This is a genomic window from Leisingera sp. (genome assembly GCF_034669605.1).
Taxonomy (GTDB): Bacteria; Pseudomonadota; Alphaproteobacteria; order Rhodobacterales; family Rhodobacteraceae; genus Leisingera.
Window position 1 is genome coordinate 1 of sequence record NZ_JAXMOX010000006.1, and the last position, 47,876, is coordinate 47,876.

Sequence of the window (47,876 nt, forward strand, 5' to 3'; positions counted from 1 at the left end):
AGCCAATCGTGCCGGGCGGTGCATCGGACTCGGCGGCACTGGACGGCGTGTTTGAGGTACTGGTGCGCGCGGGCCGTTCTGCGCCGATGGCGAAGACCATGCTGGTGCCGGAAAGCTGGTCCAAGCAGGCAGTGGAGCTGCCGCAGGCCTGGCGTGACATGTATTCCTACTGCAACTCGGTGATGGAACCCTGGGACGGCCCCGCGGCGCTGGCGATGACCGACGGCCGCTGGGTCTGCGCGGGCCTGGACCGAAATGGTCTGCGTCCGATGCGCTATGTGGTGACCGGCGACGGGCTGGTGATTGCGGGTTCCGAGGCCGGCATGGTGCCGATTGACGAGGCTTCCGTGATTGAAAAGGGCGCCTTGGGGCCGGGTCAGATGCTGGCAGTCGACATGCAGAAGGGCAAACTGTTCAACGACCAGCAGATCAAAGACAAACTGTCCCGGGCGTTGCCGTTTGGCGATTGGGTCAAGCGGATCAACGATCTGGACACCACCCTGGCCAGCGCGTCCGAGCAGCCGCTGTTTACCGGTGAAGAGCTGCGCCGCCGTCAGGTTGCTGCAGGGTATACCATTGAGGAACTGGAGCAGATCCTGGCGCCGATGGCCGAGGACGGCAAGGAATCGCTTGCTTCGATGGGCGACGACACGCCTTCTGCGGTGCTCTCCAAGATGTACCGCCCGTTGAGCCATTTCTTCCGCCAGAACTTCAGCCAGGTGACCAACCCGCCGATCGACTCACTGCGTGAATACCGGGTGATGTCGCTGAAGACCCGGTTCGGTAACTTGAAGAACGTTCTGGACGAGGACAGCTCGCAGACCGAGATCATCGTGCTGGAAAGCCCCTTTGTGGGCAATGCCCAATGGGACATGCTGGTGCAGCAGTTCAACGCGCCGTTGGCCGAGATCGATTGCAGCTTTGCTCCGGGCCGCGGATCGCTGAGTGCAGCGCTGGAGCGGATCCGGGGAGAGGCTGAGGAGGCGGTGCGCTCAGGTGCGGGCCACATCGTGCTGACCGATCAGTACTCGGATGCGGGCAAGGTGGCGATGCCGATGATTCTGGCGACCTCCGCCGTGCATTCGCATCTGACCCGCAAAGGGTTGCGGACCTTCTGTTCGCTGAACGTGCGCTCCGCCGAGTGCGTCGATCCGCATTACTTTGCAGTGCTGATCGGCTGCGGCGCCACCGTGGTGAACGCCTACCTGGCCGAGGATTCGCTGGCCGACCGCATTGATCGCGGGCTGCTGGACGGAAGTCTTACCGAAAATGTCGCCCGCTACCGCGAGGCTATCGACCAGGGTCTGTTGAAGATCATGGCCAAAATGGGGATCTCGGTTGTGTCCTCCTATCGCGGTGGACTGAACTTTGAGGCCGTGGGCCTGTCCCGCGCCATGTGTGCCGAGTATTTTCCGGGCATGACCAGCCGCATTTCCGGCATTGGTGTGACCGGTATCCAGACCAAGGCGGAGGAGATCCACGCCAAGGCCTGGAAGACGCAGGAAGGGATCCTTCCGATCGGCGGTTTCTACAAGGCGCGCAAATCGGGCGAGACCCACGCCTGGGAAGCGACCTCGATGCATATGATGCAGATGGCCTGCAACCGCGCGTCTTACGAGCTGTGGAAGCAGTATTCAGCCAAGATGCAGTCGAACCCGCCGATCCACCTGCGCGACCTGTTGCAGATCAAGCCAATGGGCAACGCTGTGCCGATTGAGGAAGTGGAATCGATCACCTCCATCCGCAAGCGGTTTGTGACCCCGGGCATGTCCTTGGGCGCGCTGAGCCCCGAGGCGCACAAGACGCTGAATGTGGCGATGAACCGCATCGGCGCCAAGTCGGACTCGGGCGAGGGCGGCGAAGATCCAGCGCATTTCGTGCCGGAACCGAACGGCGATAACCCGTCTGCGAAGATCAAACAGGTCGCTTCGGGCCGTTTTGGTGTGACCGCAGAATACCTGAACCAGTGCGAAGAGCTGGAAATCAAGGTGGCGCAGGGCGCCAAGCCCGGTGAGGGCGGCCAGCTGCCGGGCATGAAGGTCACCGACCTGATTGCCCGCCTGCGCCACTCGACCAAGGGTGTCACCCTGATCTCGCCGCCGCCGCATCACGATATCTACTCGATCGAGGATCTGGCCCAGCTGATCTATGACCTGAAGCAGATCAACCCGCGCTGCAAGGTGACGGTCAAGCTGGTGGCGTCTTCCGGCGTTGGTACCATTGCGGCCGGCGTGGCCAAGGCAAAAGCCGACGTGATCCTGATTTCGGGCCACAATGGCGGCACCGGGGCGTCGCCTGCGACCTCGATCAAATATGCGGGCCTGCCGTGGGAGATGGGCCTGACGGAAGCGCATCAGGTGCTTGCGATGAACAACCTGCGCGAGCGGGTGACTTTGCGCACCGACGGCGGCCTGCGCACCGGCCGCGATATTGTCATGGCCGCAATGCTGGGCGCGGAGGAATACGGCATTGGCACTGCGGCGCTAATCGCTATGGGCTGCATCATGGTGCGCCAGTGCCAGTCCAACACCTGCCCGGTTGGCGTCTGCACCCAGGACGAAGCGCTGCGCGGCAAGTTCACCGGAAATGCGGATAAGGTGGTGAACTTGATCACTTTCTATGCGCAGGAAGTGCGGGAGATCCTGGCCGCCATCGGTGCGCGCTCGCTGGACGAGGTGATCGGCCGCGCCGACTTGCTGACGCAGGTGTCGCGCGGATCGGCGCATCTGGATGATCTGGATCTGAACCCGCTGCTAATCACCGTCGATGGCTCTGCCAGCATCGTCTATAACCGTGACAAGGACCGCAATGCGGTGCCGGACACGCTGGATGCGGAGATCGTGCGCGATGCCGCCCGCTTTTTGCAGGACGGCGAGAAGATGCAGCTGTCTTATGCGGTGCAGAACACCCATCGCACTGTGGGCACCCGCACCTCCAGCCATATCGTGCGCAACTTCGGTATGCGGAATTCGTTCCAGCCGGATCACCTGACGGTGAAGCTGCAAGGGTCTGCCGGGCAGTCGCTGGGCGCTTTTGCAGCACCGGGGTTGAAGCTGGAAGTGTCGGGCGATGCGAATGACTATGTCGGCAAGGGCCTGTCGGGCGGCACCATTGTGGTGCGTCCGCCGCAGGTGAGCCCGCTGAAAGCGTCTGAGAACACCATCATTGGCAATACTGTTCTGTACGGTGCGACGGACGGTTACCTTTTCGCGGCAGGCCGTGCAGGTGAGCGGTTCGGCGTGCGCAACTCGGGTGCCTCGGTTGTAATCGAAGGCTGTGGTGCCTGCGGCTGTGAGTACATGACCGGGGGTGTGGCGGTGATTTTGGGGTCGATCGGCGCCAATTTCGGCGCGGGCATGACCGGCGGAATGGCGTATCTTTATGATCCCGACGGCAAGGCGCAGACCATGATGAACATGGAATCTCTGGTCACCTGCCGGTTGACCATGGCGCATTGGGAAGCGGAGCTGAAAACCCTGATCGCCCGCCACCTGGAGGAAACCGGAAGCCAGAAGGCCGCAGAGATCCTCCAGCACTGGGACATCGAGAAGGCTAATTTCCTGCAGGTTTGCCCGAAGGAGATGCTCGACAAACTCGCGCATCCTGTGATGCAGGAACAGGCGGCTGTTCCGGCAGAGTAAGCCGATCTAAAGACTTGAACACAGACCCCGCAGGCGAATGCTTGCGGGGTTTGCTTTTTGGCGGTTGGTTACCAGTGGCATGCTGGCCTATAGAGGGGCATGGCAAAGGCTGTTGCAAAAAATAAGAGAGCCAAGAGCAGTAAGAAGGCGGCAAAGCTGAAAGTTCAGCCCCTGCGCTGGCTTCGGCGCTGGCTATTGCGGGCGCTTCTGGCCGTGGCGGCGGTGTTCCTTTTCCTTATCCTGCTGTTTTCGGTGGTGAATCCGCCGGTCACCCATACCATCTGGGCTGAGCAGCGCCGTTTGGGTGAGGTCGACCGGATGTGGGTTCCGCTTGAGGAAATCGCCCCGGTGCTGACGCGTTCGGTGGTGGCCGCCGAGGATGCGCAGTTCTGCCGCCACTGGGGTTTTGATGCCCGCGCCATCCAGGCAGCGATTGAGGCGGGCGGCACCCGCGGCGGTTCGACCATTTCGCAGCAAGTGGTCAAGAATGTGTTCCTGTGGCAGGGCCGCAGCTGGCCGCGCAAAGTGCTGGAGACGCTGCTGACCCCGGCGGTCGAGGCGGTCTGGAGCAAGAAGCGCATTCTTGAGGTTTATTTGAACGTGGCCGAAATGGATGAGGGAGTATTTGGCGCCGAGGCTGCGGCGCGCAAGTATTTCGGAGTCGGCCCCAACGAGCTCAGCGCGCGGCAGGCGGCGTTGATCGCCGCTGTGCTGCCCGATCCCAAGGACCGCTCCGCCCGCCGCCCCAGCAGATTTGTCCAGCGCCGTGCCGCACAGATTGCCGATGGGGCGGCCACCATTCGCGCAGATGGCCGGGCCGCCTGTTTCGAGGATTGAATCTTTCTGCTGGCCAAGGCATTGCTGGTCCATCCACTGTATTTTTTGGAGACCCTCTGTAGCCATGGCGCGCCTTTATCACGTTCCCCTGTCCCCGTTTTGCCGCAAGGTGCGGCTGTCACTGGCGGAAAAGAAAATCGAGGTGGAACTGGTCGAGGAGCGCTATTGGGAGCAGGATGCTGATTTCCTGCGCCGCAACCCGGCGGCAAAGATTCCGGTGATCCGGCTGGATGGCAAGATGATGGCCGAAAGCGCGGCGATCTGCGAATATCTGGAAGAAACCCGGCCTGAGCCAGGCTTGATGCCCCGCGATGCGGAGGGCCGCTATGAAATGCGCCGGCTGGTCAGCTGGTTTGATGACAAGTTCCACAGCGAGGTGACCTCGAAGCTGCTGTATGAGCGGGTGAACAAGAAAATCACCGGCGAAGGCTATCCTGACAGCCGCAATGTGAAGGCCGGCGCCAAGGCGATTAAGTACCACCTGGATTACATGGCCTGGTTGCTGGACCACCGGCGCTGGCTGGCGGGGGACATGATGACGCTGGCGGATTTTGCCGCCGCGGCGCATCTATCGTCGCTGGATTATATCTCGGATGTGGATTGGAACCGCTCGGCAGTGGTCAAGGACTGGTACGCCAAGATCAAGTCGCGGCCGGCATTCCGTTCGATCCTGGCGGATCAGGTGCCCGGGTTCCGGCCGCCGCCGCATTACACCGACTTGGATTTCTGATAGGACTTAACAGGGGCGCTGCCCCTCTTGGGCCTTTGGCCCAATTCACCCCGGAGTATTTGGGACCAGAAAGAAGATGAGTGCTGCGTTGAAAGAACGGCTGGTGTCCCAGGCGCTGGCGGAGGGGTTTGTCTCTTGCAGAATATGCCGCCCGTGGAATGTGCCGCAGGTTCCTGCGCGGCTGCAGGCGTTTCTGGACGCTGGATATCACGGGCAGATGGGCTGGATGGCAGAACGGACCGCATGGCGCGGCGATCCGGCGCAGCTGTGGCCCGAAGCGCGTTCGGTGATCATGCTGGCGGAAAGCTATACGCCGGAAGAGGACCCGATGGCGGTTGTGGGGCAATCGGACCGGGGCGCAGTTTCGGTCTACGCTCGCAACAAAGACTATCACGATCTGGTCAAGAAACGACTGAAGCGGCTGGCGCGCTGGCTGATTTCAGAGGCCGCCGAGCCTTGTGAGGTGAAGGTGTTTGTGGACACCGCGCCGGTTCCGGAAAAAGCGCTGGGCATGGCGGCGGGCCTGGGCTGGCAGGGCAAACACAGCAATCTGGTAAGTCGGGACTGGGGCAACTGGGCCTTTTTAGGGTCTGTTTTTACCACGTTGAAACTGCCTGCGGATGCGGCTGAGCCGGACCGTTGCGGGTCGTGCCGGGCTTGCCTGGACAGCTGCCCGACGGATGCCTTTCCGGCGCCTTACCAGGTCGATGCGCGGCGCTGCATTTCCTATCTCACCATTGAGCACAAGGGGCCGGTGGAGGAAGAACTGCGCGCCAAGCTGGGCAACCGGATCTATGGCTGCGATGACTGTCTGGCGGCCTGCCCCTGGAACAAGTTTGCCGTTGCAGCAAGCGACATGCGTTATGCTGCGCGGGACGAGCTTCGGGCGCCGAAACTAGCGGAACTGGCCGCCTTGGATGATGCGGAGTTCCGGGCAAAGTTTGCTGGTTCTCCCATCAAGCGGATCGGGCGCGACCGGTTTGTACGCAATGTCTTGTATGCGATTGGAAATTCCGGCTTGCCGGAACTGCGAAAGGCGGCGCGGGGCCTGACGCAGGATCCGGATGCAGCGGTGGCAGATGCGGCGGCTTGGGCGGTTCAAAGGCTTTCGTGACGCAAACAGGATGGACGCGGCGCAAATAGGCGTTAGACCCGTTCCGGCGAACAGAAGCGGAAAGGACCGGGCATGGCGCTTTTGCTGGGTGTGGATACAGGCGGAACCTATACAGATGCGGTGCTGGTCCGCGACGAAAAGGAGGTGATCGCCACCGCCAAGTCGCTGACAACGCGCCAGGATCTGGCAATCGGCGTGGGCGGCGCGATCCGCGCGGTGCTGAACCAATCCGGTGTGGCGCCGGAGCAGGTATCGCTGGCCGCACTCTCCACCACGCTGGCCACCAATGCGCTGGTTGAGGGCCAGGGCGGCCGGGTGGCACTGATCTATATTGGGTTTTCCGAAAACGATCTGGACCGGCACGGTCTGAAGGATGCCCTGAAGGGCGACCCGGCGCTGGTGCTGGCGGGCGGTCACACCTATGCGGGCAGTGAGGCGGCACCGCTGGATGCTGTGGCCCTGGAAGCGTTCTTGCAAACCGAAGGGCCGGGGGTGACGGGGTTTGCGGTGGCTGGTGTTTTTGCCACCCGCAACCCGGCGCATGAGATTGAGGCCGCACGTATTATCCAGGAGATGACTGGTGCGCCGGTGACCTGTTCGCACCAGTTGTCGGCCAAGCTGAATGGCCCCAAGCGGGCGGTGACAGCGGTGCTGAATGCGCGGCTGATCGGGATGATCGACCGGCTGATCGGCCGGGCGCAGGACACGCTGCGGGATCTGGGCATCGAGGCCCCGATGATGGTGGTGCGCGGTGATGGGGCGCTGATGAGCGGCGAACAGGCTCGGGAGCGGCCGATTGAAACGATCCTGTCGGGGCCCGCGGCATCGATCGTGGGCGCGCGTTGGATGACAGGTGTTGAGCATGCGCTGGTCAGCGACATTGGCGGCACCACCACCGATGTGGCGCTGATCAAGGATGGCAAGCCGGCGATTGATCCGGCAGGCGCGCGGGTCGGCGCGTTCCGCACCATGGTAGAGGCGGTGGCGATGCGCACCACAGGCCTTGGCGGTGACAGCCAGGTGCATCTGACCACCAGCGGCCTCGCGGGCGGTTTGACGCTTGGCCCGCGCCGCGTGGTTCCGGTCTCGCTGATCGCCTCGGAGGCGCCGGAAGTGGTGCATGCAGCGCTGGACGCGCAATTGCGTGCCAGTACCATCGGCGAGCATGACGGGCGATTTGTTCGCGCGGTGCCGGGCGTGCCGGTCGCGGGCCTCAGCGAGCGGGAGGCGGGACTGCTGGCGCGGATCGGGATGCATGTGCATCCTCTGGGGCAAATCTTGCGCACCCGGATGGAGCATGGCTCGCTGAACCGGCTGGTGGATCGCGGGCTGGTGCAGGTGTCGGGGGTGACGCCGTCAGATGCCAGCCACGTTCTGGGCCGGGCTGATGCCTGGGATCGGGAAGCGGCGGAGAAGGCGCTGACGGTTTTCGCTCGCCGCCGGGTGGGCAGCGGCGACATGGTGGCAAAGGATGCCGCGGGGCTGGCGCAGATGATCATCGATCAGCTGACCGAACAAACCGCTCTGACCCTGTTAGAGTCTGCTTTTTCTGAAGAAACCGAGAGTTTCGGCCTGCCAGAAAACGAGTTGGCGCGGCATGTGTTGATGCAGCGCGCGCTGGCGGGTCACCGCGGGTTGGTTGCGATGCAAGCATCGGTGAATGTGGATGTGGTGGGGCTTGGCGCCTCTGCGCACAGTTACTACCCCGCGGTGGGCGAGCGGTTGCACTGCAACATGATCCTGCCCGAGCATGCAGGGGTCGCCAATGCGATTGGCGCCGTAGTCGGCAGGATCACTATGCGGCGCAGCGGAACCGTGACCGTCCCCGCTGAGGGCAAATTCCGCGTCCATCTCGAAAGCGGGCCGGTGGATTATCAAGCATCCGGCGAGGCGCTGAATGCGTTGGAGGCGGCCCTTGCCGCGGAGGCGCGCGGCGCGGCGGAAGAGGCCGGCGCGAAAGATATCCATGTGCATGTGGAGCGTGATATACGCACGGCGCAGGTGGAGGCGCGGGAGGTGTTTGTCGAAGGCACGCTGACAGTAGAAGCCAGCGGGCGCCCGCGGGTGGCGCACGGTTGAAGGCGGTTAGAGTGAAGCGGGTTTTGCAGGAAAATCCGCTGCCTCCGGCGGGGATACTTTTGACCGGAAAGACGGCGTTGACCGGGACAGATGCCGCGCAAGAAAAGCCCCGCCGGTACGGGCGGGGGATGAAAGTGCCTATGTTTGGCTCTATTCCGCAGCAGCGCCCCGTTTAGGCAGCACCCAATCGGGGCGCGCGAAATGGCAGGTATAACCGCCCGGCAGCCGCTGCAGGTAGTCCTGGTGCTCGGGCTCGGCTTCCCAGAAATCGCTCTGGGATTCCAATTCGGTGACAACCTTGCCGGGCCAGATACCGGAGGCATCGACATCGGCTATCGTGTCCTCGGCCACAGCCTTTTGGACCTCATCCGTATAATAGATCGCCGAGCGGTAGCTGGCGCCCAGATCATTGCCTTGACGGTTCAGCGTGGTCGGGTCGTGGATCTGGAAAAAGAACTCCAGTATCTCCCGGTATGACGTGACGGCAGGGTCGAAGATGATCTCGATGCCTTCGGCGTGGGTACCGTGGTTCTTGTAAGTGGCGTTGGGGACATCGCCGCCAGTATAACCGACGCGGGTGCTGATGATGCCGGGACGCTTGCGGATCAGTTCCTGCATGCCCCAGAAACAGCCGCCTGCCAGGACGGCGCGTTCAGTTGTGCTCATTTTCCGGCCTCCACTTGATTGATGTAGGCGCCATAGCCCTCTGCTTCCATATCGTCCAGGTGGACAAAGCGCAGCGACGCCGAGTTGATGCAGTAGCGCAGGCCGCCGCGGTTCATCGGACCGTCGGGGAAGACATGGCCGAGGTGGCTGTCGCCATGGGTGGAGCGGACTTCGGTGCGGATCATGCCGAGGGTGCGGTCCTCCAGCTCCTGCACATGCGCGGTCTCAATAGGTTTGGTGAAGCTGGGCCAGCCGCAACCGCTCTCGTATTTGTCCGAGGAGGCAAACAGCGGTTCGCCCGATACGATGTCCACATAAATGCCCGGCGCCTTGTTGTGCAGCAGCTTGCCGGTACCGGGACGCTCGGTGCCCGCATTCTGGGTCACATAATATGCTTCCTCCGAAAGGGCGGCAATGGCGTCCGGCGTCTTGGTGTATTTGGTCATGGTGTCCTCCCGCCTGTTCGCGTTGCTGCAGAACATGGGGTGTGCGGGTGCAAATGCAAAGCCCTGTTACAGGCGGCTCGCAAAGCCGTGTGCCGGGGGGGCTGGTCAGGTGGCGAAGGCGCCGGCCAGATCTCCGGACAGGTCGAACTCTGTCAGCACCCGGGCGCGGGCCGCCGGCGACATTTTGCGGGCGGTTTTCTCGACGATGCGCTGCACCTTGTCCGCCGGGTGTTTGGCGGCGAAGGGGGCAAAATACCACTTCAGGAAGACAAAGCAAATGATGTCCTCCAGTGCCTGCACCTGATCGTCGCGCTTAATGCCTTCCTTGCGCAGCATCCTGGCGGCGGCGTCTGTATCGTCTGGGCCATAGCCTGCCTCCTGCATCAGGTCTGTGACCACCCGAACATGGTGTTCAGCTTCGGCCTTGCGCCAGGCGAGATAGCCGGCGCGGCCTTCAGGGAAGCTGCTGCGTTGCAGCTTCCAGCGTTCCACATGCTGGCCGCGGGCGGCGATCTGCAGTGCGTCAGGCGCATCGGGGAACAGGCGCAGCTGCTGTTCGCTCATACGTTGGCCGTAAAGCAGTGCGGCGGGCTGCCCGTCTTCCCGGTTGGGATCCTGGGTGTTGGCGGCGTCGATGGCCGCAAGCACTTTGGTCAATTGCGCGCTCATGCCGCGTCCTCCTGCTGGGTCTCTGTGGATCAGAGTAAAGCGGAAGCGCGGACCGTTGCAACGGTCCGCGCGCCGTCCGGCGTGCCGGGCCCAACCGGCATAAACCGGCGTCAGCCCGGTTTTGCCACGCGGGACAGGTCCGTTGGCGGCGCGGCGGGCTGGCGGGCAAGCTGAACAGCGAGAATACCAACAGTGACAATGGCCACGCCCAGCACATCCATCGGACCGAGTTTTTCACCCAGCAATACACTGGCCACGGCGACACCAAAAACCGGGTTGAGGAAGTGGAAGGTGGCGGCCTGCACCGCGCCGATGCGGTTTAGCAGCATCACCCAGATAAGGGTGGCCATCAGGCCCGGCACCACTGTGGTATATGCAAAGGCCAGCGCCAGCCGCAGGGTGGGGCGAACAAAAATCTCCTCGGTCAACGGGGCGGCCGCAAATAGGATGGCGGAGCCGATTAGCATCTGCAGCCCCACCACCATCATGAAGTTGCCACCTGACGTGGCGCCGCGCAGGGCAAGCGTCGCCGCGGTCAGCGCCAGTACGCCTATCACGCAGAGGAATACCCCGAACATGTCGACGCCGGCACTAAGACGGGTGCCCATGATCATTGCCACGCCGAGGATGCCTGCCGCCAGCCCGGCATAACCTAGCGGGCGCAGACGTTCACCGAACAACGCCCAGCCCGCCAGCGCGACCAGCAACGGCATGGTGGAGGCGATGATCGCGGCCAGCGAGGCCTCGATCCACTGCATGGCAACGAAGTTCAGGCCCAAATATAGGGCGTTCTGGCAGATGCCGAAGATCACTGTGGCGCGCCACTGGCCCGGCGTCAGCCGCCAGCTTTGACCGATGGCACGGGCAATGGCGACGCCGATCAGGCCGGAAATCAGGAACCGGACGGCAAGCGAGAACAGCGGTGAGGCATCCTGCACGATGATCCGTGCTGACGTGAAGGCCGAAGACCACATCAGGGCAAAAGCCAACCCCATGGCAATGGCGCGTCCATCCATCGTGATTTCCTCTCTGTTGCTGCGGACTTTCCGGACATTGTGCCAGAGGGTCAAGGCATGTCAGTTCAGCCTGGCCGCAAAAATCTGCCAGCTGGCGGTGGCAAAGGCGGCGGCAAAGACCGCCTCGAATCCGCGGCGCAGGCGCAGATACATCCGGGCGGCTGCGGCGCTGGAGAACAACAGTGCGTACCCATGGAAGATCAGCGCGCTTTGAACTGCAATAGCGCCCATGACGGTCAGCAGCTCCGACAGCGGGCTGCCGGGCGGCAGAACAATGGCATACAGGGCGCCGAAAAATAGCGCCGCCTTGGGGTTGGTCAGGTGCAGCGCCAGCCCCTTGGCATAAGCGACGCGCAAGGCAGGTGTTGGTGCTGTGCGCAGTACTGGAGTTTTATGAGACAGGGCTGAGCGGGCGGACCGAACCGCGAGATACATCAGGTATCCGGCCCCGATGTACCGGACGGCTTCAAATAGCCAGGCATTGGCCAGCATCACTGCACCAAGGCCGAAAGCGGCCGAAACAGACCAGATCAACGAGCCGGAGCAAACTCCTGCGGCCAGTGCCAGCCCCGGTTTGCGGCCATGCTGCATCGCGGTGCCTGCAATGGTGAGCGTGGCGGGGCCAGGGGTGGCGGCGCCCAAAAACGCCGCGCCAAGGATCAGCGTCAGGTTCACGTCAGTCATGCGGCAGCCCTCCTCCGGCGTGACGGCAGGGTGCGCTTGAAGAGCGGTGTTGGCAAGCAGCAACGCTGCCACCGCGGGCGAAGCTTTCCCGCAGCCGGAAAACACCCGGGCAAAAGAAAAGGGCCGCCCGCGAAGGGCAGCCCTGGAACCGTCTGGCTGTTAGCTGGTATCAGCCGTTCACACTGTCTTTCAGCGCCTTTGCGATGGTCATTTTCACCACTTTGTCAGCTTCTTTGGTAAACTTCTCGCCGGTGGCCGGGTTGCGCACTTCGCGCTCGGGACGCTCGCGGCAGTAGATCTTGCCGACGCCCGGCAGGGTCACGGCACCGCCGCCCGACACTTCGCGGGTGATCAGCGAGCAGACCGCTTCCAGGGCGGAACCTGCGACTTTTTTGTCGCTACCCATTTCTTCCGCCAGAGCGGCAACAAGCTGGGTTTTGGTCATCGGTTTGGACATTCTTCGTCTCCTTAAACTGCCCGAACTCTGGGGCCTCATCGCCGGATATTATCGTTATGTTGTATGATAACACAACTTATTGTGGGCGCCGGGCAGGCGAAAACAGGCTTTTTTTCTAGGAAAACTGCAAAAATCGCCTTAGAGAAAGGCCGTTTCATCGAACGAGCGCAATTTCCGGCTGTGTAACCGCTCCAGAGGCATTCCGCGCAGGCGCTCCATCGCTCTTATGCCGATTTGCAGATGCCGTGCAACCTGTGTCCGGTAAAAGTCCGAGGCCATGCCCGGCAGCTTGAGCTCCCCATGCAGCGGTTTGTCGGAGACGCACAGAAGCGTGCCATAAGGCACCCGGAAGCGGTAGCCGTTGGCGGCGATGGTCGCGCTTTCCATATCCAGCGCAACGGCGCGGGATTGGGACAGGCGCTGTACCGGGCCGGACTGGTCGCGCAATTCCCAGTTGCGGTTGTCGATGGTGGCGACGGTTCCGGTGCGCATGATCCGTTTGAGGTCAAAACCTTCGTACTCTGTGATTTCGGCCACGGCTTCCTCGAGTGCGACCTGGATTTCCGCTAGTGCCGGAATTGGTGTCCAGACCGGCAGGTCGTCATCCAGCACATGGTCTTCGCGCAGATACCCATGCGCCAGGACAAAGTCACCCAGTGCCTGGGTGTTCCGAAGGCCAGCGCAATGGCCCACCATCAGCCAGGCATGCGGCCGCAGGACCGCGATGTGGTCGGTTGCGGTTTTCGCGTTTGAGGGGCCGACGCCGATATTGACCAGGGTGATGCCGCCGCCGTCCGGCCTTTTCAGGTGGTAGGTCGGCATCTGCGGCAACTTGCCCACGGCGGGAATGGGGGTGGTGTGGTCGGTGATCTCGTGATCGCCGGTACTGACAAAGCTGGTGTAGCCAGTGCCCGGATCCGCCAGCTGGGAGCGGGCGTAGGCTTCAAATTCGGCGACATAGAATTGGTAGTTGGTGAATAGCACGTGGTTCTGGAAATGCTCGGCGCTGGTGGCGGTGTAATGGCTGAGCCGGGCCAGAGAGTAATCAATGCGCTGAGCGGTGAACAACGCCAGCGGGCCAGTGCCGTTGGCGGGCTGGTAGGTGCCGTTGACGATGTCATCATTGGTGGTGGAGAGATCCGGCACGTCAAAGACGTCGCGCAGGGTGAACCCGGCAGCACCGTCCTGCGGCACTGTCAACTCTGGGCGCGAGGCGACTGCAAAATGCACTGGGATCGGAGTGTCGGAGACATCGATTGTCACCGGCTGGCCGTGGTTGCGAATGAGCAGGGTGATCTGCTGGATCAGGTAATTGCGGAACAGGTCCGGCCGGGTCACTGTGGTCGCGTAGGAGCCAGGGGCGGACACATGGCCAAAGCTGAGCCGGCTGTCCACCTGCGCAAAGGAAGAGGTGGTGATGCGGATTTCCGGGTAGTAGGCGCGGATGCGCTGATTGTCCGGCGCCCCGTCGGCCGTCGCCCTGGTGAATTCATCACAGATGAAACCGGTGGCCTGATTGTACAGCAACTCCAACCGGTCAACCGCTTCGGTTGCGTCGTTGAGTGTTTCGGTTGGCGGGTGGCCAGGGTGTTTTGTTGTTATCATTGAACAGGCTCGATCACCGGGATTTTCTGGAAAGTGCGCACGTCGACTAGACCAAGGTCGGAAATCCTGAGCTCCGGGATCACCACCAGGGCCAGCAACGAGTGCTGCATATAGGCGTTGTTCAGGCTGCAGCCACAGGCCGCCATCGCCTCCATCATGATCTGCGCCTTGGCAGCCACTTCGGTTGCCGGGCTGTCGGACATCAGGCCGGCAATCGGCAGCTCCACCAGGGCCAGTTCGTTGCCGTCCTTGTAAAGGGTAATGCCGCCGCCCACTTGGGCCAATCGGTTGGCCGCCAGCGCCATCTGTTCACGGTCGGTGCCGGCCACGATCATATGGTGGCTGTCATGCGCCACGGTTGAGGCCATTGCCATTCTGCCGGTGTAGCCAAAGCCCGAGACAAAGGCGTTGGTGACGCCGCCGGTGGCGCGGTGGCGCTCGACCAGCGCGATCTGGCAGATGTCGCCAGTGCCTTCGACCAGTCCGTTGCGCACCGGAAGTTCCGCCTGCAGCGCCTTGGTTGGAGCCTGGTTTTCCACCACGCCGATCACATTGGCGGTGACCGTATTGGCGCCTTCGGGGGCGGCAAGTTCAACGTCTTTTGCCGTAAGTTCGTGACCCAGACGTACGGTGCCACGGGCGCTGGCAGGCCAGTTGTAATGCGGGCATTCGACCTTAATAGTGCCAGATTCCGCAACGATCCGGCCGCGCGCGACCACTACTTCGATGGGCAGTTCGGCAAGGCTGGAAGTCAGGATCAGATCGGCGCGGCGGCCAGGTGTGATTGAACCGATTTCGCGCTCCAGCCCGAAATGGGTGGCGGTGTTGATAGTGGCCATCTGCAGTGCGATGACGGGATCGCAGCCGCAGGCAATGGCGTGGCGCACCACCCGGTTCATATGGCCGTCATTGACAAGGGTACCGGAGTGGCAGTCGTCTGTGCAAAGTATGAAATTGCGCGGATCGAGACCCTTTTCCGTCACAGCGGTAATCTGGCTTTCGACGTCGTACCAGGCAGAGCCCAGCCGCATCATCGACCGCATCCCCTGGCGGACACGGGCGACGGCGTCGGCCTCGCAGGTGCCCTCATGGTCATCCGCCGGTCCGCCAGCCACATAGGCGGCGAAGTCAGGGCCGAGATCAGGGGAGGCATAATGGCCGCCAACGGTTTTGCCCGCGCGCTGGGTGGCGGCAATTTCAGCCAGCATCTTGGGGTCGGCACCCGCGACGCCGGGGAAGTTCATCATTTCGCCCAGCCCTATGATGCCGGGCCAGTTCATCGCCTCTTCCACGTCTTCGGGCGAAATCTCATGCCCTGTGGTTTCCAAGCCTGGCGCAGAGGGCGCGCAGGAGGGCATTTGGGTGAAGATATTGACGGGCTGCATCAGCGCCTCGTCATGCATATAGCGCACGCCGTCCAGCCCCAGCACGTTGGCGATCTCATGCGGGTCGGTGAACATGCTAGTGGTGCCATGCGGGATCACTGCGCGGGCAAATTCCGCCGGCGTCAGCATGCCGGATTCAATATGCATGTGCGCATCGCACAGGCCTGGGATCATGTAACGGCCCTTGGCCTCGATGATCTGTGTTTCGGGGCCGATGCAATATGTAGCATCCGGCCCGACGTAAGCGAAACGGCCGGCCACGATGGCAATATCATGGTCCGGCAGCAGCTCGCGGGTGTGCACATTGGCCCAGATGCCCTGACGGATCACCGTATCGGCAGGCATACGTCCTGCGGCAACATTGATCAGTTTCGGGGCGGTTTCGGGCCAGCTAGGGAAATTCTGCTCTGACATGATCCAATTGTTCTGATTGCAGCCGGGAAGGCAAGGGGCTTGGGGCAATTGCCACCAAACCTTCATCTTTTCAGGTGCAAAGGCGCCGAAGCCCGGCGCTTTTGGCATTGCCGGACCTGCAGATTCCGGGAAACATTGGGCTATGGACTATGAGAACGCAGATGCAGACAGTTTCGGACGCTCCCTGCGCGGGATCGGGCTGAACCTGCTGATGCGGGATGTTCCGGCTGAAATTGCCTTTTTAGAGACTGTCTTTTCAATGAAAAGGTATCAGGTGAGTAAGGATTTTGCCATCGTGCCCTACGGCGGACAGGTGTTTCAACTGCACAGCGACGGCTCCTATGCCGAAAATCCACTGCTGGCTCTTTTGCCGGAAAACCCGCCGCGCCGCGCCGGGGTGGAGATCCGGCTGTATGGCAGCGACCCGGATAAAACTGCGGCTCGGACAGAGGCCTTGGGCCATACTATACTTCAGCAGCCCGCGGATAAGCCGCACGGTCTGCGGGAGGCGTATATCATGTGTGAAAACGGTTATGCTTGGGTGCCAAGCAGGCTCAAGGGGTAAGCGGCGGGAAATCCTTCCCTTCCGCTGGGGCGGCCTCCGGTCCATGCTGGGCCGAACCGCAGCAAATTTGCGAAGGACCGCTGATGCACGCTATCGCCGAAACGAATGCCTTGGTTGAGGAGGGCATTCTGACACCGGATCAGGCCCGCGAAATCGAGGCCCGCTCGCGCGAGGTGATGGTGTCGCTGGCAGTCAATGCGATTCTGTGTTTCGGCATCATCGCGGCCACGGCGGGGTTCATCTTCTGGCTGGCAGATCCGCTAGCCGTAGCTGTCACCGGTATACTTATGCTGGGCGGCGGTTTGGCGGTGCTGGCGCGCGGCAAGGAGATGCTGCGGATGTTCGGAAATTCCGCCACTCTGATCGGCGCCGGGATGCTGATGGGCGGCGCCGGTATCGAGCTTGCAGACAAATACGAGGACTTTGCCGGCTGGGTGATGCTGCCTGCCGGCGCATTGGTGGCAGCGATCTGCGTCTGGCGCTGGCGGAACGGGGCCTGGTCCACTGGATTTGTATTGGGGATGATCCTGCTGATGGGGCTTGCGATGCATCTGGCCGGGATCGAACTGCTGCTGCAGCAGTATGAAATAGGCTCGCCGGCCCGAAACTTCGTGCTGCTCTATTACGCTCTGGCACTTGGTCTGGCTGGCTGGCAGGTGGATGTGCGCTTTGTCACTGCGCTGGCGATTGCGCCTTTTGCCCAGATGCTGGAAACCGGCACCGGCTATTTTCACGCGGCCTATGTTTTCTATTCGCCGGAAACGACCCTGACAATCTTGCAGATGGTCCTGCTGATTCTGCTGTGCGTATCCGGCGCAGCGCGGCTGGCTGAGCGTGACGCGCGGCATTTGCGTATACTGGCGATCCTGGGGTTTGTTGTTGCCAATCTTTGTGCTCTCGTCGGCTCTCTGTGGGGCGATGTGATTGGCGAAACCGTCTGGGGGCCGGGCCGTTACAGCGATGGTTATGCGGATTGGGAGGCCTATGCCACTGCCCGTGATGCCTTCCGCGACAGTGCGCTGTTCATCTCCGAAGGCGTCTATTCGGTGCTTTGGGCGGCGGTGCTGGCGGCGGTGATCTTCTGGGCGGCGCGGCGCCACCAGCGCGGGCTGTTCAATGCAGCGCTGACTTTTGCCACCATCCATGCCTACACGCAGATGTTTGAATCCTTTGCCGATGAGCCGCTGGCCTATGTGATCGGCGGTCTGGCGGCGATTCCGTTGGCCTGGGGGCTTTGGCGGCTGAACCAGTGGATGGCCGTCACGCCGGCCTAGCTACTGTTGCGCAAGGCACGCGGGGTGGTTCCGAACTCAGCCTTGAAGGCCCGTGTAAGCGCGCTAGGGTCGTCATAGCCGCAGCGCAAGGCAATTTCCGAGACGCTCAATACAGTTTCTAACACAAGCTTTCTGGCGTGTATCAGCCTTAGCCGCCGGTACACCGCCTGCGGTGTCGCCCCCAGTTCGGCCTTCATTCGCGCCTCTAGATCCTTTTGGCTGCGGCCTGCCTTTCTGGCCACGGCAGCAATCGGCAAAGGCATCTCCAGATTGGCCTGCATCACCGCAACTGCGCGGGCCACGGATTTGCCGCGCACAAGGATCGGGTCCTGAGTTTCTGTTGCCTCGGGCGCCATGAACAGAGTGGCCACCTCCAGCCGAAGTGCGGCACCATGCTGACCCCCGATCAGTTCCATCATGGTGTCAAAGGCCGCCAGAGCGCCGGTGCAAGTGATGCGGTTGCCGTCCCAGACTTGCCGTGCGCGTTCCGCCTGCACGTCCGGGAAGGCCTCGGTGAAACGGCTGAGCTCTTCCCAGTGAATGGTCGCGCGCCGCGCCTCCAGAAGACCGGCCTGCGCCAGCAGCCAGGCGCCGGTATCGAAGCCGGCCAAAGCCTTGTACCGCAGGGCGGCAGACTTCAGCGCGCGGGCGGTGGCAACCGTAGCATGGCGCAGGAAATCGTAGGACGGCATGGCAATCAGCAGGTCGCCGCTACAATCTGCCAGCCGTCCATGCGCCCGCACTTCCATCCCCGATGATGAAACTGCCGGACCGCCGTCGAGAGTCAGGAACCGCCAAGCATAGACCTGCCGCCCGGCGAATGTGTTGGCGGCGCGCAGAGGCTCCACCGTATTGGCCAGGCAATGGGCCGAGAAGGCATCGAACAGCAGCACATCCAGTTGCTGCGCCGCAGCGTCAGGATTTATCCAACTTCGCATGAAAAACTCTAACTATGCATGATGTATGCGCGCAAGCCGCTTAACCTGATCCGCAACAGATTTGCGAAGGAAGACCGCCATGCAGTTCGGGATGACCGAAGAACAATCGATGATCGTCGAGACCACCCGCGCCTTTGTGGAAAAGGAGCTGTATCCGCATGAGGCCGAGATCGAGCGCAGCGGCCATTTGGATATGGACGTGATCCGCGATGTGCAGAAGAAAGCGATGGAAGCGGGCCTCTATGCGGCCAATATGCCTGAGGCAGTCGGCGGAGCCGGCCTCGATACGCTGACCTGGCTGCTGTATGAAAAGGAACTGGGCCGCGCCAATTACGCGCTGCACTGGACCGGGGTGGCGCGGCCGTCGAACATTCTGCTGGCGGGTACCGAGGAGCAGAAGGAAGAATACCTGTTTCCTTGCATGAAGGGTGAGAAATGGGACTGCCTGGCAATGACCGAGCCGGATGCAGGATCGGATCTGCGCGGCATGAAGGCGACCGCCCGTAAGGATGGCGGCGACTGGATCCTGAACGGCACCAAGCATTTCATCAGTCACGCCGACATTGCCGATTTTGCCATCTGCTTCATGGCGACCGGCGTTGAAGATACCCCGCGCGGGCCGAAGAAAAAGATCACCGCGTTCTTTGTCGACAAGGGCACGCCGGGGTTCGAGGTGCGCGATGGTTACGGCAACGTCAGCCACCGCGGATACACCAACGCGGTGCTGGAGTTCGACGATTGCCGCCTGCCGTCCTCTGCGATCCTGGGCGAAGTCGACAAGGGGTTCGAGGTTGCCAACACCTGGCTGGGCGCCACCCGGCTGCAGGTGGCCGCCACTTGCCTGGGCCGGGCTGAACGCGCGTTGCAGCATTCGGTGGAATATGCCGCTGAACGCAAGCAGTTCGGTCAGCAGATCGGCAAGTTCCAGGGCATCTCATTCAAGCTCGCCGATATGGCACTGGAGTTAAAGGCGGCAAACCTGCTGACCTGGGAGGCCGGCTGGAAGTTTGATCAAGGCACTGTCACCGAGAGCGACATGTCGATGGCCAAGCTGAAAGCGACCGAGATGCTGGCCTTTGTCGCCGATGAGGCAATTCAGATTCACGGCGGCATGGGCCTGATGGACGAACTGCCGCTGGAACGCATCTGGCGGGACGCCCGGGTCGAGCGTATCTGGGAAGGCACCAGTGAAATCCAGCGGCACATCATCAGCCGCGAGATGCTGCGCGCCGTCGGAGGCTGAGCCATGACTCAAACCGGGAAACCCAGGGTCACAATTACCTATTGCATCGGCTGCAACTGGCTGTTGCGGGCGGGCTGGATGGCGCAGGAGCTGCTGCAGACCTTCCAGGATCAGTTGGGCGGGGTAACTTTGGTTCCCGGAGATTTAGGCGGGATCTTTGAGATCCATGTTGATAAGGAGCTGATCTGGGAACGCAAACGGGACGGCGGCTTTCCTGATGTGAAAGAGCTGAAGACCCGTGTGCGCGACCGGATCAATCCTGAACAAGACCTCGGCCATCTGGACCGTGGCAAGACCGGTGAATAAGATCAAATGCAGTCTCTAAACAGGCTTTTCCGCCCGAAATCCATTGCTGTGATTGGCGGCGGCGCATGGTGCCGTCTGGTGATCGAGCAATGCCGGAAGATGGGTTTTGAGGGCACCATCTGGCCCGTCCACCCCAAGGCAGACGAGGTCGCGGCCCTGCCTGCCTTCAAGGATGTGGACAGCCTGCCGGAAGCGCCGGATGCGGCCTTCATCGGGGTGAACCGCTTTGCCACCATCAAGGTGGTGCGGGCGCTGTCGGCACGCGGTGCCGGGGGGGCAGTGTGCTTTGCCTCCGGTTTCCTGGAGGCTGCCGCTGAGGATGCCGAAGGCGCGGACCTGCAGGCACAGCTCCTGGAAGCAGCGGGCGAGATGCCCTTCCTCGGCCCCAACTGTTATGGCTTCATCAATTATCTGGACGGCGCGCTGTTGTGGCCGGACCAGCATGGTGGCACGCGGGTGGAGAAAGGCGTGGCACTGGTCACCCAAAGCTCCAACATTGCCATTAACCTGACCATGCAGAAACGCGGGCTGCCGGTCGCATATGCGGTGACCGCAGGCAATCAAGCGCAATCCGGCATTGCCGCGATTGGCGAAGCCCTGCTGGAAGATGACCGCGTCACCGCACTTGGCCTGCACATCGAAGGGTTCGGAGATTTGCGTGCGCTGGAGGCTTTGGCAGCACGCGCCCGTGAACTCGGAAAGCCGGTGGTGGCGCTGAAGGTGGGCAAATCAGCCGAGGCCCAGGCCGCAACTGTTTCTCATACCGCCTCGCTTGCAGGCGGTGACGCGGGGGCCGGGGCTTTGCTCTCCCGTCTCGGTATCCCGCGTCTGGATGATCTGCCGTCCTTTCTGGAGACGCTGAAACTCTTGCACGTGACGGGTCGGCTGCCTTCGAACCGGATTGCAACCATCAGCTGCTCAGGCGGCGAGGCAAGCCTGGCCGCAGATACCGGCCATGCGCGCAATGTTGAGTTCCCGGCGCTGAGCGAACGGCAGAAGACCGACCTGCGTGAGGCGCTTGGGCCGATGGTGGCCCTGGCAAATCCGCTCGACTACCACACCTATATCTGGCGGGACGCCGAGGCGATGACCCGGGCGTTTTCTGCGATGATGGACCCGCAGTTGGCGATGACGATGCTGATCGTGGACTTCCCGCGCGAAGACCGCTGTGATGCATCCGACTGGGAATGCACCATTCAGGCGGCCATTGGCTCGCGCGAGCAGACCGGCGCCAACGTCGGTCTGGTGGCGACTTTGCCGGAGCTGATGCCCGAGGATGTAGCGGCCCGGCTGATGGCAGCGGGTGTGGTACCCTTTTGCGGTCTCAGTGAGGCGATTTCGGCGTGTGAGGCCGCGAGTCTGCCGCAGCCGCCAGCCCCGGCGCCGCTGCTGCTGCCGACGCCCGTGGTGGAACCCGATTTGGTGCCCGAAGCGGAGGCCAAACGGCAGCTTGCAGACTATGGGTTGCGTATACCGCGCTTCAAACGTGCTGCCTCGGCGACCAATGCGCGGGCGGTGGCGGTGGATGTCGGCTTCCCCGTTGTTCTGAAAGGCGAGGGCCTAGCCCATAAGACCGAAGCCGGAGCGGTCGCGCTGAATCTGACATCTGGTCAGGAGGTAAGCGATGCAGCCTTCAACATGCCGGCTTCGCGGTTCCTCGTTGAAGAAATGGTCACTGGTGCAGTTGCGGAACTGCTGATCGGTGTGGTCAAGGATCCGGCGCATGGCTTTGTCATGACGCTGGCCGCAGGCGGCACCCTGACCGAGCTGATGGAGGACAGCGCCTCCTTCCTGCTGCCGGCTTCGGATGCGGAGATCAACGCGGCGCTCAACGCTCTGCGAATCGCCAGGCTGCTGGATGGCTACCGGGGCGCCCCGGCGGCGGACCGTGAAGCGGTTCTGCGGGCAATCCGTGCGGTGGAGGCCTATGTGACGGAAAACGCACTGGGTCTGGAAGAGATCGAGATCAACCCGCTTCTCTGCACGCCGTCTGACGCCGTTGCGGCAGATGCGCTGATGAGGCGGAAATACTAAGGCTTCGGCCGCAAACATGAACGGTACTGCCCGTGCCAGGAGGAACTGAGATGACCGAGAGCCCCGTGAAAACCCGCCGCGACGGCGCCATTCTGGAAGTGACCTTGGACCGGCCCAAGGCCAATGCCATCGACCTTCAGACCAGCCGGGTCATGGGTGAAGTGTTCCGTGATTTCCGGGATGATCCGGAACTGCGGGTCGCAATTCTGACCGGTGGCGGAGAGAAATTCTTCTGCCCTGGCTGGGATCTGAAAGCCGCAGCTGACGGAGATGCTGTGGACGGCGACTACGGCGTCGGCGGTTTCGGCGGGCTGCAGGAGCTGCGCGATATGAACAAGCCGGTGATTGCCGCCGTGAACGGAATCGCTTGCGGCGGCGGGCTGGAGCTGGCTTTGTCAGCGGATATGATCATTGCCGCCGATCACGCGACCTTTGCATTGCCGGAAATCCGCTCCGGAACCGTGGCGGATGCGGCCAGCGTGAAATTACCCAAGCGTATTCCCTATCACATTGCGATGGAGCTGCTGCTTACGGGCCGTTGGTTTGATGCCGAAGAGGCGAACCGCTGGGGTCTGGTGAATGAAATCGTGGCGGCGGATCAGCTGATGGACCGGGCCTGGGAGCTGGCGCGGTTGCTCGCCTCCGGTCCGCCGCTGGTCTATGCGGCGATCAAGGAGGTGGTGCGCGACGCTGAGGATTCTAAATTCCAGGACGCCATGAACCGGATCACCCGGCGGCAGCTGCAGACGGTGGATGTGCTCTATGGGTCCGAGGACAATCTGGAAGGCGCCCGCGCCTTTGCTGAAAAACGCGATCCGGTCTGGAAGGGGCGCTGACGCAGCGCGCCGTCAGGCGCGCTGCCAGGCCTAAGGCTGCGGATGGCATCGCAGATGCCGCGCGACGGCGCGAGAGCCCTGCCTGTTTCAGATACACCCGAAGTTGCCGCTGCCCAGTTGCGCCCGGCGCCGCGCTTTGCGCGGCGTTTGGGGCTTCGCCCGTTCAATGGCGAACTGGCACAAGGGCGCTATTCCTTTTGAAACAGCGCAACCAGGGCGGTGTCGTTCTTGTGTGTGCCTGATGCTCCGCAGTCATAGATGCGCAGTTCAGGCAGAGTCAGCCCCGTGAACCATTGACCGCGCAGCAGCCGGTCGAAGGCTTCAGTAAACCCCGCCTTGTTGTATGATCCGGCGTTCACAGACAGCGCAAACCAGGCATCAGCTGCGGCCAGCCGCAACAGGGCCGGCAGGACCTCGGGGCCGAGGTGGCCAAAAGTGAAAGTGCCGGACGAAACCACGCCGCGGCAACTGTTGTGCGGCACCGGGATACCTTCCAGAAGATCGGCCTCAATCACGTCGCGGTAGACGTCCTTGCGCAAGGCTTCGGCCAGCATGGCGGCGCTCAGGTCGGTGGCGTCGATGGGGCCGACCCCAAGCAGCTGCAGCGCCTGGCCGCAGAGGCCGGTGCCTTCACCCATGTCCAGCAACGGGCTTTTTCCCCGGTGGCGAAATCCTGATCCTAAGAGCCTGCCCAATCCGCATAGAGCCGTCGCGAATCATCGGGCGTGCTCAGCGCATAGGCATCAGACAGGCCGGGTGTATGTTTTTTCATCGGGTCATCAAAGGTGCTGGGGAGATTCGAATCAACCCTTGCGCCCCTGGTCCGGCCGACGCATCTAGGAGCCATGAGGAAAACACTGCTTTGTCTTGGATTTGGCTATACCGCGCGGGCGCTTGCGCCGCACCTGCTGGCGCAGGGATGGCGGGTCATCGGCACCTCCCGCGAGGCTGTGGCGGCCGCAGGAGTGGAGATGTTCACCTGGCCCGGGCAGGATGTGCCGTTGGATGGTGTAACCCACATTTTGAACTCGATCGGGCCGAACGCAGAGGGCGATCCGGTGCTTGCTGCGCTGGGTGATCGGATCACCGCTGCCCCCGGCCTGGAGTGGGTTGGCTATCTGTCTACAACGGCGGTTTACGGCCACCACGACGGCGCCTGGGTGGACGAAGACACGCCGGTTGCTCCCTCCAGTCAGCGCGGCGACTGGCGTGCCAAGGCAGAAGCGCAATGGCAGGCAATTCCGGACTTGCCGTTGCATATCTTCCGCCTGGCCGGCATCTACGGCCCCGGCCGCGGTCCCTTTGCCAAGCTGATGGCAGGTAAAGCGCGGCGGATCATAAAGCCGGGGCAGGTGTTTTCCCGCATCCACGTCGAGGACATCGCCCAGGTGCTTGCGGCCTCCATCGCGAGACCCCAGCCCGGTGCCATTTACAACGTCTGTGACGACGACCCGGCCCCGCCGCAGGATGTGCTGGGCTATGCGGCGGAGCTGCTGGGCTTGCCGGTGCCGGCCGAGGTGCCCTTTGACGAGGCTGGCATGACACGCATGGCGCGCAGCTTCTACGGCGAGAACAAGCGGGTCAGGAACCGCCGGATCAAGAGTGAGCTGGGGGTGGAGCTGCTCTATCCCACCTACCGCGAGGGGCTGCGGGCGGTGCTGGAAGCCGAGGATATGGAGAGTTTCGTGCCGCCTGCGGAGCCGCCGGGTGTGTAAAGAGATATACCGGGACTGCTAAGCCAGGCGCGCGCCTGCCGGGCGGCGGCTATGCTCGCTTCTCGCCAATCGTAGCGACGCCCAGCACTTCCAGCACTTTGGTTTCGATCTGCGGCGCGTTCATCGCTGCAGCCTCATACATGTCCGCCGGGCTGGCCTGGTCGATGAAGGTATCAGGCAGAACCATCGAGCGGAACTTGAGGCCGCTGTCAAAAACGCCTGCCTCGGCCAGAAGCTGCGCCACATGGGATCCGAAACCGCCCACCGCGCCTTCCTCGATGGTAATCAGCGCCTCGTGAACAGTAGCTAGCTGCAGGATCAGATCGCGGTCCAGCGGTTTGGCAAATCGGGCGTCGGCAATCGTCGGGGTGATGCCTTTGGCGGCCAGCGCTTCGGCAGCTTTGCGGACCTCGCCAAGGCGGGTTCCGAAGGACAGCAGGGCGACGCGCTTGCCCTCCTGGATCATCCGGCCCTTGCCGATTTTCAGCACTTCGGGGGTCTCCGGCATCTCGACGCCTTCGCCTTCGCCGCGCGGATAGCGGAAGGCGATGGGGCCGTTGTCATGGGCGGCGGCTGTGGCGACCATATGAGCCAGTTCAGCCTCGTCGGCAGCGGCCATCACCACCATGCCCGGCAAGTTGGCCATGAAACCGATGTCGAAGCTGCCGGCATGGGTGGCGCCATCCGCACCTACCAGACCCGCGCGGTCGATGGCAAAGCGGACCGGCAGCCGCTGGATCGCCACGTCGTGCACTACTTGGTCGTAACCGCGCTGCAGGAAGGTGGAATACATCGCACAAAACGGCTTCATACCGCCTGCGGCCAGGGCGGCGGCAAAGGTCACGCCGTGCTGTTCGGCAATACCGACGTCGAAGGTGCGCGAGGGGTAGCGCTCTGCCATCAGGTTCAGCCCTGTGCCGTCGGGCATGGCTGCAGTAACGGCGCAGATCTTGTCGTCCTTGGCGGCCAGCTTCACCAGTTCATTGCCGAAGACCGAAGTGTAGGAAGGCGCGTTGGAGGGCGCTTTTTTTTGCTCACCCGTCATCATGTCGAATTTGGCGGTGGCGTGGCCCTTGTCGAGGGCGGCTTCCGCCGGGGCGTAGCCCTTGCCCTTTTTGGTGAGGACGTGGATCAGAATCGGACCGGTGGCGCGGGCTTTGACCGTGCGCAGCACAGGCAGCAGCTGGTCCATGTCGTGGCCGTCTATTGGTCCAAGGTATGAGAAGCCGAGTGCCTCGAACAATGTGCCGCCGACCGCCATGCCCTTCAGCATGTCCTTGGCGCGTTTGGCGCCTTCGCGGAAGGGCTCGGGCAGCAGCGAAACGGCACCTTTAGCCGCCGCCTTAAGCTCTTGGAAAGGCTCGCCTGCATAGAGGCGCGAGAGATAGGAGGACAGCGCGCCCACCGGCGGTGCAATCGACATCTCATTGTCGTTCAGGATGACGATCAGCCGTTTGCCCAGATGGCCTGCGTTATTCATCGCTTCAAACGCCATGCCTGCCGACATTGACCCGTCGCCGATTACCGCGATGGCGTCGCCGATGCCCTCGGGGATCACGCCGCCGAGGTCGCGTGCTACGGAAAAACCCAGCGCGGCGCTGATTGAGGTGGAACTGTGCGCGGCACCAAAGGGGTCATAAGAGGACTCGGAACGTTTGGTGAAACCGCTGAGGCCGTCCTTCATGCGCAGGGTGCGGATGCGGTCGCGGCGCCCGGTCAGGATCTTATGCGGGTAGCACTGGTGCGAGACGTCCCAGATCACCTTGTCCCGCGGGGTGTCAAAGACGGCGTGCAATGCGGTGGTCAGCTCGACCACACCGAGGCCCGCGCCCAGATGGCCACCGGTGACAGAAACCGCAGCAATGGTTTCCTGCCGCAGCTCGTGGGCGACCTGAGCCAGCTGTGTGTCAGACAGCCCCTTCAGATCCGCGGGGCGCGCGATCTGGTCCAAAAGCGGAGTGTTCGGCCGGTCGGACATGATGTCTCCTTGGGCAGCGCCTGTCGGGATGCCGGGGCGTGGCACGGGGTTAGCTCTCGCGCGCAATAACGAAGCGCGCGGCATCCTTCAAGGTTCCGGCGGCCGCGCCATAGGGGGAAAGGGCGGCACAGGCCTCCTCGCACAGTTCCCTTGCACGTGCTTTGGCTTCTGTCAGGCCCAATAATGAGACAAAGGTTGCCTTGCCGGCGTCGGCATCCTTGCGCACGGCTTTGCCGACCTTGGCGGCATCACCCTCGACATCCAAAATGTCGTCGGCGATCTGGAAAGCAAGGCCGAGGGCGCGTGCGTATTGCCGCAGCGGTGCCGTGTCGGCGCCCGCCAGCACAGCTCCGGCGGAGGCGGACCAGTCGATCAGGCAGCCGGTCTTGCGGCCTTGCAGCCGGGTGATCTGCTCCAGCGTCAGCGGCCCGGCGGCGGTTTCCGCTGCAATATCCAGCATCTGGCCCGAGACCATGCCGTCCTTGCCGGAAGCGTGCGCCAGGCCGCGGATCAGGGTCAGCGCATGGGGGCCAACCTTGCGGTCCGCCAGCAGTTCAAAGGCAAAGCTTTGCAGACTGTCGCCTGCCAGCACCGCCATTGCCTCGTCCCATTTGCGGTGCAAGGTGGGCTGGCCGCGGCGCAGATCGTCGTCGTCCATGCAAGGCAAGTCGTCATGCACCAGCGAGTAGGCATGGATGCATTCGATGGCGAGGGCTGCCTCGATTGCGGCCTCCATCGAAACCCCATGCAGGCTGGCGCTTTCCAGCACCAGAAATCCGCGCAGCATCTTGCCGCCGGTAACGGCGTAGCGCATGGCGGCGTGCAGCTCGTCACGGCTTGCCAGCCGCAGTTCCATATGTGCGGCGATACGGGCCTGTGCGTCTTGCAGCGCTTGTGCAAAGGGACGCGTTTGGGTGTCTGCTGCGGCGGTCATAACTTAGCCGGCGTCCAGCGGCTGGGTGCCCTTGGGAGTGCCGTTTGCGTCCAGCGTGATGGCGGCGACCTTTTCCTCGGCGCGTTTCAGCTCGTCCTCGCAGCGCTTCTTAAGCGCGGCGCCCCGGGTATAGAGGTCGATCGAGGCATCCAGCGCCACGTCGCCGCGCTCAAGCTGGTCCACCACGCCTTCCAGCTCTCGCATCGCCTGTTCAAAGCTCATCTGGTCTACGGGGGTCTCAGTCATGCCGGTGCCTTTATCAATTCTTCCACATGTGCGCGCGTTGCCGCGGCCAGCGCGTTCAGATCATATCCGCCTTCCAAAGTCGAGACGATACGGCCCTGGCAGAGATCACTGGCGAGTTTGCACAGCTCGGCGGTAATCCATGCGAAATCGGCTGTGGCCCAGTTGAGGCTGGCAAGGGGGTCGTCCTGATGGGCGTCAAAGCCGGCCGAGATGATGATCAGCTCCGGTTTGAACGCGCGCAGGCGCGGGAAGGCCTGCCCCTCATAGGCCGCCTGCATCTCCGCCCGGCCGGAGCCCGGCGCCAGCGGCATGTTCAGGATCGTGCCATGGGCGCCGTCCTCATCCGGGCGGCCGGAGCCGGGCCAGAGCGGCATCTGCTGGCTGGTGATCACCAGAGTGCGCGGTTCGTCCCACAAGATATCCTGGGTGCCGTTGCCGTGGTGCACGTCGAAATCCACCACCGCGACCCGGCTGAGGCCGTGATGGTCCAGCGCGTGTTTGGCGGCCAGCGCGGCATTGCCGAACAGGCAGAAGCCCATGGCAGTACCGGTCTCCGCGTGGTGTCCCGGCGGGCGCACGGCGGCAAAAACGTTCTGCACCTCGCCGCCCAGCACCATGTCGACACCGCGCACCGCCGCGCCCGCTGCGCGGAAGGCGGCATCCAGAGAGCCGGGGGACATGAACGTGTCGCCGTCGATCTGTGCCCAGCCCTCCGCCGGGGAGGCTTTGCGCAAGTCCGAGAGGTAGTCTGCCGGATGGATGCGCAGAATGTCGTCCTCGGCGGCCATCGGTGCGGTGATGCGCTTCAGCTCCAAGAGTTCCAGCGCGTGCAGGATGTACGCCAGCCGTGCGACCTGTTCCGGGTGGCCGTCAGGGGTCACATGAGTGAGGCAATCGGCATGGGTGATCAGGGCGGTGGTCATCGGGGTCTCCTCCTGCGGCGGGCCTTGGCGCGACCCTAGGAGGGGGCGGATTGTGGCCGCAAGGAAAAAGCCGGGACTCCGTTCCAGTCTACGGGATATTCTCAGCCAGAAAAAGGAGTGCAAAAGGCTTTAGTCAGGTGCCAGCATATAACCGGCGCCGCGCACCGTCTGCAGATATTGCGGCTGTTTCGGGTTCGGCTCGATCTTGCGGCGCAGGCGGGTGATCTGCACGTCCACAGCGCGTTCCTGCGCCTGACCGCGGTCGCGGCCCAGATCTTCGACCAGCTTGGTGCGGGACACTGGCTCGCCCGGCTGCGCCGAGAAGATCTTCATCAGCTGGCTTTCGGTGCCGGTGAGGCGGATCAGCTCGTCGCCCTGCCACATCTCGCCGCGTTCAATGTCATAGCGGATGGCGCCCAGATGCAGCACTTTGAGGGCACATTCCTGTGCCACAGTGTCCGGCATCCGCCGCAGGATCGCGTTCACCCGCAGCAAAAGCTCCTTCGGCTCAAAGGGTTTGGGCAGGTAGTCATCTGCACCTGCCTCCAAGCCAGCGATGCGGTCTTCGGTCTCGCCTTTGGCGGTCAGCAGCAGGATCGGTGTGGCCATGGTCTCTCGCAGCGATTGCGTCAGCGAGATACCGTCCTCGCCGGGCATCATCACATCCATGACGATCAGGTCAAAATCCAGCCCTGCCAACACCCGCCGGGCATGGGCCGCATCCCGCGCTGCCGTTACCAGAAAGCCGGACCGCATCAGGAATTTTTTCAGAAGGCTGCGGATGCGCTCGTCGTCATCGACGATCAGCAGATGGGCGTCATTCATGCTCATGTGGCTCAATCCCGCAGCTTGGCATAGGCACGGCGCATATCCGCATCCATCATTGCCTCAAGCACTTTCTTGAATCCTTGCACCGCTTCGGGGCCTGCATCCTTATAGGCGGCGCGCATCCGGGCGCGCTGGGCATCCGACAGCGTGGCCTCCAGAGCGGCGCCCTGATCAGTCAGGTACAGATGCCGCTCGCGCTTATCCAGCTCACCCACCTTGCTGATCACCAGACCATCGCCGATCAATGTGCGCAGCACCCGGTTCAGCGATTGTTTGGTGACACCCAGTATGCTGAGAAGGTTGTTCACTGTCGTGCCGGGCGAACGGTTGATAAAGTGGACCGCCCTGTGATGCGCCCGGCCATAGGACAATTCTGCCAGAATCCGGTCCGGGTCGGCCGTAAAGCCGCGGTAGGCAAAAAACATTGCCTCGATCCCCTGGCGCAGCTGCTCATCCGTCAGGAACAGCAGGCTTTCGCCGCCGTATCCCTGCCCTGTCCGGCCTTCAGGCATTCGGTGCCCCCTCGTCTGTAATGCCGGTCAGTTTATGTCAGTGTTGTTGACATTCCAAGGGTGAAGATGTATCGAATCGCAGCTTTGGCGCAAGATTGTGTCCGGTCCGGTCGCAACTAGCGCAATAAATGGAAATCCCGCAGAGTTTTAGGAGGGTGCGGCATGGCAAGTTATGACGACCGCGACGGTGTGATCTGGATGGATGGGGAATTGGTCGACTGGCGGGATGCCAAGGTGCATATTCTGACCCATGCCATGCATTATGCCTCCTCCGTGTTCGAAGGCGAGCGCGCCTATAACGGCAAGATCTTCAAGAGCCGCGAGCATTCCGAACGCCTGATCGCATCGGCCGAGGCGTTGGACATGCCGATGCCTTACACAGTCGATCAGATCGAGGCGGCCAAGGATGAGGCGCTGAAGGCTTCCGGCCTGCAGGATGCCTATGTGCGGGCGCTGGTCTGGCGCGGGTCCGGTGATGATATGGGGGTGGCCTCGGCTGCCAACCCGGTGCGGATGGCAATCGCGGTCTGGGGCTGGGGCGCCTACTATGGCGACGCCAAAATGCAGGGCGCCAAGCTGGCGATTGCCGAATGGAAACGCCCCTCGCCGGAAACCATCCCGGTCCATGCCAAGGCGGCAGGCCTTTACATGATCTGCACCATATCCAAGCACAAAGCGGCCGCGCAGGGCTGCTCGGACGCGCTGTTCATGGACTGGCGCGGGTTTGTGGCCGAGGCGACCGGCGCCAACATTTTCTTCGTAAAGGATGGCGAGGTGCACACCCCTCTGGCGGATTGTTTCCTCAATGGCATTACCCGCCAGACCGTGATCCAGATGCTGAAAGACAAGGGGATCACCGTGCATGAGCGCCGCATCAAGCCGGAGGAAATGGAAGGCTTTGAGCAGTGCTGGCTGACTGGCACCGCCGCCGAAGTTACGCCGGTGGGCGAGATCGGACCCTACAAATTCGAAGTCGGCGCGCTGACCCGTGAGATCGCCGAGGACTACGAAAAACTGGTCCGCGCGTAAGTGCACGCCAATACGGAACGGAAAACCCCGCCTGCGTGCGGGGTTTTTTCTTTGCGGCGCCGGACTGCCTTTCACGGTTCATAGCGGCCAAAGCCATTTATCTGCACTCATTCCGGTACTGTGCCATAGTCGGGCATATTGACGGAAAATCATTCCGGGGCACGCTGCGTGCTGCTGCCCGCCACGGAGGAACGGGAACGCGATGGACCTGAGTATTGCTTATGTGAGCTATTGGGAGCTGTGTCTGCGCCTGATCTGCGCCGCTGCAGCCGGCGCGCTGTTGGGCCTGGACCGGGAGCTGCGGCATCGCAAGGTGGGCATGCGGACCTATATGATTGTCTCGCTTGGGGCGGCGGGTTTTACCTTGATCACCATGGAATTGTCGATGGAAGCGCTGACCCTTGATATGGGAACTGACCCGACGCGAATTATGCAGGGGATTGTCGGAGCGATCGGCTTTCTAGGCGCCGGGGCGATCATACATGGCGATGAGCGGGTCGGAGGGATGGCGACGGCGGCCAGCCTTTGGGCGGCCGGGGGTGTCGGCATGGCCTCGGGGCTAGGCTATTATGGTCACGCGGTGCTGCTGGCGCTGCTCGCTGCCGGCATTCTCGCCATGAGCCGGTTGATGAGCAACCGCGGCCGGGAGGACCGGCCGGATGTCCGTGACTGACCATGCAGTGCGGGACAGCCAAGCCGCCGCCCTTCATTGTGATTGAGAACTACGGCGAGGGGGCCGGAGGCTGGATTGAGGCGACCCTGCGGATGATCGGATCCGAGGTACATGTGGCGCACTTCCTCCGCTCAGGAGTTTACCGCCAAGATGGAGGTGACACCGATGCAATACCTGATCGGCTGGCGGCTGCAGATCGCCTGTCAAGGGCTGACGGAACAGGGGCTGACCGTGGCCGCTGCCGCGGAAATTGCCGGCTGCGCGTCCGAGCCCGCCTTTTCACGGGTGTTCCGCAAACAGGTCGGCATGTCGCCCGCAGCCTAGCGGCAGCAGCACGTGGCGGCCTGAACGGGGCCGCGGTGGTGCCATTAATTCACCTAAGGCAACGGAAATCGCCGCGGCTGCCCCTGACCGAGCCCTACTGGCGCAACAGCCAGTCCACCACCGTCTTGGCCCGGCCCCTTGCGCTGGGCCACAGCACATAAAATCCCTGGTCCCCCAGACGGGGTGCTTGCCAAATGACCACCAGCGGCTGGCTGCCAAGAAATATCCGTGGCACCAGTGCGATGCCCTGGCCGTTCATGGCCGCATCCATAGCCAGAGCGGTCTGGTTGAATTGCAGAACCCGTCCGGTTGCATTAAGCCCTTCCTGACGCAGCAGCAGATCCCAATGCCGATGCCCGTCCTGGATCAACGTGTACTGCGCCAAGTCGGCGAGATCTGGAGTATCTCCCAAAGTCAAAGCCATATCCTGTGGTCCCACGGCGACCAGATCTACAAGCGAAAGCAGGGCAGAATTCAAACCTCCCTCCTGCGGCTTGCCGCCCTGACGGATAGCAATGCCGATCCCATCGCGTTTGAAATCAGTCAGGCTTTCCTCGGCCACCACCCGCAAATCAATATCCGGATGCGCCGCTTCAAACTCCGGCAGCCGCGGCACCAGCCATTTCGACGCAAAGGAAGGCGTCACCGACAGCGTCACCTGCTGCACCGCCGGCGCCAGCTTGTCCGTCGCGTCGCGGACCAGCGTCAGGGCTTGGCTCACCGGCGCGTGGTAACTGCGCCCGGTATCCGTCAGCGTCAGCCCGCGTGCGTGGCGGTGGAACAGCTTATGCCCCAGATCCGCCTCCAGCCTGCGCACTTGCTGAGCAACGGCCCCTTGGGTCAGATGCAGCTCCTCGGCCGCACGGCCGAAGTTCAGGTGGCGGGCGGCAGCGTCAAACATCCGCAGGGCATTGAGGTTGGGCAGGCGCATCAGATCCAAGGCAGTAGTTTTTCTGCAGTCTCGCGCGATGAGACATGATTGGTCAAGCGCGCCGTCAACCTCCATCTTGAGAACAAGCAAAGGAGTATGGATATGACCAAAGTTGCTCTCTTCACCGCCGCAGGCAGCGGCATGGGTGCCGAGGCCGCCCGCCATCTGCACGAACAGGGGTATGAGGTTGCCATTCTCTCCTCCTCAGGCAAGGGCGAGGCCCTGGCTCAGGAACTGGGCGGGGTGGGGCATAGCGGCTCTAACATAGAGCAAAAGGATCTGCAGGCGCTGGTGGACAAGGCGATGGACCGCTGGGGACGGATCGACGTTCTGGTCAATTCCGCAGGTCACGGGCCCAAGGGCGACATTATGGAAATCAGCGATGACGACTGGCATCTGGGGATGGAATACTACCTGATGAACGTGATCCGCCCGGCCCGGCTGGTGGCCCCGATCATGGCAGCGCAGGGGAAAGGCTCGATTATCAATATCTCGACGTTTGCGGCGTTTGAGCCGGATCCGCTGTTCCCCACGTCCGGCGTGTTCCGGGCCGGGCTGGCGAGCTTTACCAAGCTTTTTGCGGACAAATTCGCGGTCCGGGGCGTGCGGATGAACAACGTGCTGCCGGGTTTCATCGACAGCCTGCCTGAAACGGAGGACCGCAAAGCCCGCATTCCTATGGGCCGTTACGGCACCTCGCGTGAGATTTCTGCGCTGATTGCTTATCTGGCCTCGGAAGAAGCCGCTTATACAACTGGCCAGAACATCCGCGTCGACGGGGGGCTGACCCGTGCAGTCTGACGCTCAGGCTTTGCCAAAAGCAACCACACTCAACCCGGCATTTGTTCTGAAATGGGCCGCGTCCATCGTGCAGATCCTCGGATACTCTGCCACCGCATGGGGCTTGCATCCCTGGAATATCTATCTGTTCCTGGCTGGACTCACAGGCTGGTTCCTGGTTGGCGTGCTATGGAACGACCGGGCGATCATGCTGATCCACATTGTGGCTCTTGGCGCGATGATTTCCGGTATCTGGTCCAGTTAGAGCTTGTTATCCGCCCTTGGGGTCGATCATTGGCTTGGCCTTGCCGCGTTGCAGGCCCAGCCGGTGCTCGCGCCAGATCACCAGAACATTGCCGGCAATGACCAGCGCTGCGCCGGCCAGCATCACCAGCGTCGGCCACTCGTCGAACCAGATATAGCCGATGATAATTGCAAAGATCATCGAGGCGTAGTCATAAGGCGCCAGCATCGAGGCCGGGGCAAAGCGGTAGGAGGAGGTGACCAGGATCTGGGCCACCCCGCCAACCAGCCCGGCACTGACCAGCAACGCGGCCGTATTCGGATCGGGCATCACCCAGCCGAAAGGCGCGGTCAGCAGCGCCAGCCCGGAGGCGGTCAGCGAGAAGTAGAACACGATTGCTGCGGTGTGCTCGAACTGCACCATCCGGCGGATGTGGATCTGCACGAAGCCTCGGGCGACAGTGGCGCCGACCACCAGCAGCACGCCCAGCATGGCGCCATTCTCTAGATCGCCGCCCAGCCGCGGCCAGATCATGATCAGCACGCCAAGCAGGCCAATCGCAACGGCGCTGATCCGCACCAGCCGGATGGTTTCTCCCAGGAACAGCGCGGCCAGGATCAGGGTGAAAATCGGGGTGGCATAGCCGATGGCGGTGACCTCCGGCAACGGCAGCAGCGCCAGCCCCATGAAGGTCATCCCCATCGCCGAGGTTCCGACCAGCCCGCGCCACACGTGATACATAGGCTTTTTTGTGATCAGCCCGTGCCGCAGCTCGCCGCGCGCGGCGAGCCAGGCAACAATTACCGGAATCGCGAAGAAGGAGCGAAAGAACACCGCCTCCCCTGCCGGCACAGTTTCGGATGTTGCCTTGATGATCCCCGACAGAGCGGTGAACAGCGCAATCGCTGCCACTTTCAGCAGGATCGCCAGCATAGGCCGATGCGATGTTAAGGAGTTTACCATGGCGCGACCCTGCTCCCAAGCGCCGTAAAGATCAATGGCTTGATTTCGGACGGGGAGAAGGCGCAAATGGCGCCGGTTTAGACGGGAGCCGCCAATGTATGATGCCAATCACCTGATCCGCTTGCTGCGCCAGTCGTCGCTGGGGCGCGACGATCATGTTTTTGCCCGGCAGCCGGATGGCGGCATGGTCACTTTCGGGGCGCTGTTTGCTGGTGCAGAGCGGATGGCGGCGGCATTGGCGGCGCAGGGCGTTCGGCCCGGGGACCGGGTGGCAGTGCAGGTGCAGAAAACCATTCAAGCGATCGAACTGTACCTCGGCACCGTCATGGCCGGCGGCATCTTCCTGCCTTTGAACACAGCCTACACCGGGCCTGAGGTGGCCTATTTCGTGGGCGACGCAACGCCGCGCGTCATGGTCTGCGATCCCACGCGGCTGAAGGAGATCCGCACTATCTGCGGGGCGTCGCAGGTTCTGACGCTGGATGCGGCGGGGCAGGGATCCTTGCGCGATCTGGCGGATGGGCAGCCCGGGTTTGACCCCGTTGCCCGCGAGCCGGATGATTTGGCAGCGATCCTCTACACCTCCGGCACTACTGGCCGCTCCAAAGGCGCGATGCTGAGCCATGAAAACCTGGCGTCCAACTCGCTGACCCTGAGGGATTATTGGAGGTTCACCAAGGAAGACGTGCTGATTCACGCCTTGCCGATTTTCCACACTCACGGGCTGTTTGTGGCGACCAATGTGGCGCTGTTTGCGGGGGCCCAAGTGGTGTTCCTGCCTATGTTCGATGCCGATGCGATCCTGCAGGCAATGCCCGCCGCCACGGCGCTGATGGGGGTGCCGACCTTTTACACCCGCTTGCTGGCGGATGACCGCCTCACGCAGGAGCGGGCCGCAAACATGCGCCTGTTCATTTCCGGATCCGCGCCCTTGCTGGTGGACACCCACGAGCAATGGGAGGCCCGCACCGGCCACCGCATTCTGGAACGCTACGGAATGACCGAAACCAATATGAGCACCTCAAACCCCTATGACGGAGAGCGCAGGGCCGGCACCGTTGGTTTCCCGCTGCCGGGGGTCGAGGCGCGGGTGATGCAGGACGAGGCAGAGGTGCAAGCCGGAGAGATCGGCGTGCTGGAGGTGCGCGGGCCGAATGTGTTCCAGGGTTACTGGCAGATGCCGGAGAAAACGGCAGAGGAACTGCAGTCGGACGGCTGGTTCATCACCGGTGACATGGCGAAGATTGATGCCGAAGGCTATGTCACCATTGTCGGGCGCGAGAAGGATCTGATCATCACCGGCGGGTTCAACGTTTACCCGAAAGAGGTCGAGAGCCTGATCGACGGCCTGCCCGGCGTGCTGGAAAGCGCGGTGATCGGCGTGCCGCATCCCGATTTCGGCGAGGGTGTGGTGGCCGTGGTGGTCCCTGACGGTGACGGCACAAGCGCCGAAGCGATCAAGGCGGCGCTTTCCGGCCAACTGGCCAAGTTCAAGCAGCCCAAGGAGATCATCCTGCTGGACGCGCTGCCGCGCAACACCATGGGCAAGGTGCAGAAGAAAGCCCTGCGCGAAGAGTACGCAGGGCTTTTCTGCTAATTTTCACCGACCCGGGCCGTCGGCCCGGGCAGCGCCCGTCCGCCCCCACGGGCGGGCGCTTCGCTTCCGCCCGCGGACGGTCTCTGCCCTAGTGCTGATGCGCTTCTGCGTGCGCCTCTTCCTCGCGCCATTCCCGCACCGCCTGCACCAGGATCTGGAAGGCAGAGCTCAGGAACAGCCCGCCCATGATCCCGGCCACGATCAGGTCCGGCCAGCCAGTCGCCGTGCCCCAGACCCCCAGCGCCGCAATCATCACCGCGACATTGCCGATCGCATCATTGCGTGAACACAGCCAGACCGAGCGCACATTGGCGTCGCCGTCCTTGTAGCGCGCCAGTAACATCACCGAAATCAAGTTCGCCGCCAGCGCCATAAATCCGATAACACCCATGATTTGGGCTTGCGGAACACCGACATAGAACACCTGATACACCGTGGACCCGAACACCCAGGCCCCCATCAGCAACAGGCTGACCCCCTTGCCCAGTGCCGCCAGCGCCCGGGTGCGCAGGGATGCCCCGATCACCGCCAGCGAAATGCCATAAGTCAGCGCGTCGCCCAGGAAATCCAGCGCGTCTGCTTTCAGTGCCTGGCTGCCGGACAGCTGGCCAGCCCCCATTTCCACCGCGAACATCCCGGCGTTGATGGCGATCACCAGCCATAGCCTGCGTTTGTAGTCCGCGGAAACCCCGTCAAATTTTGCCTCATGATTGCAGCAGCCTGCCATTTCACTTGTCCTCAATTCTGATTCGGGATCAACCTAAGGGCTCTAGTCACTAGAGCTTCAAGAGGATCTGCGATGTTTTCTATCGGCCAGCTGTCCAAGGCCACCGGCGTGAAGGTGCCCACCATCCGCTACTACGAGGAAATAAGCCTGCTGCCACCGCCGGGCCGCAATGCCGGCAATCAGCGGCGTTACGGGCAGGACGGGATGGATGCGCTGGGGTTCATCAAGCACGCCCGCGACCTTGGGTTTTCACTGGAGGATATCAAGCTGCTGATGGGGCTGGACGGCCAGCTGGGGGACGACTGCGCCGCGGCAGACCGCATCGCCCGCAGCCAGCTTGCCAATATCCGCGACCGCATCCGCCAACTGGAACAGCTGGCCTCGGAGCTGGAGCGGATCAGCCACCTCTGCGACGGCGGCAACGGTGGCTGCTGCAAGGTGCTGACCGCGCTCGGCGATCACAGCCAATGCGCCACAGATCACGACTAGCCTGCGCAGGCATGCGGGCATTCAGTCTGATTAGCGCCTGTTTTCAGCCGATATGGCCCTGATTCTCGCCAATCTGACCGCGGTGCAGCAGCAGGTGGTCCAGGATCACGCAAGCCATCATCGCCTCGGCCACCGGCACCGCGCGGATGCCGACGCAGGGGTCGTGACGGCCCTTGGTGATGACTTCCACAACCGAGCCATCCTTGCGGATCGACTGGCGCGGGGTCAGGATCGAAGACGTCGGCTTCACCGCAAAGCGCACAATCACGTCCTGTCCGGTAGAAATCCCGCCCAGAATGCCGCCGGCGTGGTTGGAGGAATACTCAGGACCGGTTTCCCCCATAAAGATCTCATCGGCGTTTTCCGAACCCTTGAGCCGGGCGGCATTCATGCCTTCGCCGATCTCCACGCCCTTCACCGCGTTAATCGACATCATTGCAGCCGCCAAGTCGGTGTCGAGCTTGCCATAAACCGGTGCGCCGATGCCGGCAGGGACACCCCGGGCGACAACCTCAACCACCGCGCCAACCGAGTCATGCGCCTTGCGAAGGGCCTGCAGATAGTCTTCCCACTCCTGCACCGCACCCGCGTCGGGGATCCAGAAATCATTCTGTTCGATCGCGTCCCAGTCGAACCGGCTGCGATCGATTTCCAGCTCACCCATCCGGGTCATGTAACCCTTGATCTCCATCCCCGGTGCCAGCGCCTTGATTGCTTCACGTGCAACACCGCCGGCCGCAACCCGCGCCGCGGTTTCGCGCGCCGAAGACCGCCCGCCGCCGCGGTAGTCGCGGTTGCCGTATTTCTGGAAATACGTGATGTCGGCATGGCCCGGACGGAAGGTCTGGGAAATTTCACCGTAGTCCTTGGACCGCTGGTCGGTGTTTTCGATCATCAGCTGGATCGGCGTGCCAGTGGACATGCCATCGAACACGCCGGACAAGATCTTTACCGTATCCGGTTCATTCCGCTGGGTGGTGTTCTTGTTCTGGCCGGGACGGCGTTTGTCGAGCCACCGCTGCAGCATTTCCGGTTCCAGCGGCACATTCGGCGGACAGCCGTCCACGGTGGCGCCAAGCGCAGGCCCGTGGCTTTCGCCCCAGGTGGTGACACGGAAGAGGTGTCCAAAGCTGTTCATCGACATGAAGCGCGGTCTCCTTTGCGGGACGTGCTTACCCGTCCCGGCGCAACGCCTCAAGGGGCATCCGTTGCCGCAGCGGCGCTGTCTGTCAGCAGACGCCCGCGAACATCCCTTGCAAACAAGGCCGCGCACAGGCTCAAGGGTTAACAGGGCAGAAAGGACAGCGAGTCACACCAAATGTTTCGCGCGCGAAACATTTGGTCAGCAATGATGACCTATTATTGGGGTGCCGCAGGGCAGTCCGGACGCCCTGAACACCAAGGCCAGACGGGCCTTCTGCTTGTCTTTCCTTGCACTGAACTCTAAGGTCCGCGCGACCTCGGGGTGCGCGGCAGCGCTGAGATGACACCCGTTGAACCTGAACCGGATCACACCGGCGGAGGGAAGGTACTGGACAGCCTCCACCCTTGCCCAAAGCCGCAAAGGAGGATGGCATGAAACATCTTGCATTTGCAGCGGGACTGCTTGGCGCCTCGGCAGCTTTTGCCGAAACGCCCGAACTCACCGTTTATACATACGACAGCTTTGTCTCCGACTGGGGCCCCGGCCCGGCAGTCGAAAAAGCGTTCGAAGCGGTCTGCGGCTGCGATTTGAAGCTGGTTGGTGCGGGCGACGGCGCCGCGCTCTTGGCGCGGGTGAAGCTGGAAGGTGAACGGTCCGACGCCGATGTGGTGCTGGGGCTCGACACCAACCTGACCTCTGCGGCCAAGCAAACCGGCCTGTTTGCCGAGCACGCGGTCAGTGCCGAATATGCGCTGCCGGTCGAATGGAACGACGCGACATTCGTGCCGTATGACTGGGGCTACTTCGCCTTTGTCCATAACGCTGATGCAGCGGCGCCCGCGGACTTCAAAGCGCTGGCTGAAAGCGACAAGAAGATTGTCATCCAGGACCCGCGCTCCTCGACCCCTGGCCTAGGCCTGCTGCTCTGGGTAAAAGCGGCCTATGGCGACGAGGCGCCGGAAATCTGGACGGGCCTGTCAGACAACATCGTGACCGTGACCAAGGGCTGGTCCGAGGCATACGGTATGTTTCTCGAAGGCGAGGCCGACATGGTGCTCTCCTACACCACCTCGCCCGCCTATCACCTGATTGCCGAGGAAGACGGCTCCAAATCAGCAGCCGCTTTCGACGAAGGCCATTACATGCAGGTCGAAGTTGCGGGCAAGCTGGCAAACACCGATCAGCCTGAGCTGGCCGATCAGTTCCTGGCCTTCATGGTGTCCGACGCCTTTCAGTCGATCATTCCGACCACCAACTGGATGTATCCTGCAGTGACACCGGCAGCGGGTCTGCCGAAGGGTTTTGAGACGCTGATCGCGCCGGAGAAATCGCTGCTGCTGAGCGAGACTGAAGCGGCAGAATTGCGGGATGCGGCGCTGGGCGAATGGCTGGACGCGCTCAGCCAGTAAGCGGCTTTCCTGGAATCAGCGCGGCACTGCTTGTCGTCGCGCTGATCTTGGGAACCTTGGGTGCTGTGGCACTCAGGGCCGAGGCCGGAACCGGATTGGGTGCCAGCGACTGGGCGGCGTTGCGGTTCACGCTCACTCAGGCCAGCCTGTCGGCGCTGCTGAGCGTCGGTCTGGCGGTTCCCGTGGCCCGCGCACTGGCGCGGCGGCGGTTTCCGGGGCGGGCTCTGCTGATTGCCCTGCTCGGCGCCCCCTTCATCCTGCCAGTGATCGTCGCCATTCTGGGTCTGCTGGCGGTGTTTGGCCGGGCTGGCTGGCTGAGCAGCTTTTTCGGCCTGATCGGGCTGGAGCCGGTGCAAATTTACGGTCTGCACGGGGTGGTCCTGGCGCATGTCTTCTTCAACCTGCCGCTGGCCACACGGCTGATCTTGCAAGGCTGGCAGGAAATACCGGCTGAACGCTTCCGTTTGGCGGCGCAATTGAAGGCCGGGCCGCTGGCGATGTGGCGGCTGTTGGAGGGGCCGATGCTGCGCCGGGTGGCGCCGGGTGCTTTGGCTGTCGTTTTTGCCATCTGCCTTTCCAGCTTCGCGGTTGCGCTGACCCTTGGCGGCGGCCCCAGGGCGACCACAATCGAGCTCGCGATCTACCAAGCATTCCGATTTGATTTCGATCTGGGTCGCGCCGCGCTTTTGTCTGGGGTGCAGTTGCTGCTGACCGGCGCTGCGGCACTGGCGGCGCTGCGGGTGTCGGCAGGCGAAGGTTTCGGCGCCGGCCTTGACCGCGCGGTGCGGCGCTGGGACGGGCAGGGGGCTGCGGCGCGCGGTCTTGACGCCGCCTGGATCGCTCTTTCAGCCGGTTTCCTGTTGCTGCCGCTGGCAGCGATTGTGCTGTCTGGACTGCCCGGTCTTGCTGATTTGAACAGCACGGTATGGCGGGCCGCGGGAAATTCCATCCTGGTGGCTGCAATCAGCACAGTGATCCTTTTGGCGTTGGCTTTGCCAATGGCGGCTGCCGCTGCGGCCGGCCGGAACAGCCTGACCGAATTGTCGGGCATACTTGGCCTTGCGGCTTCCCCTTTGGTGATCGGTACCGGGCTGTTCATTCTGATCTACCCGGTTGCAGACCCCTTTGCCCTGGCGCTGCCGGTCACCGCATTGGTCAATGCGGTGATGGCGCTGCCTTTTGCCATGCGTATCCTGGTCCCGCGGGCGCGGGAGGTGCTGGGCCGCTATGGCCGGTTGTCGCTGTCGCTGGATATGCAGGGCTGGGCCTTTGTGCGCCGGGTCTATCTGCCCCGGATGCGCGCACAAACCGGATTTGCCGCGGGTTTGGCCGCAGCACTGTCGATGGGGGATCTGGGTGTGGTGGCGTTGTTTGCCGATCCAGATTTCGCCACTCTGCCCTTGCAAATCTACCGGCTGATGGGGGCATACCGGATGGACGCGGCGGCAGGGGCGGCGCTCCTCTTGCTGGTGCTCTCGATGGGGGCGTTCTGGATTTTGGACCGCGGAGGGCGCTGGCATGCTGAAGTTTGAGAATTGCCGTATTATGAACGGCGGCTATGCGGTGGAGGCGGACCTGGAGATTGCGCCGGGCGCCTGCGTCGCGGTGATCGGGCCTTCGGGTGCCGGGAAGTCCACGCTGGTGGAGGCGGTGGCAGGCTTCCTGCCCGTCATCCGCGGGTGCATTTCCTGGAACGGCTCGGACCTGACCAGCAAGGCGCCTGGCAAGCGGCCGGTGGCCATGCTGTTTCAGGACGGCAATCTGTTTCCGCATCTGACCGTGGCGCAGAACGTCGGCCTGGGGCTGCATGCGAACCTGCGGCTCAATCAGGCGGAGTGGCAAAAGATTGACGCCGCGCTGATCCGGGTTGGCCTTGGCGGCATGGGACCCCGAAAACCCGCGGCACTGTCCGGAGGGCAGCAAAGCCGGGTGGCCCTGGCGCGGGTGCTCGTGCAGGGCCGCGATATTTTGCTGCTGGATGAACCTTTTGCAGCGCTTGGCCCGGCTTTGAAGGCCGGGATGCTGGATCTGGTGGCAGCGCTCGCGCGCGAAAGCGGCGCCACCGTGATGATGGTCAGCCATGAACCGAATGATGCCCGCCGCATTGCCGATCAGGTGGTGCTGGTCGCGGAAGGCAAGGCCCATCCCCCGCAGCCGACGGCGGAGCTGCTGGACAACCCGCCGCCGGCTCTGAAGGCCTATTTGGGCTAGGCGGCCCGCGCGGCCCGGCGCGTTTCGGTGATCATCAGCGCCGCCCGCGCCGCCTCGCGGCCCTTCTCCACGAAATGGGCGCGGTAGATCGCCATGTGGTGATCCGTCTCCTGGAAGTGATGCGGCGTCAGCGACACCGACAGCACAGGCACGCCGGTGTCCATGCCAGCGCGCATCAGCCCGTCAACCACGGCCTGCGCCACGAAGTCGTGCCGGTAGATGCCGCCGTCGACCACCAGTGCGGCGCAGGCCACGGCGGCGTATTTGCCGGTTTTGGCCAGCTCCTGCGCCAGCAGCGGCATTTCGAAGGCACCGGGCACATCGAAGACATCTATCTGATCCGCCGGAATCAGCTGCTGAAACCCTTCCAGAGCACGGTCCACAATATCGGCGTGCCATTGCGCCTTGATGAAGGCATAGCGGGTGTGTGTCATATCGTAATCTCCATAGGTTCTGACACGTCACCCAAGGCGATCACGAACAGACGGGCGCACGCCTGGCGCCGCCCTTCTGCACGTTCTCTTCCATCCGGACTGTGACCGTCGGCTCTGGAATTGCACCAGATCTGCTGACACTTCCGGTTTCTGGAAGCCGCTCGCGGGCTTACGGGGCTTGGCCCGCTTACCGCCGGTGGGGAATTCCGCCCCGCCCTGAGAACGGCGAGACTTTGCCAAGCGGAAAAGATTCCTGCAAGCGGGAATTGCAGGCAGGGTCAGGTTTCCACTAGATCATAGTGTTTTATAGTCCGCGACTCGACCAGTTCAGCCTCCGCGGGGTCGATGTGCGGACTGGTGTAATCCTCGCCGGCAAAGGCCTTGAGCGATGCCAGGTCCTTCCACACCATCACAAAGCTGAACTCCCGCGGGGTCTCAGACCGCGGTGCACCGGGGAGGACGGAAACGATGCCATCGGTCCCTTTCATCAGGGGGATGGCGGTTTCATGGAAAAACTTACTGAACTCGGCTTCCTTACCGGGCCGGGTGACAACCTGGAATACCCGCATGATCATTTGGGGTCCCTCCCTTTACTGGTTCCGCCTGCCCAGCATAGCACAGAGCGGTATTTGGCCCTTCCCCTCGGCTCGGCTTGCAGTAGTCTGCGGTCAAACAACGGAGGATTTTTCATGAAGCTTACATATTCACCGGCATCGCCCTTTGCCCGCAAGGTTCTGGTGCTGCTGCATGAAACCGGGCAGTTGGATGATATTGAAATTCAAGATGTCACAACCACCCCTCTCAACCCCAGCCCGGAAGTGAAGGCCAGCAATCCCCTGGCCAAGATTCCGGCGCTGGAGCGCAAGGACGGGCCGGCACTGTATGACAGCCGGGTGATCTGCGCCTATCTGGACGACCGGGCCGGCGGCAAGCTCTATGGCGGCGGCTGGGACAGCAAGGTGCTGGAAGCCACCGCCGACGGGATCATGGATGCGGCGGTACTGATGTCTTATGAAAAGCGGTTGCGCCCCGAAGACAAGCAATGGGATGGCTGGATTGATGCGCAGCGCAGTAAGGTTCTGGGCGGCTGCGCGGCGCTGAATGCACGCTGGATGAGCCACCTGCAGGGGCCGCTTGATATTGGCCAGATCGCAGTTGCCTGTGCGCTGGGCTATGTGGACTACCGTCATCCGGATGCGGGCTGGCGTCAGGGCAACGAGGCGTTGGCAGGCTGGCTTGCAGGGTTCGAATCGCGGCCCTCGATGCAAGCGACAAAACCACCGGCCGCCTGAGGCCGGCCCTTGAAACCGGACAGTGCCGCACCGATATGGGTGCGGCACTGTCACACAAGCGTAACAGAAATGACCTCTTGGGGCTTTCTGCGCGCCTATGACCGCTGGACGAATGCCCTTCTCCCCGCTAGACACGCGCCTGAGTCACTGCGAGCAATCGCAGTGCATGCGCATGTTTGCCCTAAACGGGCGCTGGAATTGGAGAAAACCTCGTGTCCCACGCAGAAGACCACGAAGGAACCCGGAGAGATTTCCTCTACTACGCCACTGCCGGCGCCGGGGCAGTGACCGCGGGTGCCGCCGTATGGCCCCTGGTCAACCAGATGAACCCCTCCGCCGACGTGAAAGCGCTGTCCTCGATCCTGGTCGATGTCAGCGGCGTGGAAGTTGGCACGCAGATCTCGGTCATGTTCCTGGGCAAGCCGGTGTTTATCCGCCGCCGCACCCAGGAAGAGATCGAGGCAGCCCGTGCCGTGGAGCTGTCCGAGTTGATCGACCCGCGGTCGGAAAACCCGAACAAGCCGGGCACCGACGCGGCTGACACCAACCGGACCATGGACGAGGCCGGCGAATGGCTGGTGATGATGGGTGTTTGCACCCACCTGGGCTGTGTGCCGCTGGGCGATGGCGCTGGGGATTTCCAGGGCTGGTTCTGCCCCTGCCACGGTTCGCACTACGACACCGCAGGCCGCATACGCAAAGGCCCGGCGCCTGAGAACCTGCATGTGCCGGTGGCTGAGTTCACCGACGCCAACACCATCAAGCTGGGATAAGGAAACGCGCTCATGTCCGGTATTCCGCACGACCATTACGAGCCGAAGACAGGCGCAGAGAAGTGGCTGCATAGCCGCCTGCCCATCGTCGGTCTCCTCTACGACACGATCATGATCCCCACCCCCAAGAACCTGAACTGGTGGTGGATCTGGGGCATCGTCCTGGCCTTCTGCCTGGCGCTGCAAATTGTTACCGGCATCGTCCTGGTGATGCATTACACGCCGCACGCCGATTTGGCCTTTGCGTCAATCGAGCACATCATGCGCGACGTGAACGGCGGCCATATGCTGCGTTATCTGCATATGAACGGTGCCTCGCTGTTCTTTGTTGCTGTCTACATCCATATCTTCCGCGGTCTGTTCTACGGCTCCTACAAGGCGCCCCGCGAGATCACATGGATTGTCGGAATGCTGATCTATCTGATGATGATGGGCACCGCCTTCATGGGCTACGTGCTGCCTTGGGGGCAGATGTCCTTCTGGGGCGCCACCGTGATCACCGGCCTGTTCGGCGCGATCCCCTTCATCGGCGAGCCGATCCAGACCTGGCTGCTGGGCGGACCGGCGGTGGACAACGCCACGCTGAACCGCTTCTTCTCGCTGCACTACCTGCTGCCCTTCGTGATTGCAGCGCTGGTGATCGTGCACATCTGGGCCTTCCATACCACCGGCAACAACAACCCCACGGGTGTTGATGTCCGCAAAGGGTCCAAAGCCGAAGCCGAGAAAGACACCCTGCCGTTCTGGCCCTACTTCGTGATCAAGGATTTCCTGGGTCTGGCCGTGGTGCTGGTGATCTTCTGGGCCATCGTTGGCTTCATGCCGAACTATCTGGGCCACCCGGACAACTACATCGAAGCCAACCCGCTGGTGACACCTGCGCACATCGTTCCGGAATGGTACTTCCTGCCGTTCTACGCGATCCTGCGGGCCTTCACCTCGGAAGTGTGGGTGGTGCAGTTTGCCTCCTTCGTGACCGGCGGCATTGTCGACGCCAAGTTCTTTGGTGTTCTGGCGATGTTCGGTGCGATTGCCGTGATGGCGCTGGTGCCCTGGCTGGACACCTCGCGCGTCCGTTCGGGCCGTTACCGTCCGATGTTCAAATGGTGGTTTGCGCTGCTGGTCGTCGACTTCTTTGCCCTGATGTGGCTGGGTGCGATGCCGGCGGAAGAACCCTATGCGTCGTTCTCGCTGATCGCATCAGCCTATTGGTTCGGCTACTTCCTGGTGATCCTGCCGCTGCTTGGTGTGATCGAAAAACCGACGGCTCAGCCTGCCACCATCGAAGAGGATTTCGACGCCCACTACGGCAAAAAATCTTCTGCTGAAGCCACTCCTGCCGAGTAAGAAGAAGGAACACCTGACAATGTTCAAGAAACTGGCAACCGGTGCCGCCTTCGCTCTGGCCATGATCCCTGCTGCGTCATACGCAGCAGGCGGCGGCGAGCAGCACATCACCGACTACTCCTTCTCGTTTGAGGGCCCGTTCGGAACCTATGACCGCAACCAGCTGCAGCGCGGCCTGCAGATTTATACCGAGGTTTGCGCAGCCTGCCACGGGCTGAAGCTGGTGCCGCTGCGCACCCTGGGCGACGAGGGCGGCCCGCAGCTGCCGGAAGACCAGGTGCGGGCCTACGCGGCTGACAACTTCAGCGTTTATGATGCGGAACTGGACGAGGACCGCCCGGCCAAGCCGGTCGACCACTTCCCGGAGAACAACAACGCCGGCGCCCCGGACCTCAGCATGATGGCCAAGGCGCGTGCGGGTTTTCACGGCCCCTACGGCTCGGGTCTGAACCAGCTGTTCAAGGGCATGGGCGGCGCCGAGTACATCGCCTCGCTGCTGGCCGGTTACACCGGCGAAAGCAAGGAAGAAGCGGGCACCACCTTCTATCAGAACACTGCCTTCCCGGGCGGCTGGATCTCAATGGCGCCGCCGCTGTCGGATGAGCAGGTGGAGTTTGCGGACGGCCATGCCAATGATGTAGATGCCATGGCGCAAGACGTCGCGGCCTTCCTGATGTGGACTGCCGAACCCAAGATGATGGCACGCAAGCAGGCTGGCTTTGTCGGCGTGCTGTTCCTGACCGTCCTGTCGGTTCTGCTGTACCTGACCAACAAGAAGCTGTGGGCGCCGCACAAGGGCAAAGATTGACCTTTGTCTGACTGACATTAAGATACATCAAACCCCCGCAAGCCTGCTTGCGGGGGTTTTTCGTTTGTGAGCAGGGGCGCTGCCCCTCCGCACCTCGCAGCGCATTCACTCCGGAGTATTTCCGGCCAGAAAGAAACAGAAAGCCCCGGGGTACTTGACGGAACCGGCTGCTGGCTAAGCAAGTTTGAGAAATGAGCCGGTGAAGACAGTCACAAAAAGAACACGTGCTGCAGGGCTTTGGATAGCGCTGCTGACTGGCGTCAACTATCTGTTCCACGCTTTCGGTTTTGTCCTGATCGATTGGAACAGCCTTTTTGCCGCTCCTTCTGGCTGTGCCGCGGTCCGTCCCGGGCTGGCCGGTTGCCAGATTGGGCAGCAACAAGCCGCCGCCCTGTTTGAGCTGATCTTGGGTATGGCAGTGTTGCTGTTTCTATCGGTTGCGCTGGTGGTTTTTTTGCTGTTGCGCGATGCGTACTGGCTGGTGCGCTTTGGCAAAGATCGAAAGGCGCTGAGCGGAATGGCAGTAGCGGCATTAACTCTGTTCCCGGCAGCCATAGGGCACACTTTATGGAGCTATCTAACCGCAGGCGCGGCAGCATTTGCCGGAACGCGCGTGGCAGGGCTGC

Annotated in this window: 49 protein-coding genes and 2 riboswitches; of the genes, 27 read left to right on the forward strand and 22 right to left on the reverse strand. The window is 62.4% G+C overall.

The genetic code is table 11. From position 1 onward, the window contains the following. The 5 genes from gltB to VOI29_RS01340 form a co-directional block, all read left to right on the forward strand. On the forward strand, positions 1-3,641 hold a 3,641-nt coding region (gene gltB, locus VOI29_RS01320; protein WP_323775659.1), incomplete at its 5' end, for a glutamate synthase large subunit. Between the two features lie 99 nt (positions 3,642-3,740). After that, positions 3,741-4,478, forward strand: coding sequence for a monofunctional biosynthetic peptidoglycan transglycosylase (gene mtgA / locus VOI29_RS01325; RefSeq protein WP_323775660.1), 738 nt, complete (start codon positions 3,741-3,743; stop codon positions 4,476-4,478). A 64-nt stretch (positions 4,479-4,542) separates the two neighbouring features. Next, complete coding sequence (locus VOI29_RS01330; protein WP_323775661.1) at positions 4,543-5,208, forward strand: glutathione S-transferase family protein; 666 nt, start codon at positions 4,543-4,545, stop codon at positions 5,206-5,208. A 76-nt stretch (positions 5,209-5,284) separates the two neighbouring features. Further along, complete coding sequence (queG, locus tag VOI29_RS01335; protein ID WP_323775662.1) at positions 5,285-6,322, forward strand: tRNA epoxyqueuosine(34) reductase QueG; 1,038 nt, start codon at positions 5,285-5,287, stop codon at positions 6,320-6,322. A 72-nt stretch (positions 6,323-6,394) separates the two neighbouring features. Then, complete coding sequence (locus VOI29_RS01340) at positions 6,395-8,401, forward strand: hydantoinase/oxoprolinase family protein (protein ID WP_323775663.1); 2,007 nt, start codon at positions 6,395-6,397, stop codon at positions 8,399-8,401. Between the two features lie 150 nt (positions 8,402-8,551). On the opposite strand, the gene msrA is transcribed toward VOI29_RS01340, so the two are convergent. The 8 genes from msrA to VOI29_RS01380 form a co-directional block, all read right to left on the reverse strand. After that, positions 8,552-9,067: a peptide-methionine (S)-S-oxide reductase MsrA gene (gene msrA / locus VOI29_RS01345; RefSeq protein ID WP_323775664.1), complete on the reverse strand. Its 516-nt coding sequence runs from the start codon at positions 9,065-9,067 to the stop codon at positions 8,552-8,554. Continuing rightward, positions 9,064-9,513, reverse strand: a complete 450-nt coding sequence (gene msrB, locus VOI29_RS01350; RefSeq protein ID WP_323775665.1) for a peptide-methionine (R)-S-oxide reductase MsrB — start codon at positions 9,511-9,513, stop codon at positions 9,064-9,066. Before msrB ends, msrA begins: the two co-directional genes overlap by 4 nt. Before the next feature lie 105 nt (positions 9,514-9,618). Further along, complete coding sequence (locus tag VOI29_RS01355) at positions 9,619-10,182, reverse strand: DUF4202 domain-containing protein (protein ID WP_323775666.1); 564 nt, start codon at positions 10,180-10,182, stop codon at positions 9,619-9,621. A gap of 110 nt (positions 10,183-10,292) precedes the next feature. Continuing rightward, a complete protein-coding gene (locus tag VOI29_RS01360; RefSeq protein ID WP_323775667.1) occupies positions 10,293-11,198 on the reverse strand; it encodes a DMT family transporter in 906 nt (301 codons plus the stop codon). Positions 11,199-11,258: 60 nt separating this feature from the next. Then, positions 11,259-11,882 (reverse strand): LysE family translocator, encoded by a 624-nt coding sequence (locus tag VOI29_RS01365; RefSeq protein ID WP_323775668.1) that lies wholly within the window; start codon positions 11,880-11,882, stop codon positions 11,259-11,261. 169 nt (positions 11,883-12,051) lie between these two features. Further along, positions 12,052-12,339 carry an HU family DNA-binding protein gene (locus VOI29_RS01370; protein ID WP_019297532.1) on the reverse strand — a complete coding sequence of 96 codons (288 nt, stop codon included), beginning with the start codon at positions 12,337-12,339 and terminating at the stop codon, positions 12,052-12,054. A 138-nt stretch (positions 12,340-12,477) separates the two neighbouring features. Next, positions 12,478-13,944, reverse strand: coding sequence for an AMP nucleosidase (locus VOI29_RS01375; protein WP_323775669.1), 1,467 nt, complete (start codon positions 13,942-13,944; stop codon positions 12,478-12,480). Then, entirely contained in the window at positions 13,941-15,743 is a 1,803-nt protein-coding gene (locus VOI29_RS01380; protein WP_323775670.1) for an adenine deaminase, read from the reverse strand. Before VOI29_RS01380 ends, VOI29_RS01375 begins: the two co-directional genes overlap by 4 nt. 142 nt (positions 15,744-15,885) lie before the next feature. Here VOI29_RS01380 and VOI29_RS01385 point away from each other — a divergent pair, with 142 nt between their 5' ends. Both VOI29_RS01385 and VOI29_RS01390 read left to right on the forward strand, forming a co-directional pair. Further along, positions 15,886-16,308 (forward strand): glyoxalase, encoded by a 423-nt coding sequence (locus tag VOI29_RS01385; protein WP_323775671.1) that lies wholly within the window; start codon positions 15,886-15,888, stop codon positions 16,306-16,308. Positions 16,309-16,391: 83 nt separating this feature from the next. Then, positions 16,392-17,582 (forward strand): hypothetical protein, encoded by a 1,191-nt coding sequence (locus VOI29_RS01390; RefSeq protein ID WP_323775672.1) that lies wholly within the window; start codon positions 16,392-16,394, stop codon positions 17,580-17,582. Here VOI29_RS01390 and VOI29_RS01395 read toward each other — a convergent pair. Further along, positions 17,579-18,520 carry a GlxA family transcriptional regulator gene (locus VOI29_RS01395; protein WP_323775673.1) on the reverse strand — a complete coding sequence of 314 codons (942 nt, stop codon included), beginning with the start codon at positions 18,518-18,520 and terminating at the stop codon, positions 17,579-17,581. The genes VOI29_RS01390 and VOI29_RS01395 overlap by 4 nt on opposite strands. 79 nt (positions 18,521-18,599) lie before the next feature. Between VOI29_RS01395 and VOI29_RS01400 the strand changes: the two genes are divergently transcribed. Genes VOI29_RS01400 through VOI29_RS01415 form a run of 4 tightly spaced genes read left to right on the forward strand, consistent with a single transcriptional unit; the run spans position 18,600 to position 22,939 of the window. After that, a complete protein-coding gene (locus VOI29_RS01400; RefSeq protein ID WP_323775674.1) occupies positions 18,600-19,763 on the forward strand; it encodes an acyl-CoA dehydrogenase family protein in 1,164 nt (387 codons plus the stop codon). Positions 19,764-19,766: 3 nt separating this feature from the next. Further along, positions 19,767-20,069 (forward strand): SelT/SelW/SelH family protein, encoded by a 303-nt coding sequence (locus VOI29_RS01405; RefSeq protein ID WP_323775675.1) that lies wholly within the window; start codon positions 19,767-19,769, stop codon positions 20,067-20,069. A gap of 6 nt (positions 20,070-20,075) precedes the next feature. Then, positions 20,076-22,103, forward strand: a complete 2,028-nt coding sequence (locus VOI29_RS01410) for an acetate--CoA ligase family protein (RefSeq protein WP_323775676.1) — start codon at positions 20,076-20,078, stop codon at positions 22,101-22,103. 50 nt (positions 22,104-22,153) lie between these two features. Next, the gene (locus VOI29_RS01415; RefSeq protein WP_323775677.1) at positions 22,154-22,939 is read left to right on the forward strand and encodes a carnitinyl-CoA dehydratase; all 786 of its coding nucleotides are present in this window, start codon (positions 22,154-22,156) and stop codon (positions 22,937-22,939) included. Between the two features lie 188 nt (positions 22,940-23,127). Here VOI29_RS01415 and VOI29_RS01420 read toward each other — a convergent pair whose 3' ends face one another. Beyond that, on the reverse strand, positions 23,128-23,577 hold the full coding sequence (locus VOI29_RS01420; RefSeq protein ID WP_323775704.1) for a class I SAM-dependent methyltransferase: 450 nt from the start codon (positions 23,575-23,577) through the stop codon (positions 23,128-23,130). Positions 23,578-23,784: 207 nt separating this feature from the next. On the opposite strand from VOI29_RS01420, the gene VOI29_RS01425 reads away from it, so the two are divergent. Next, positions 23,785-24,654, forward strand: a complete 870-nt coding sequence (locus VOI29_RS01425; protein WP_323775678.1) for an SDR family oxidoreductase — start codon at positions 23,785-23,787, stop codon at positions 24,652-24,654. Between the two features lie 49 nt (positions 24,655-24,703). Here VOI29_RS01425 and dxs read toward each other — a convergent pair whose 3' ends face one another. The 6 genes from dxs to VOI29_RS01455 all read right to left on the reverse strand — a co-directional run bounded on the left by dxs (position 24,704) and on the right by VOI29_RS01455 (position 30,075). Continuing rightward, entirely contained in the window at positions 24,704-26,632 is a 1,929-nt protein-coding gene (gene dxs, locus VOI29_RS01430; protein ID WP_323775679.1) for a 1-deoxy-D-xylulose-5-phosphate synthase, read from the reverse strand. A 49-nt stretch (positions 26,633-26,681) separates the two neighbouring features. After that, positions 26,682-27,566, reverse strand: coding sequence for a farnesyl diphosphate synthase (locus VOI29_RS01435; RefSeq protein WP_323775680.1), 885 nt, complete (start codon positions 27,564-27,566; stop codon positions 26,682-26,684). Between the two features lie 3 nt (positions 27,567-27,569). Next, positions 27,570-27,812: an exodeoxyribonuclease VII small subunit gene (locus tag VOI29_RS01440; protein WP_008554789.1), complete on the reverse strand. Its 243-nt coding sequence runs from the start codon at positions 27,810-27,812 to the stop codon at positions 27,570-27,572. Further along, positions 27,809-28,735, reverse strand: coding sequence for a histone deacetylase family protein (locus VOI29_RS01445; protein ID WP_323775681.1), 927 nt, complete (start codon positions 28,733-28,735; stop codon positions 27,809-27,811). The genes VOI29_RS01440 and VOI29_RS01445 overlap by 4 nt, the downstream gene beginning before the upstream one ends. Before the next feature lie 129 nt (positions 28,736-28,864). Continuing rightward, the gene (locus VOI29_RS01450; RefSeq protein WP_323775682.1) at positions 28,865-29,566 is read right to left on the reverse strand and encodes a response regulator; all 702 of its coding nucleotides are present in this window, start codon (positions 29,564-29,566) and stop codon (positions 28,865-28,867) included. Between the two features lie 5 nt (positions 29,567-29,571). After that, on the reverse strand, positions 29,572-30,075 hold the full coding sequence (locus VOI29_RS01455) for a MarR family winged helix-turn-helix transcriptional regulator (RefSeq protein ID WP_291734276.1): 504 nt from the start codon (positions 30,073-30,075) through the stop codon (positions 29,572-29,574). A gap of 162 nt (positions 30,076-30,237) precedes the next feature. On the opposite strand from VOI29_RS01455, the gene VOI29_RS01460 reads away from it, so the two are divergent. The 3 genes from VOI29_RS01460 (at position 30,238) to VOI29_RS01470 (ending at position 32,101) form a co-directional block, all read left to right on the forward strand. Then, a complete protein-coding gene (locus VOI29_RS01460) occupies positions 30,238-31,104 on the forward strand; it encodes a branched-chain amino acid aminotransferase (RefSeq protein ID WP_323775683.1) in 867 nt (288 codons plus the stop codon). Positions 31,105-31,306: 202 nt separating this feature from the next. Continuing rightward, positions 31,307-31,777 (forward strand): MgtC/SapB family protein, encoded by a 471-nt coding sequence (locus VOI29_RS01465; protein WP_323775684.1) that lies wholly within the window; start codon positions 31,307-31,309, stop codon positions 31,775-31,777. Positions 31,778-31,888: 111 nt separating this feature from the next. Next, positions 31,889-32,101 (forward strand): helix-turn-helix domain-containing protein, encoded by a 213-nt coding sequence (locus VOI29_RS01470; protein ID WP_323775685.1) that lies wholly within the window; start codon positions 31,889-31,891, stop codon positions 32,099-32,101. Positions 32,102-32,195: 94 nt separating this feature from the next. On the opposite strand, the gene VOI29_RS01475 is transcribed toward VOI29_RS01470, so the two are convergent. Then, the gene (locus tag VOI29_RS01475; RefSeq protein ID WP_323775686.1) at positions 32,196-33,032 is read right to left on the reverse strand and encodes a LysR substrate-binding domain-containing protein; all 837 of its coding nucleotides are present in this window, start codon (positions 33,030-33,032) and stop codon (positions 32,196-32,198) included. Between the two features lie 96 nt (positions 33,033-33,128). On the opposite strand from VOI29_RS01475, the gene VOI29_RS01480 reads away from it, so the two are divergent. Next, the gene (locus tag VOI29_RS01480) at positions 33,129-33,833 is read left to right on the forward strand and encodes an SDR family oxidoreductase (protein WP_323775687.1); all 705 of its coding nucleotides are present in this window, start codon (positions 33,129-33,131) and stop codon (positions 33,831-33,833) included. After that, entirely contained in the window at positions 33,823-34,077 is a 255-nt protein-coding gene (locus VOI29_RS01485; protein ID WP_323775688.1) for a DUF6552 family protein, read from the forward strand. The genes VOI29_RS01480 and VOI29_RS01485 overlap by 11 nt, the downstream gene beginning before the upstream one ends. A 6-nt stretch (positions 34,078-34,083) precedes the next feature. Here the strand turns inward: VOI29_RS01485 and VOI29_RS01490 are convergent, their stop codons facing one another. Beyond that, on the reverse strand, positions 34,084-35,019 hold the full coding sequence (locus VOI29_RS01490) for a DMT family transporter (RefSeq protein WP_323775689.1): 936 nt from the start codon (positions 35,017-35,019) through the stop codon (positions 34,084-34,086). Between the two features lie 94 nt (positions 35,020-35,113). Between VOI29_RS01490 and VOI29_RS01495 the strand changes: the two genes are divergently transcribed. Beyond that, the gene (locus VOI29_RS01495) at positions 35,114-36,616 is read left to right on the forward strand and encodes a malonyl-CoA synthase (RefSeq protein WP_323775690.1); all 1,503 of its coding nucleotides are present in this window, start codon (positions 35,114-35,116) and stop codon (positions 36,614-36,616) included. A gap of 88 nt (positions 36,617-36,704) precedes the next feature. Here the strand turns inward: VOI29_RS01495 and VOI29_RS01500 are convergent, their stop codons facing one another. Then, entirely contained in the window at positions 36,705-37,343 is a 639-nt protein-coding gene (locus VOI29_RS01500; protein WP_323775691.1) for a cation transporter, read from the reverse strand. A 72-nt stretch (positions 37,344-37,415) separates the two neighbouring features. Here VOI29_RS01500 and VOI29_RS01505 point away from each other — a divergent pair, with 72 nt between their 5' ends. Next, positions 37,416-37,832, forward strand: coding sequence for a helix-turn-helix domain-containing protein (locus VOI29_RS01505; protein WP_323775692.1), 417 nt, complete (start codon positions 37,416-37,418; stop codon positions 37,830-37,832). Between the two features lie 43 nt (positions 37,833-37,875). On the opposite strand, the gene aroC is transcribed toward VOI29_RS01505, so the two are convergent. After that, positions 37,876-38,976, reverse strand: a complete 1,101-nt coding sequence (gene aroC / locus VOI29_RS01510) for a chorismate synthase (protein WP_323775693.1) — start codon at positions 38,974-38,976, stop codon at positions 37,876-37,878. Positions 38,977-39,283: 307 nt separating this feature from the next. Then, a riboswitch (TPP riboswitch) is annotated at positions 39,284-39,375 on the forward strand. Between the two features lie 32 nt (positions 39,376-39,407). Here aroC and thiB point away from each other — a divergent pair. The 3 genes from thiB to VOI29_RS01525 are packed head-to-tail and all read left to right on the forward strand — an operon-like array spanning position 39,408 to position 42,596. Beyond that, positions 39,408-40,385 carry a thiamine ABC transporter substrate binding subunit gene (gene thiB / locus VOI29_RS01515; protein ID WP_323775694.1) on the forward strand — a complete coding sequence of 326 codons (978 nt, stop codon included), beginning with the start codon at positions 39,408-39,410 and terminating at the stop codon, positions 40,383-40,385. After that, entirely contained in the window at positions 40,361-41,917 is a 1,557-nt protein-coding gene (locus VOI29_RS01520) for a thiamine/thiamine pyrophosphate ABC transporter permease ThiP (protein ID WP_323775695.1), read from the forward strand. The genes thiB and VOI29_RS01520 overlap by 25 nt, the downstream gene beginning before the upstream one ends. Next, the gene (locus VOI29_RS01525) at positions 41,904-42,596 is read left to right on the forward strand and encodes an ATP-binding cassette domain-containing protein (RefSeq protein WP_323775696.1); all 693 of its coding nucleotides are present in this window, start codon (positions 41,904-41,906) and stop codon (positions 42,594-42,596) included. The genes VOI29_RS01520 and VOI29_RS01525 overlap by 14 nt, the downstream gene beginning before the upstream one ends. On the opposite strand, the gene VOI29_RS01530 is transcribed toward VOI29_RS01525, so the two are convergent. Both VOI29_RS01530 and VOI29_RS01535 read right to left on the reverse strand, forming a co-directional pair. Continuing rightward, positions 42,593-43,030 (reverse strand): 6,7-dimethyl-8-ribityllumazine synthase, encoded by a 438-nt coding sequence (locus VOI29_RS01530; protein WP_323775697.1) that lies wholly within the window; start codon positions 43,028-43,030, stop codon positions 42,593-42,595. The genes VOI29_RS01525 and VOI29_RS01530 overlap by 4 nt on opposite strands. Positions 43,031-43,108: 78 nt before the next feature. After that, a riboswitch (FMN riboswitch) is annotated at positions 43,109-43,258 on the reverse strand. A 50-nt stretch (positions 43,259-43,308) separates the two neighbouring features. Beyond that, positions 43,309-43,605 (reverse strand): hypothetical protein, encoded by a 297-nt coding sequence (locus VOI29_RS01535; RefSeq protein WP_323775698.1) that lies wholly within the window; start codon positions 43,603-43,605, stop codon positions 43,309-43,311. Between the two features lie 114 nt (positions 43,606-43,719). Between VOI29_RS01535 and VOI29_RS01540 the strand changes: the two genes are divergently transcribed. The 5 genes from VOI29_RS01540 to VOI29_RS01560 all read left to right on the forward strand — a co-directional run. Then, entirely contained in the window at positions 43,720-44,322 is a 603-nt protein-coding gene (locus VOI29_RS01540) for a glutathione S-transferase (protein WP_323775699.1), read from the forward strand. A 212-nt stretch (positions 44,323-44,534) separates the two neighbouring features. Next, complete coding sequence (gene petA, locus VOI29_RS01545; protein ID WP_323775700.1) at positions 44,535-45,095, forward strand: ubiquinol-cytochrome c reductase iron-sulfur subunit; 561 nt, start codon at positions 44,535-44,537, stop codon at positions 45,093-45,095. Between the two features lie 12 nt (positions 45,096-45,107). Beyond that, positions 45,108-46,442: a cytochrome b gene (gene petB, locus VOI29_RS01550; RefSeq protein ID WP_323775701.1), complete on the forward strand. Its 1,335-nt coding sequence runs from the start codon at positions 45,108-45,110 to the stop codon at positions 46,440-46,442. 19 nt (positions 46,443-46,461) lie between these two features. Then, positions 46,462-47,250 (forward strand): cytochrome c1, encoded by a 789-nt coding sequence (locus VOI29_RS01555; RefSeq protein WP_323775702.1) that lies wholly within the window; start codon positions 46,462-46,464, stop codon positions 47,248-47,250. Positions 47,251-47,449: 199 nt separating this feature from the next. Continuing rightward, positions 47,450-47,876, forward strand: a 427-nt coding sequence (locus VOI29_RS01560) for a hypothetical protein (RefSeq protein WP_323775703.1), incomplete at its 3' end; no start/stop codon positions are given.

Coding starts and splice junctions, on each gene's coding strand:
- VOI29_RS01530 (WP_323775697.1), bottom strand. CDS start 43,030: ATGACACACACCCGCTATGCCTTCATCAAGGCGCAATGGCACGCCGAT.
- VOI29_RS01465 (WP_323775684.1), top strand. CDS start 31,307: ATGGACCTGAGTATTGCTTATGTGAGCTATTGGGAGCTGTGTCTGCGC.
- VOI29_RS01535 (WP_323775698.1), bottom strand. CDS start 43,605: ATGATCATGCGGGTATTCCAGGTTGTCACCCGGCCCGGTAAGGAAGCC.
- VOI29_RS01340 (WP_323775663.1), top strand. CDS start 6,395: ATGGCGCTTTTGCTGGGTGTGGATACAGGCGGAACCTATACAGATGCG.
- VOI29_RS01360 (WP_323775667.1), bottom strand. CDS start 11,198: ATGGATGGACGCGCCATTGCCATGGGGTTGGCTTTTGCCCTGATGTGG.
- VOI29_RS01445 (WP_323775681.1), bottom strand. CDS start 28,735: ATGACCACCGCCCTGATCACCCATGCCGATTGCCTCACTCATGTGACC.
- petB (WP_323775701.1), top strand. CDS start 45,108: ATGTCCGGTATTCCGCACGACCATTACGAGCCGAAGACAGGCGCAGAG.
- VOI29_RS01415 (WP_323775677.1), top strand. CDS start 22,154: ATGACCGAGAGCCCCGTGAAAACCCGCCGCGACGGCGCCATTCTGGAA.
- aroC (WP_323775693.1), bottom strand. CDS start 38,976: ATGTCGATGAACAGCTTTGGACACCTCTTCCGTGTCACCACCTGGGGC.
- VOI29_RS01355 (WP_323775666.1), bottom strand. CDS start 10,182: ATGAGCGCGCAATTGACCAAAGTGCTTGCGGCCATCGACGCCGCCAAC.
- VOI29_RS01460 (WP_323775683.1), top strand. CDS start 30,238: ATGGCAAGTTATGACGACCGCGACGGTGTGATCTGGATGGATGGGGAA.
- VOI29_RS01495 (WP_323775690.1), top strand. CDS start 35,114: ATGTATGATGCCAATCACCTGATCCGCTTGCTGCGCCAGTCGTCGCTG.
- VOI29_RS01395 (WP_323775673.1), bottom strand. CDS start 18,520: ATGCGAAGTTGGATAAATCCTGACGCTGCGGCGCAGCAACTGGATGTG.
- VOI29_RS01450 (WP_323775682.1), bottom strand. CDS start 29,566: ATGAGCATGAATGACGCCCATCTGCTGATCGTCGATGACGACGAGCGC.
- VOI29_RS01405 (WP_323775675.1), top strand. CDS start 19,767: ATGACTCAAACCGGGAAACCCAGGGTCACAATTACCTATTGCATCGGC.
- VOI29_RS01375 (WP_323775669.1), bottom strand. CDS start 13,944: ATGATAACAACAAAACACCCTGGCCACCCGCCAACCGAAACACTCAAC.
- thiB (WP_323775694.1), top strand. CDS start 39,408: ATGAAACATCTTGCATTTGCAGCGGGACTGCTTGGCGCCTCGGCAGCT.
- VOI29_RS01540 (WP_323775699.1), top strand. CDS start 43,720: ATGAAGCTTACATATTCACCGGCATCGCCCTTTGCCCGCAAGGTTCTG.
- VOI29_RS01475 (WP_323775686.1), bottom strand. CDS start 33,032: ATGCGCCTGCCCAACCTCAATGCCCTGCGGATGTTTGACGCTGCCGCC.
- VOI29_RS01555 (WP_323775702.1), top strand. CDS start 46,462: ATGTTCAAGAAACTGGCAACCGGTGCCGCCTTCGCTCTGGCCATGATC.
- VOI29_RS01500 (WP_323775691.1), bottom strand. CDS start 37,343: ATGGCAGGCTGCTGCAATCATGAGGCAAAATTTGACGGGGTTTCCGCG.
- VOI29_RS01490 (WP_323775689.1), bottom strand. CDS start 35,019: ATGGTAAACTCCTTAACATCGCATCGGCCTATGCTGGCGATCCTGCTG.
- msrB (WP_323775665.1), bottom strand. CDS start 9,513: ATGACCAAATACACCAAGACGCCGGACGCCATTGCCGCCCTTTCGGAG.
- VOI29_RS01425 (WP_323775678.1), top strand. CDS start 23,785: ATGAGGAAAACACTGCTTTGTCTTGGATTTGGCTATACCGCGCGGGCG.
- VOI29_RS01380 (WP_323775670.1), bottom strand. CDS start 15,743: ATGTCAGAGCAGAATTTCCCTAGCTGGCCCGAAACCGCCCCGAAACTG.
- VOI29_RS01505 (WP_323775692.1), top strand. CDS start 37,416: ATGTTTTCTATCGGCCAGCTGTCCAAGGCCACCGGCGTGAAGGTGCCC.
- VOI29_RS01390 (WP_323775672.1), top strand. CDS start 16,392: ATGCACGCTATCGCCGAAACGAATGCCTTGGTTGAGGAGGGCATTCTG.
- VOI29_RS01520 (WP_323775695.1), top strand. CDS start 40,361: ATGGCTGGACGCGCTCAGCCAGTAAGCGGCTTTCCTGGAATCAGCGCG.
- VOI29_RS01400 (WP_323775674.1), top strand. CDS start 18,600: ATGCAGTTCGGGATGACCGAAGAACAATCGATGATCGTCGAGACCACC.
- VOI29_RS01385 (WP_323775671.1), top strand. CDS start 15,886: ATGGACTATGAGAACGCAGATGCAGACAGTTTCGGACGCTCCCTGCGC.
- VOI29_RS01480 (WP_323775687.1), top strand. CDS start 33,129: ATGGATATGACCAAAGTTGCTCTCTTCACCGCCGCAGGCAGCGGCATG.
- VOI29_RS01330 (WP_323775661.1), top strand. CDS start 4,543: ATGGCGCGCCTTTATCACGTTCCCCTGTCCCCGTTTTGCCGCAAGGTG.
- VOI29_RS01365 (WP_323775668.1), bottom strand. CDS start 11,882: ATGACTGACGTGAACCTGACGCTGATCCTTGGCGCGGCGTTTTTGGGC.
- VOI29_RS01370 (WP_019297532.1), bottom strand. CDS start 12,339: ATGTCCAAACCGATGACCAAAACCCAGCTTGTTGCCGCTCTGGCGGAA.
- VOI29_RS01435 (WP_323775680.1), bottom strand. CDS start 27,566: ATGACCGCCGCAGCAGACACCCAAACGCGTCCCTTTGCACAAGCGCTG.
- VOI29_RS01525 (WP_323775696.1), top strand. CDS start 41,904: ATGCTGAAGTTTGAGAATTGCCGTATTATGAACGGCGGCTATGCGGTG.
- VOI29_RS01455 (WP_291734276.1), bottom strand. CDS start 30,075: ATGCCTGAAGGCCGGACAGGGCAGGGATACGGCGGCGAAAGCCTGCTG.
- VOI29_RS01470 (WP_323775685.1), top strand. CDS start 31,889: ATGTGGCGCACTTCCTCCGCTCAGGAGTTTACCGCCAAGATGGAGGTG.
- queG (WP_323775662.1), top strand. CDS start 5,285: ATGAGTGCTGCGTTGAAAGAACGGCTGGTGTCCCAGGCGCTGGCGGAG.
- mtgA (WP_323775660.1), top strand. CDS start 3,741: ATGGCAAAGGCTGTTGCAAAAAATAAGAGAGCCAAGAGCAGTAAGAAG.
- VOI29_RS01420 (WP_323775704.1), bottom strand. CDS start 23,577: ATGGGTGAAGGCACCGGCCTCTGCGGCCAGGCGCTGCAGCTGCTTGGG.
- dxs (WP_323775679.1), bottom strand. CDS start 26,632: ATGTCCGACCGGCCGAACACTCCGCTTTTGGACCAGATCGCGCGCCCC.
- msrA (WP_323775664.1), bottom strand. CDS start 9,067: ATGAGCACAACTGAACGCGCCGTCCTGGCAGGCGGCTGTTTCTGGGGC.
- VOI29_RS01440 (WP_008554789.1), bottom strand. CDS start 27,812: ATGACTGAGACCCCCGTAGACCAGATGAGCTTTGAACAGGCGATGCGA.
- VOI29_RS01410 (WP_323775676.1), top strand. CDS start 20,076: ATGCAGTCTCTAAACAGGCTTTTCCGCCCGAAATCCATTGCTGTGATT.